This window comes from Saccharospirillum impatiens DSM 12546, assembly GCF_000423605.1.
GTDB lineage: Bacteria > Pseudomonadota > Gammaproteobacteria > Pseudomonadales > Natronospirillaceae > Saccharospirillum > Saccharospirillum impatiens.
This window is the reverse complement of record NZ_AUIH01000010.1, coordinates 1-57,303: the sequence shown is the minus strand read 5'-3', so window position 1 is coordinate 57,303 and position 57,303 is coordinate 1. Positions and strand designations below refer to the sequence as shown.

Genomic DNA, 57,303 nt, shown 5'->3' with positions numbered 1-57,303 from the left:
GAATCCGTCTGAGTGCAATTGACCTTTGCCGAGGCCAGAGGGTCCGGTTTATCCCGGACAGGTTCAAACCCCTGACTGCACCCAGCCAGCGTAGCCACAGCGATCGCCAAAATGAGAAAAAAACGCATACTCGAACCCCGGAAAGACTGACGTCATTATCCCCCAACCGCTGATCAATAAGTGTGCTAAACCCCACACTTTATGTAGGGAATTGCTGTCGCAACAAAGTGAATAGCCAGTATTGCGATGAACATTGGGTAGGCAACCGTCAATTCGACTGAATACGCTGGCGCTCAGAAAAGTAGATAGCAGCCTTGAGTTCGGCTTCACAGTAAAGGCGACGATGTGAATTCAGACGCACCCAACTGAAGTTAGACCAACAGCCTTGCCAACCGGCGTCGGAGGAAAACCCATTTGAAAAACCAATGCATTTGATAATAGTAATTATTATCAATAGGCTAACCGAACTCCAATCTGACCTGGTCCGGATCAAGCCGGGCCGATTGTTTCGGAGAGACTGCATGAAGCGATGCCTGAGTATTCTGATGTTATTGGTTCCCATGGCAACATTCGCCGCGGAAACAAGAAGCTTTACTGATGGCCTGGGCGATAGCCTGAACATCCCCGTCGACCCGCAACGCATTGTCGCCCTCAATGATCACGTGCTGGCCATGCCCCTGATCGAGCTAGGCGCCCCATTGGTGGGTAGCAGCGGCCGAATTGCGGCGGACGGCAGCCACTATCTGCGCGGCGTAAAAGACTTGCTGGGTGTTGACTTTACCAACAGTCCAATCGAATTCGTGGGTACCTATTCTGAACTGGACCTGAAAAAGATCGTATCGCTGAACCCCGACTTGCTGGTCGCCTTCACCTACCACGATGCGGCCACACTTGATCAGATGAGGAAAATTGCGCCCACGGTGGTGATCGATTCAGACCAACCGGTTCTCGACTTCATTCGCGACCTTGCCGATGTTGCTGGAGTATTGGATGAATACAACAACCGCCTTGCCCGTTATCAGAATCGGCTGGCCGAAGCCAGAGCCATCATCCCCAATGCGTCCGACATTCAGGTATCCGTCATACAAGCTTACGACGGCAAACTGACGGTGTATGAATCGTACGGGGCACTCGGCCAGGTGATCAGTGATATGGGTTTCAACCAACCTGAAGCGGTTGCCGCTATTGATGACTCCGCCGAATTCAGTGCTGAATCCCTGCCACAATTTGACGGCGACTTTGTTTTCGATACGTATCGGATTTCTGCCGGCGACTTGCCACAGAATGCACGCGAACGAATGGCCGATGTGTTACCCGGCTGGTGCGACATTCTGCAGGCCTGTCGCAACAACCAGTACATCGCACTGCCACGAACCTTTGTCTACTCGTCTTCTTTTGCCTCGCTGGAACTGAACATTCAACTGTTAACGACACACATTGGTGGCCGCAATTTCACACCCTTTGAACAATAGGAAGCACGACTCATGAAACTGATGCGCTATTTCATACCTGCGCTTACGGTATTAGCATCGAGCCTGCCTATTACCACCCAGGCTGAAGACTTCCCAATCACCATTGAGCATAAATTTGGCACCAGCGTTATTCCCGAGAAACCAGAACGGGTTGCCAGCATTGATTATGGCGGCATTGGTAATCTTTTAGCAGTCGGCGTAGAGCCCGTTACCGTACGTCAATGGCGCCCAGGGGATGGGTTTGATTATACGGCTGGCCCCTGGGCCGAACCTTACCTGAATAGCCAGCCGCTGGTATTGGAAGGTGATTTGAACTTTGAAGCCATTGCTGGAACCAACCCGGACATCATTATCGCACTCTACTCCGGGATTGATGCCGACGACTACGAAAAACTGAGCCTGATTGCGCCGGTCGTACCGGTACCTGAGGGCAAGGGCAACTATGACCTCCCCTGGGATGAGCGCGCACGCCTGGCAGCCTATGCCGTAGGTGAAGCCGCCAGTGCTGAACAACAAATTGACGTGATCCACCAACGCCTGGCTGATATCGCCTCGGCGCACCCGCAATGGCATGACCTCACAGTGGTCGTAGGCGGGTTTCGGGATGCCAACCCCTGGGCCTATACCCGAAACGATGCCCGCACCGCATTTCTCTTGTCGATGGGGTTTAAAAGCCCGCCCGCACTCGATGAACTCACCGATGAGCACAACTTCAATATAGAACTCTCTCCCGAACAAGTCGACGTGATCAATGCAGACGTTCTTGTTCACTATGGCAACAGTGAAAAAACCTTGCAAGCTCTCGACCACCCCGCCCACCCATTCCTGAAGGCATCGCAATCGGGTGGCGAGATTTACTTGCCCAATCTGGTGGTCGCCGCGCTTGCGCGAATTTCCTTACTCTCGATACCTTCAGCTCTGGACGCACTGGAACCCATGCTCGAAGCCGCAGCCGATGGAGACCCGGAAACGCGGGTTCCTGATGCACGATATTGAACGGTAATTTAAGGAGACCTTTTTGTGCCGGCTACTGCCCGTAGAGTTGGCACTGGAGTCTGAAATCAGAAACCCCCGTAGTCGCTGGGGTTTCTGATTAAAAGCGACTAGCTTGCCACCTTAAATGCCTTAAGAGCGCGACCATTGAGCCATGCTGTCCCCAGTAGCAGTAGCGACGCCAGGAGTGTAATGACAGAGACAACACCAAAGTGCTCTCCCTGGAAAAATGACATAAAACCTCCGCCTAGCATCAAAACCGCAACAACTAGTAATGCATAGCTGCCCAAGTAAAGCGTTATAGACCACCGTTGTTTTAAAACACTGATCGTCAGCCACCCAAACAAGCATGGAACGAAGAGAAACAGCATAGATCTTACGCCGAACAGGCTCAGTGCACCGGAGAAACCGATTGATTGAGCTGTGCTGATGAATGGTAATAGAACTCTGATTGCAAGCAACCATAGAGACAATGCCAAGAATAAAGCATTTAGTGAAATTAAGATCTTCCTTTTCATTTTGGTTCCTTTTTACGTGATTACTTATTAGAACGTTTTTTGGTGGGTGAATTTAATCCGCGAGTAATTCAGCAGGCGAATTGGGTTGTCTATTGACGGTAGTGTCCTTTCATCATCAAATTCTTTGTTATTTAGTCCCAATGGGTCAATAAAGCATATGGAATTTGGACAATATTGATAGGCATTCAACCCGCCACTGAGCCCAATCGGGTCCTGACTAACATACCGTCCCGCTTGCGATCATAGTACCGATGCAAGTTCTGATACAATCCGGTTTCCACATCCTCGTATTGCCCCTGGAAACGCAAGCTAGGCTCGAACGGTTGTCCAGTCACCGGATGCGTAATGGCTGCCTCTGCATCACGCGTCTTCCCGTAAGTTTCATGATCCGTTGACCACACCTCTTCACCCGTCTCATGGCTGTACATCGCCTTGGGCGTCCCCGCATGGTCGGTATCAATATGATGCAGCCCAAGCGCTTCATCCCACAGGGCCACTGGGATGTAGCTGCCTGGCAGGTATTGGTATATTCGGTGGTTCTGCGCTTTGGCGTTTTGGTTCAGCGAGCGGACCTGCTTCAGGGTCTGGCCTTGCCTGATGTAGGCTTCGCTGTGGCTGTGTTTTAGAGCGTTGTGGCCGTCGTTGCTGCTTTGGTCTGCATCGGGCAGAAGGTAGATTCTAGAAATGCTGACGCAATTTCAGTCTTCTTCCGAGTCTGATCGAATTCAGATTCGACACACTTTACCGAACACGGATCACAGAATCGATGCAACCCTCCTTCTACATTCCCATCTAGCCCCTAAAACGCAAGAAAACCACGAATACTTGAACACTACAACCATGTTGAATGATGGCTACCTTCGCACTTAACTGCTAGCCTATGACTGATTGGTTTGTAGATCAGAAATCTCCGAAGCCTCCTTTCACTATACAAGATCTTCAGTCACTCTGCGTTGCAAGCATTAGGAACTGCCATTAGGCCCCGAGGCCAAAAACGCTCTCCAATGTCTCAATAGCACCTCAAACTCCCCACGACCCAACCTAACAAAGTAATCCTCATCTAAAAGTGAATAAACTGTAACTTCACTAAGACTAATGTCTGCAGCCCAGCTTTCTCTATCCCAGCTGTAGCAGCTAATCGTTCCTTCTTTAACCCTTGAAATACTGTCAAGGCACTCGTCAATCCAACTAATACTATGTTCAAGAGTCAATCCACCACTATCAGTTAACAAGCAGGAGATAACGTCTATACCTTGCGAGCTAACCAAATCGGTTGTGCATTGAGGCTCTATTGCTCCCTCTACTTTTCTCCACTCAAATTCGTATTTCATTAGTCTCAAATCTTAGGATAAACCGTTGCTTTAGGTTGTAGATAGCCTTCTACACGAACGCCACTTTGAGTCGTCCCAGTCCACTTATTCCCTATTACTGTTCGATTAAAGTACGCAAAGTCTACTTCGCGCTTTAGTCGTTCCGCGTCCCAGGCGTCAGGGAACATAGTTGAAATTCCACCATTATTGGTTTTTGATAAAAATTGATCGGGATTAGCCGGGTCAACAACTTCTATTCTCGCTGAATAGACTCCTTGAGCATTGGGCGAAGATTGCGTACCAGTAATTACACGAACCTGTCCAGTAGCAGTTGAGTGGCCACCAACAACCTTTCCACTTGATTTCACTTCAGCATTAAAAATGTGACCATCATAGTCAATAGGCGCCCGGGGAATCTGAAAACTATTTGGATCGTTACACTCTTTGCTGGTCAGCCCTATTTGATCAGCCCACCCCACCGGGTTAGGGCAATACTGATAGGCATTCAACCCACCACTGAGCCCAATCGGATCCTGGTTAATATACCGCCCGGCACCAGGATCATAGTATCGGTGCAAGTTCTGGTAAAGGCCAGTTTCTACATCTTCATATTGCCCCTGGAAACGCAGTCCAGGCTCGAACGTCTGTCCAGTCACCGGATGCGTAATGGCTGCCTCTGCATCACGCGTCTTCCCGTAAGTTTCATGATCCGTTGACCACACCTCTTCACCCGTCTCATGGCTGTACATCGCCTTAGGCGTCCCAGCATGATCGGTATCAATATGATGCAGCCCAAGCGCTTCATCCCACAGGGCCACCGGGATGTGGCTGCCTGGCAGGTATTGGTAGATTCGGTGGTTCTGCGCTTTGGCGTTTTGGTTCAGCGAGCGGACCTGCTTTAGGGTCTGGCCTTGCCAGATGTAGGCTTCGCTGTGGCTGTGTTTTAGTGGGTTGTGCCCGTCGTTGCTGCTTTGGTCGGCATCGGGCAGGAACACCTGTTTGTCGATGCGTCGGCCGAGGGCGTCGTAGCGGAACTGGACGCGTTGCTTGAGTTCGCCTGAGCGCAGGGTCTCGACTGAGGTCAGTTGGTGTTTGGCGTTGTAGCTGAGCCGTTGTTCCTGTTGTTTGTTTTTACCGCGTTGGATGCGGACCGGGTTGCCGTGCTCGTCGTAGCTGAAATGCCGGTCGCCGTGGAATGGCAGGCGGTTATCTGGCAGGGCGGTCATGCCTTCGCTGAGCAGGTTGCCGGCCGGGTCCTGATGGATCGGTTGGTTGTCGGCCTGGGTCAGGCGGTCGAGGGCGTCGTATTGGTAGTGGCGGGTGCCCCGGTTTTGATCCTGGATCTGGCGGATGCGACCGAGGGCGTCGTATTGGTAGTCCCGGGCTTCCAGTGTTTGCGCAGCGGGGTCGTTTGGGTTGCTGTGCTGGCGCTGGTAGCTCGACAGGCGACCTTCGGGGTCGTATTGCCACTGGCTTTGGTGCTGGCCTTGCTGGCGCTCGATCAGTTGGCCCAGTGGATTGTAGTGCTGGCTCAGTACTTCCTGAGGCTGGGTGTTTTGGCCCTGTGCTGTAGCCAGTTGCAGGCGGCTAAGCTGGCCCTTAGGTGTCCATTGGTAGTGCTCGCTCCAGCCGGGGGCGTAGTAGTCGGTGTGCAACGCGGCCCAGCGCTGGCCCGGTGGTTGTTTGCGCAGGGCGGAGTGGTCGATGCGCTGCAGTCGGCCATCTGTGCCGTAGCGGTAATGCTGGCTGTGCTGGTAGGGCTGGGGTGCGCCCATCCAGCCTGCGAACTGCTGGGTGATCTCGTCTTCGATTAAACGGCCCTGTAGGTCGTACTCGAACCGGTGGCTTGCGTCGGGGTTGCGGGCGACCGCTAAGCGACCGAGGGCGTCGTATTGGTATTCGGCCCAGGTGTCGGCGTCGGGGCGGTCGGGGTGGCGGTGGTGCTCGCGGATTAACTGCCCGAGAGCGTCACGCTCGAACTGGCTTTCGATGGGGCCGTCTTGCTGGCCAATAAGGTGGCCGGCGGCGTTGTAGCGGTAAGCCAGAGTGCGGCCGTCGAAGCCGGTTTCTTGCACCAGGCGTTCGCAGGCGTCGTAGTCGAACCGGTGAGCCTGGCCATTGGCGTTGATCAGTGCGCTGAGGTTGCGTTCGCTGTCGTATTCGTAACGCAGGGTCTGGCCGTTGGGCAGGGTTCGGGCGTCGGGCTGGGCAAATACCGAGTAGTGCCATTCGCTGCGCCGGCCGCCGGTGTCGGTCTGGGCGGTTAAACGACCCGCGCCGTCGTATTCGTAGCGCTGGCTTTGGCCGTGGGCATTGATGTGGGTGAGTAGCCGGCCCTGGTCGTCGTAATGGTAGTGTTGGGTGTCACCCCAAGCGTCGTGATCCGTTGGCCAGACTTTCTCGCCAGTGCCTTAGGATAAAGCCGACAGAAGGCTTAACAACTTACCAGGACCGAACCCACTGGAGTCCGCTAGAAATTTCCTGAAACATCACCATTTCTGTTCTGGACGAGCACTAATTGTGAGGGTCATCTTCATCATCCAGATAAACGGAACATTCTTGAAATACTAAGCCTTCCAACGCAATCTTGACCTCCCAGAGCTCAGCTTGTTGCTTCAAATAGATCACCCCATTTTCATTGACCACAACTAAATTATGATAATCAATTTGTGACCAGTCAGATGCAAAGACATCCTTTGTTCGAGAACCCAATAACTTAATTACAACTCTATTGAAGTCCACATTCCATGCTCCCCACTTTTTAACATCAATGGCAGGCTTCTGCCTGATGTGAATATTTAGAGAACACCTCCCACCAACATCCAAAGATAGCTGACCGATTCTGACTTCTGAAAGAATACCTTTTGGGTATAATTGTTCCAGAAATTTGTTTCTAGAAATTAACTGAATCAAGTTCATTTTTATACTCAAAAATTGTAGTGCCCATGTGTTCCAGGAAAACTGCCAGTATTTAGGTTTTCAATTGGCCTTACATTGAAATGCGCTTCAGCCCCATGGTTAATGGTAGCTTTTATATGACCAAGACTGTGTTCCTGTATTGAAACTGAGACTCCATCTTGATTGACGAAATAATATTCTCTAAACGTTACAGGAATTCCATCTTCATTTAACACTCGCTTCCCGTATCCGTCTTCTAGTTCTGGCAGCAATACTTGGTTAGGCTGCTGAGACATCGGTATGCCGGAATCTCTCTTCGCTTGCCTGAAAGCATCTCTTCTGGAATCAGCGTTGTAAAATGTTTTCTTATTCTTGTCGCATTCTTTCGTGCTCAACCCCAATGGGTCAACGTATTCCACCGGATTCGGGCAGTACTGGTAGGCGTTGAGCCCTCCGAGTAGACCGATTGGGTCTTGGTTGATGTAACGGCCAGCACCCGGATCATAGTACCGGTACCGGTTCTGGTACAACCCGGTTTCCACATCCTCGTACTGGCCCTGGAACCGTAGCTGTGGCTCGAACGGCTGGCCGGTTAGCGGGTGGGTGAGTTTGGCGTTGCTGTCTCGTGTTTTGCCATAGGTTTCGTGATCAGTACTCCACACTTCTTCGCCGTCTTCATGGCGGTACATCGCCTTGGGCGTACCCGCATGATCGGTATCAATATGATGCAGCCCAAGCGCTTCATCCCAAAGCGCCACGGGGATGTGGCTACCTGGCAGGTATTGGTATATTCGGTGGTTCTGCGCTTTGGCGTTTTGGTTCAGTGAGCGGACCTGCTTCAGGGTCTGGCCTTGCCAGATGTAGGCTTCGCTGTGGCTGTGTTTTAGTGGGTTGTGCCCGTCGTTGCTGCTTTGGTCGGCATCGGGCAGGTACACCTGTTTGTCGATGCGCCGGCCGAGGGCGTCGTAGCGGAACTGGACGCGTTGCTTGAGTTCGCCTGAGCGCAGGGTCTCGACTGAGGTCAGTTGGTGTTTGGCGTTGTAGCTGAGCCGTTGTTCCTGTTGTTTGTTTTTACCGCGTTGGATGCGGACCAGGTTGCCGTGCTCGTCGTAGCTGAAGTGACGGTCGCCGTGGAATGGCAGGCGGTTATCTGGCAGGGCGGTCATGCCTTCGCTGAGCAGGTTGCCGGCCGGGTCTTGATGGATCGGTTGGTTGTCGGCCTGGGTCAGGCGGTCTAGGGCGTCGTATTGGTAGTGGCGGGTGCCCCGGTTTTGATCCTGAACTTGCCGGATGCGGCCGAGGGCGTCGTATTGGTAGTCTCGGGCTTCCAGTGTTTGCGCAGCGGGGTCGTTTGGGTTGCTGTGCTGGCGCTGGTAGCTCGACAGGCGACCTTCGGGGTCGTAATACCATTGGCTTTGGTGCTGGCCTTGCTGGCGCTCGATCAGTTGGCCCAGTGGGTTGTAGTGCTGGCTCAGTACGTCCTGAGGCTGGGTGTTTTGGCCCTGTGCTGTAGCCAGTTGCAGGCGGCTAAGCTGGCCCTGAGGTGTCCATTGGTAGTGCTCGCTCCAGCCGGGGGCGTAGTAGTCGGTGTGCAACGCGGCCCAGCGCTGGCCCGGTGGTTGTTTGCGCAGGGCGGCGTGGTCGATGCGCTGCAGTCGGCCATCTGTGCCGTAGCGGTAATGCTGGCTGTGCTGGTAGGGCTGGGGTGCGCCCATCCAGCCTGCGAACTGCTGGGTGATCTCGTCTTCGATCAAGCGGCCCTGTAGGTCGTATTCGAACCGGTGGCTTGCGTCGGGGTTGCGGGCGACCGCTAAGCGGCCGAGGGCGTCGTATTGGTATTCAGCCCAGGTGTTGGCGTCGGGTCGGTCGGGGTGGCGGTGGCGCTCGCGGATTAACTGCCCGAGAGCGTCACGCTCGAACTGGCTTTCGATGGGGCCGTCTTGCTGGCCAATGAGGTGTCCGGCAGCGTTGTAGCGGTAAGCCAGAGTGCGGCCGTCGAAGCCGGTTTCTTGTACCAGGCGTTCGCAGGCGTCGTAGTCGAACCGGTGAGCCTGACCATTGGCGTTGATCAGTGCGCTGAGGTTGCGTTCGCTGTCGTATTCGTAACGCAGGATCTGGCCGTTGGGCAGGGTTCGGGCGTCGGGCTGGGCAAATACCGAGTAGTGCCATTCGCTGCGCCGGCCGCCGGTGTCGGTCTGGGCGGTTAAACGACCCGCGCCGTCGTATTCGTAACACTGGCTTTGGCCGTGGGCATTGATGTGGGTGAGTAGCCGGCCCTGATCGTCGTAATGGTAGTGCTGGGTGTCGCCACGGGCGTTCGTCTCGCTGTGCAGGCGGCCCTGGTCGTCGTAGTCGTAGTCGCGCTCGTCCAGTACCGGGCGCTCGCCGCTGGCATCCACCAGGCCCAGCAGGCGGTAATGCGTCAGGGTGCCGTGCTGGGGGTGCCATTGGTAGTGATGCTGTTGGCCGAGCCGGTCTAGATGGCGAGCCAGTTGGTCGCGCCGGTAATACCAGCGTTCGCGGCTGCCATCGGGGTGCGTGGCTTCGCTCAGGCGGTCGCTGGTGTCATAACGGTAGTGGGTGCTCTGGCCAAGTGGGTCGGTGATGCGTTCTGGCTGGGTGTTTTGGCCCGCGTAACGCAAGCGGTAGCGTTGGCCCAGGGCATTCTCGTGTTCGACCAGGCGGCCCAGGGTGTCGAACCGGTAGCGGCGGGTGGTGCCTTCGGCGTCGGTGTGGCGAATCAGTCGGTTGTGGCTGTCGTAATCGCGCTGCTCGGTGTGGCCGTCGCCGCGGGTGTGTGCCACCAGGTTGCCGTGCGGGTCGAACCTGAAGGTCTCGGTGTGGCCCTTGCTGTCGGTTACCTGGCTTTGGCGGTTGTCGGGGTCCCAACCGAAGCGAGTGTCGTAATGCAGAACATCCGGCTGGTTCGGGTCCACCGCATATTGGCGCAGGCAGCGTCCTTCAGGGGCGGTTTGATCCCACTCGAATACGAACCGCAAACCTGCCGGTAGCTGACGCCATAAAAACAGGTGGTTGCTGTAGCGGTATTGTTCGAGCAGACCGCGCTGGTCACAGGCGGCTATCAGGTCACCGTGTCGATCGAGCCGATAGCGCACCAGTGTCTCAGTGGCTTGGTCGGGGCTGGCTTGCAGGCTAATGGCTTGCCAGCCATGGCGGCCTGCCTGAAAGCGCAATACGGCCCCCCAACTGGCTTCGGCGCGGTCGAGCTGGCCACTTGTGTTGGCTCCGACAATGTCGGCGTAGAACAACTGCCAGCGATGATGACCGTTGACGCTGCTCAGTTGGCTTAAGCGCCAGCGCTCCGGCTGAAACGGGTCGGGTTCGAAATGCAGTACCTGGCCATTCTGGCGCAGAGTGAAGTAATCGTCGTAGCGGCTTAGCCGGTCGCCGGTGCGGCTTTCAATGGCTTCGCCCTGGTTCGGCAAGGGGTAGGCGGTGGTGGTGCCTTCACCGTCGCGGTGCTTGATCTGCCCTTCGGTCAGTACCAGGGTGTGCGAAAACGGGTGGCTCCAGCCGTGGCCCAGCTCACTGCGATGGGCGCTGGCTGAGCTGCGATAAAGCCGCTTCCAGTTCAGTGCCAGCGGACCGGGCAGTTCGAAATCCAGGTTGGAGAACAGCTCTTCGCCGGTCAGCATGTTGATCGGGTCGCCGCAGGTGGTGCTGCGGCTTTCGCATTGCACGGTCTCGTCGTTATCGTTTCGGGCTTCGGTCTCGGTGTGGCGAGCTTGGCTGGCCGGTAACGTTTCTTGCTCTATGCGGTACTGGCTGTTGTGGTTCTGATGCGGAAACCTTACGGCAACGCGTTCGTGGCGCTGGGCGATGCGGTTAGCTGGCAGCAGGTGGTAAATACGACGCAGACTGCTGATCATCCCGGTGAAATAGCGCGAGTGCCTCATGGCCGCTACCGACCCGGCGACGACCGCTGCCGCCCCTGCCGTCAAAGCCGTTGCAACCGCCAACGCAATGGCAAACAAAATATCAAACGCCAGGGTGCCCAGGGCCTCGGCTTTTTGCACGGTACTCATCGACTCGAAATAGCGGTGTGGCAACTCGGACAACATGGCCCAGGTTTCAGCATCGGTCGCCAGCCAGGTCAGGACGGTAAAGGCCTGTTCGGCCTGATCCAGGGCGTGGCCCGCTTCGGCGGCCAGGTAGGCGAAGTCTTCCTTGAGCTCACTCAAGTCGTAGCCGTCTTCCAGTTTGTCGTAGAAGGCGGCGCCTGCGCGCGCTGTCGCGGTGACCGTGCTGGTTATGGCGGACGCGGTACCGGTAACCAAGTCGCTGCCAGAGCTCCAGATGCTGTGCATGACCGCACCGGTCAGGATGAGGTTACGTTCCACAAAATTGTACTCGGCCAGCAAGTCGTTCAGGCGTTGCTTGTCGGCTTCGCGTTCGCCGATGAAACCGTCGAGGCTGTCTTTTAAGGCATTGCGCAGCGCTGGCAGTTGGCTGTCGTCAGCCTCGTAAGTGATGCTGGCTTCGCCTTCGGGCAGGTTGGTCAGTTCGGCTTCGCCGTTGTCGTCGAGCCGGCCGCTGTAGCGGCTGCCATTCAGTTCAACCTGGTAGCGTACGTCGGGCAGGGGCTCGCCCTGATCGTCAACATAGCGCAGTGCCAGGGTGCGGTCGGTGCGGGTGCCTTCGGCCTCATAATGTTCAACGGCCTCGCGCTCTTGCGGGTTCATCTGACTCGCCGCAGTGCTGAGAGCCTGCCCGCCTGCACTGCCGCCAGAGGTTGACGCTTGCCGATTGCGCGCGGGAATTTTAACCAGGCAATGCCAGACAGATGTTTGCCCGGCCGGCCCTCTCGCCGGATGCCACTCGTCACGGCCATTGTGCACAAAAAACAGGGTGCGCTCGTTGGCGACGCGGTTGCGCGCCTGTTCTCGGCTTAACAACGACCAACTGCGCCAATCCGGTCGCAATTGATTGCGCAGCCCGCGCGGCAACCGCTCTACGGCAGCCGGGTCACCCAAAACGGGAGGAGGCGTGTCGGTGGGTTCAGATTGAGTGGAAAGTCTGTGGTGGTCGGCGTCAAACAGATCATCATCAGACGGCTGACCATCCGAAAAGTGAGGGCACATTTGCTCGGTTCCTTTGTGTCCCAGTTCCTTGCGACAACGCCCTGCAATGTGACCGGTCCATGCATTAATTCCTTGAATGCTGGCACTCTATTCAATTGAGTTTCTCAGGCAACCCCTAAGATCATTGGGGTTTGGTTTTTGTGATCGATGTCGCCGAATAAGCCTGCGCTCACTCGTTTCGCAAAGCGGCCAAACTGTGCACGACTTCATCGCGCAACCAACGGTTCGCCGGATCTGCGTCACGCGACCGATGCCAGTAGAGATACACCGACAGTTGCAACCCCGGCAAAGGAAAAGGCGTGACGGAAAACGGCTGTATTTGCAAAGCCTGCTGCAGAAACAGACGTGGGACCGTCAGCAAACAATCCGTAGTGGCCACCACCTGACAGGCCGTCCACAGGCTTTGGCACCTAACCGCTGGCACGCGCCGGTGGCCATGCCGGTGCAGCCAGTCATCTTCAAGCCCTGGACCATCGGTGCGGCGTGAGACCAGCACATGGCGGCTGGTAAGGTACGTCTCGACGGAGATATCTGATTGCAGCGCCGGATGCCCAGGCCGACCCATCACCACATAATCGGACGTCAGTAAGGCTTGCTGCACGATCTGATCGCTCACGTGCACCGAGGCATCAATCGCCAGATCCAACTCGGCATTCACCAGCCCCTCGACCAGGGCAGCCCGCGAAATCGCCTGCCCCGCCATGCGAACCGAAGGCGCCTGGTCAGCCACACGGGCCATCAGCGCGGGCAGCATTACGTTTTCGAAGGCGTTGTTTAACCCAATCACAAACGACTGCTCACTGGTTTGCGGTTCAAACCGGTCCAATCCGGTCAGAGCTTTATGAAGCTGGCGCCAGGGGCCGGCGGTCTCGGCCAGCAAGCGTTGAGTTTGCGCGGTGGGCACCAACGTTCGGCCCCGACGTTCGAACACCGGGTCATCGAAATGCTGACGCAGTCGCTTCAGGGCATGGCTCACGGCGGGCTGGGATACGTGCAACCGCTCGGCGGCCTTGGTGGTGGAGCGGCATTCGTCGAGCACCCGCATGACCACAAGTAGGTTCAGATCCAGCTTATCGAGGTTCATGGGTAGTATTCATTTATCTAATGGAATGTGATTCAAAGAATTCATTCTTTTTATACGTTGCCATTGGCTAGACTGCAACCAGACTCTTTACCTCAGTTGGAAACGCCCATGGTGTACGACCTGTCCAAACACGCCGAAGACACTCTTGCCCGGGTAACCGCTTGCGTTGAAAACGACATCATCCCGCTTGAGAGCCCTTTTGCCGAGGCGATGAAAAACCCGAACCGGGGTTGGGAGCTGATGCCCGAGATCGAGGCTCTGAAAACCCGCAATCGTGAAGCCGATTTGTGGAATCTCTTCCTGCCGCCAGGCACTCACGGTTTGCCGGGTGATCCGGGCGTGCCGACTCAGGGGTTCAGCAATTATGAATACGCCTTTATGGCGGAAGCCATGGGTCGCAGCTTGCTGGCACCCGAGGTGTTCAACTGCAATGCACCGGACACCGGCAATATGGAAGTGTTGCTGCATTACGCCAGTGCCGAACAGCAACAGCAGTGGTTATTGCCGTTGCTTAAAGGTGAGATTCGCTCTGCGTTTTGCATGACCGAGCCTGACGTGGCGTCGTCCGATGCCACCAATATGGAAGCGACAGCCGAGGTCGAAGGCGATGACGTGGTGTTGAACGGCACCAAGTGGTGGAGCACGGGAGCCGGTCACCCAAACTGCGAGATGCTGATTTTTATGGGGCGCAGCAGCGCGACGGCACCACGTCATCAACAGCATTCGATGGTGCTCGTACCCCGCCACACTAAAGGCGTATCCGTCGATCGATTGCTCAGTGTGTTCGGCAATGAGCACAAGCCCTACGGCCATGGCGTGGTGCGGTTCGATAACGTGCGCCTGCCCAAAAGCGCCCTGATCGCAGGCGAAGGGCGCGGCTTTGAAATCGCCCAGGGCCGACTCGGACCCGGGCGTATTCACCATGCCATGCGTGCCATTGGAGCCGCTGAGCGGTTGCTGCAACTGATGATCGAACGCGGCTTGTCGCGCCAGGCCTTCGGCAAGCCGCTGGTTGACCTTGGCGGGAACCGGGAGCGCATTGCCAACCACAGAATGGCGATCAACCAGGCGCGGTTGCTGTGTTTGCACACGGCCAAGCTGATCGATCGGCAAGGCGTGCGCAGTGCCTTGTCGGAAGTCGCGCAAATTAAAGTGGTTGCCGCTAACCTGATGCAAAGCGTGGCCGACGACGCCATTCAGATGCATGGGGGCGCCGGCGTTGATGACGCCTTGCCACTGGCTGAATTCTGGGCGGGCGGGCGCGTGTTGCGTCTGGCCGACGGACCTGACGAAGTACACCGTGCCACCATCGCCAAACTTGAACTGAAACGCTACGGAGCCAAAACCTGATGCCGACCTCAAACGCCCCCTCTACCGTTGTGATCACCGGTGGTGCCAATGGTCTCGGGTATGCCCTGGCTAAGGTTCATGCCGCACAAGGCGACCGGGTGATACTGGTCGATCGGGATGCGCAGCAGGGTAACGCAAGCGCCGAGTCACTGGGTGGTGAGGCTCAGTTCATTGCCTGTGACCTGACCGATGCACAGCAATGCGAAGCCCTGGTGAAACGTATTCGAACGATCACCCCCGCCGTCACACGGCTTTATAATAATGCGGGTATTGCCGGTAGCATCGGCAAACTAAAACACCAGACCGACGCCAACTGGGAGGCGGTGTTTGGCATTAACCTGTTCGCGCCGGTGCGGTTAACCCGGTTACTGCTGCCGTTATTGGAAGCCTCACCCAAGGCCAGCATTGTGAACACGGCCTCGATGGCGGGTTTGTTGTCAGCCAGTCACATGGCAGCTTACAGCGCGAGCAAAGCGGCGCTGGTTTCAGTATCGGAAACCCTGCACAAGGAACTGCACCACAGTGGCATTGGTGTCAGCGTGGCCTGCCCGGCATTTTTTAAAACCAACCTGACCGACAGCATTCCACCGCAAGAAGGCAAAGCCCGCGCATCGGTTGAGAAACTCATGGCCCGAGGCAAACTCAGTGCCGACCAGGTCGCCCGGATCATCGTACGCAGCGCGGACCGCGGGCAATTCCTGATACTGCCGCACGGTCGGGAACGCTGGTTCTGGTACCTGAAACGGTTGTCCTACCGGGCATTGCACAGCCTGATGATGCGCCAGCAACCCAGGCCCGACAAAACGGCAACCCGCCCGGATACAGGAGCCTCGCAATGAGCCAGACCGACCCGACCATTGCCATGCGTAAAGGCGAAACACTGCCAGTTGAAGCGCTGGATCAGGAACTGAAGCAGCATCTGCCGTCGTTGACTGGCACGCCGGAGATAACCCAGTTCCCGGGAGGCGCCTCCAACCTCACCTACCGGCTGAGTTACCCGGACCAGTCACTGATTTTGCGCCGCCCGCCGCCCGGCCCCTTGCCCAAAGGCGCGCACAATATGGTGCGCGAAGCCGAATTGATGCAGGCCATTCAACCGCATTACCCGAAGGCGCCGGAGGTGGTGATGATCGTGAGCGGATCGCCCACGCTCGGCTGCGACTACTACCTGATGAAAGAACAGCGGGGCCTGATTCTGCGTCGCACCCCGCCCATGGACCTATCAGCCGGGCAATGCCAGCGTTTGTGCCAGGTGTTCGTCGACGGGCTGGCCGAACTGCACGGCATTGATGTCAACGAAGCAGGCCTATCGCACCTGGGCAAAGGCGAAGGTTACATCGCCCGCCAGGTAAGCAGCTGGACCGACCGCCTGAGCCGGGCGCAGTCACCGGACGTACCCGCCTTTGACGACATCGGCCACTGGCTGACGCAGCATCAACCGGCCGATCAGCCCGCCTGCCTGATTCACAACGACTACCGTTTCGACAACCTGGTTCTGGACCCGGAGACTTTCGCCGCTCGTGGCGTGCTCGACTGGGAACTGGCGACTCTGGGCGACCCACTGATGGATCTGGGCACTGCCCTGGCTTACTGGGTTGAAGCCGACGATCACCCGGCCATGCTGGCCATTCGTCCGCAACCAACACACTTGCCGGGCATGATGACGCGGGCTGAACTGGTCAGCGCCTATTGCAAGGCTCGTGACATCGCTGAGGTGGACTTCCGGTTCTACGAAGTCTTTGGTCTGTTCCGACTGGCCGGTATTCTGCAGCAAATTTACGCGCGTTTTTATCAGGGCCAAACGACCGACAAACGCTTCGCGGGCTTTGGCCAGGTGGTGGCGCACTTGCACCAGCGTTGCGCCGGGTTGATCGTCTGATGGCCACGGTTTATCTGGTTCGACACGGGCAGGCATCGAGCAATTTGCTCAATTACGATTCGCTCAGTGACCTGGGGCAACAACAAATTCTTCATCTGGCGAAGTTCTATCGGCCTAGCTGGAAAGCGGCTGCACTCCACTCAGGCACACTGACCCGGCAACGCCAGAGTGAACAGCTGTTTAGCGGGCATATGGTCGAAGCAAGTACCTCCAATGCCGATGCCCGATGGAACGAATTCGACTTTCTCGACATCGTTCGCCAACACCGGCCTGAGTGGGAAGACCCGGTAAAAATGCAGCAAGACCTGAGTCGGGAAGATCACCCCGGCCGGGCGTTTTTATCGGTTTTTCGGGGTGCCCTGGAACGCTGGATCGATGGTGGCACCCATGAGCACTACACCGAAAGCTGGACCGACTTCAACGCGCGAACCGCCGCCGCACTGGCTGAACTGGATGCGGAAAAAACCCATTGGGTGTTTACCTCTGGCGGTGTTATTTCCGCGCTGATCAGCCAGGCCTTGAAGCTGGATGCAGCGGCGGCGATGCGCATTAACCTGGGCTTGCACAATGCATCGGTCACCACATTAAGGCCACAACGTGGCCAATGGCGCATGCAGGGTATCAACCAGGTTCAGCACTTTATGGACCAGCCCGACTGGCTAACCTTTCACTGATATCACTCGTTCAATGAACACTTACTCGAATAACACTCACATCAATAACAAAGGAGTCATTATGGCCAACCCCTTCGACCTGACCGGAAAAATCGCGCTGATCACCGGAGCCAGCAAAGGCATCGGTGCCGCCATTGCCCATGCACTGGCGGATCAGGGTGCCTATGTTATTGTCACCAGTCGCAAGGCTGAAGCCTGTGCCGAAGTGGTGGAACAGATTCGCGCCAACGGCGGAAAAGGCGAGGCCGCGGCCTGTCATATCGGTGATTTGCACGCCATGGAAATGACCGTACAAATGCTGCTGGAGCAACACGGACACATCGACATTCTGGTGAACAACGCGGCGGCAAACCCTTATTTCGGCCCCATTGACCAGACCCCGCTGGATGCCTTTAACAAAACGCTGGATGTGAACATTCGCGGCTATTTCTACATGACCAACCTGGTCGGCCAGTCGATGAAAAAAACCGGCGGTAGCATCATTAACATTGCGTCGGTCAACGGTGTCATTCCGGGTGACTTTCAGGGCGTCTACTCAATCACCAAATCAGCGGTCATTGCCATGACCAAAACCCACGCCAAAGAGTGGGCCAAACACAAGATTCGAGTGAACTGCCTACTGCCCGGGCTCACCAAAACCAAATTCGCCAGCGCCATTACCGACAACCCCGAAATGATGAAACAGGTGCTGCCACACATTCCGATGGGTCGTGCCGCCGAGCCGGAAGAAATGACGGGCCAGGTTGTCTATTGGGCGAGCGATGCCAGTGGCTATACCACCGGCAGTGTGGTGAATGTGGATGGCGGGTATTTGCTGGTGTAAGCAGGGGGTACCAGGAAGCCTGACTTTTTCAGGCTGGCGAGCTCTGCCGATATTGCTCTATCGGGAAAACCGGCTTTACTATCAATTACCCAAGCCTGAGGAGCCTCGCAATGTTGATGTCTGCCGCCAAATCCACCCTGGTGCTGGTTGATTTCCAGAAACGACTGATGCCCGCCATCGACAATGCAGACTCCGTTGCTGAACGGGCCTTGACCCTGGCCAGTATTGCGGGACTGCTGGACATCCCCATTATCGGGACGGAGCAAACACCCGAAAAACTGGGGCCCAACGATGACCGGTTCTATCAGCATTGTCAGCAAACCCTGCACAAGTCTACATTTGATGCGTGCGAAAGCGGTCTGCTCAACGCCATTGAGGACCACCGCACCCAAATCATCATCGGTGGCTGTGAAGCGCACATCTGTGTGCTACAAACGGCAATGGGCTTACTGGATGCAGGCTTTCGGGTTTGGGTAGTAGCAGATGCCGTTGGCGCTCGCCAGCCGGGAAACCGCGAGTTGGCACTGCAGAGATTGCGCCAGCAAGGGGCCGATATTGTGTCGACGGAGATGGTCGCCTTTGAATGGCTCGGCAATGCCGAACACCCTCAATTCCGGAACGCACTGGCGCACATAAAGTAACGCCAACCGGGTTAAACTGATTCCCCTCATCGCGACCGGAGTGTGAATCATGCTTGCTTTACTGAGCCAATGGATGCCCGACTCACTGAACAACCTGGCATTCTGGAGTCTGGTTCTGGTCAGCTACATGACGTCAGCCATAACCGCGGCTCTGGGCATTGGTGGCGGCGTAACCCTGCTGGCCATAATGGCCAACCTGCTGCCTGCCAGCGCCGTCATTCCTCTTCACGGGGTGGTTCAATTTGGCTCAAACCTGGGGCGGTTAACCACACTGTTTCGCTTTGTCGACTGGCGCCTGGTGCTGTGGTTCTCGATCGGTAGCCTGATCGGCTCAGTCATTGGTGCAGGGGCATCTACCCAAATGCCTGCGGCCGGCCTGCAAATAGCCATGGGGGTTTTCATTCTATACACCGCCTGGTTGCCACCCATCACATTGCCTACCGGTAAGAAATTCATATCAATGCTCGGCGGTGTGACCTCCTTCATCAGTATGATTGTGGGCGGTGTTGCACCCCTTGTTTTTGCTGCGATCAAACCGATGTTTACCGAACGTACCGCCCTGGTCGGAACGATGGCCGCGCTGATCAGCGGCCAGCAATTGTTGAAAGTGGTGTTCTTTGGTTTCTTCGGCTTTGTGTTTTCTGACTGGTATCTGATGATCGCCCTGATGCTGTTTACCGGTTACCTCGGCACCCTGACCGGCCGGGTTTTTCTGGAACGCCTGTCCGCCGAGCAGGTGCAACCCATCCTGAAAGTGGTGCTGACCATTATGGCCGTTCGGTTGCTATACCTAGGCGTAATTGGTTAACGCCACTTATTACCTTCAAACACTTCCGGGTTGTATAGATTGTGTCGCCCGACATGATGAATATCACGTTCGCCACACAGCGCCATACTGACATCCAGTTCATTTCTGAGAATACGCAGTACGTCGGTGACGCCAGCCTCGCCCGCGGCCCCCAGTCCGTATAAAAACGGCCGACCAATATAAGTCGACTTGGCACCCAGGCATAGGGCCTTCAAGATAGCCTGGCCAGTCCGAATGCCACCGTCAATGTGCACTTCCAGATCGTCACCAACGGCATCCAGAATCGCAGGAAGAACCTCAATACTGGAAGGCGCTCCGTCAAGTTGACGTCCACCATGATTGGACACAATGATGGCATCGGCTCCGGTTTTCGCCGCCAACTTCGCATCTTCCGGGTCCATGATACCCTTAAGAATCATGGGCCCACCCCAGCGTTCCCTGATCCAGGCAATGTCGTCCCAGGACAGTTTTGGGTCCAACTGTTTGGCCGACCACTCCGACAGCGACGTCATGTTCTCAATACCTTTGACGTGGCCAATCACATTTCCGAAACCCCGGCGCTTGGTGCCCAGCATGCGCATCGCCCAGGCGGGGCGAGCCATGATTTGCAGCAAACTGTTAAGGCTGAACGAAGGTGGCGCACTGAGCCCATTGCGAACATCTTTGTGGCGCTGACCAAGGATCTGCAAATCCAGCGTCACCACCAGGGCACTGCAACCGGCCGCTTTGGCCCGATCAATCAGCCGACCAATAAAATCCCGGTCACGCATCACATACAACTGGAACCAGAATGGCTTGCTCGTATGAGCGGCAACATCTTCAATCGAACAAATGCTCATGGTCGACAAAGTAAAGGGTACCCCCGCTTTTTCGGCGGCCCGGGCGGCGTGAATTTCACCATCGGCCCATTGCAAACCGGTAAGACCGGTGGGTGCCAGCGCCAAAGGCATGGAAACCGGTTGACCGACCATGGAGGTTTCCAGATTACGGTCACTCATATCAACAGCCACGCGCTGGCGAAATTTCAGCCGGTCAAAATCCGAGGCATTAGCCCGGTAGGTTGATTCCGTCCAGGAACCGGAGTCCGCATAGTCGTAAAACATACGCGGCACACGGCGACGGGCCAGACGCTGGTAATCGAAAACGTCACAGGGTTTTGTCATTCAATTCACTTCCTTATCTCATGCTTTACACAGCTCGGACTTCACTTATTGCAATGCATTGAGTGCTGGCTACCGGGTAAGCTGATCCGGGGAAGTCTGCAGCATGGATGCTGCAGTCTAGGCCCCATGGACGGGTTTACGCCGACCCCGGATCGGCTTACCCGGTGGCTGGCACGGACGCCTGCCACCGTACAGCCCGTTCAGCGAAGCTGAACGGGCGCTTCCTCACTGGTTTCTAATGTGATTTCCGGATGCGGGCTTTCCGTAGGAGTGGCCCGCTGTGCCAAATAAGCCCCGGCAATGACGACAAGCGCCCCGACAAGCTGTACCGACGACAGTGCTTCACCCAACAACAACCAGGCCAGCACAATGGCGGTTACCACCTCCAGATAGGCCACGCCACCGGCAACAGGCGGTGACAGCCTTCGAATCGCAGCCACGCCCGTCACATAAGCCAAAGCAGTCGCAACGAGCCCCAACCACACCACCGACACCATGGCCGAGGTTTGCATGCCGGCGATGGTGATGTCGCCCGCCAGTATCGACCAGGGTAAGGCCCAGGGCTGGGCGATCAGCGACAAAGCTAGAAACCCGACGACACCACCGATAGCGATCAGCGCCAGTGGCTCAACATCGTCCTGAGCCGCGTCGGATAATAGAAAGAACGAGGCCTGACCAACGGCAGCACCGGCAGCGAGTAACAACCCGAGGGGGTCGAGCACCAGTCCGTCCCAGACTTCGAGCAAACCGGCCAAACCAAGTACCGCCAGTGCCACACCCAGAATGGCTGAACCAGCCACAGGCTGCCGCCGCACCAGGCTCACCCACAGCAGCACCAGCACCGGCCCGAGAAATTCGATCAGCAAGGCAATCGCGACCGGAATGCGTGAGACAGCCCCAAAATACAAAGCCTGAACACCGGCAATCGGAAAGACACCATAGGCAATCAACAACCGCCACTGGGTGCGCAGCAGTCTCCGGTAATACCAGGCCACTGGCAGCAGAATCAGTACCATGCCCAGCAAGCGCAACCAGGTAACGTGCAACGGGGACATTCCGGCCACCATCAGCGGCTTGGCAAAGGCACCCGACCCGCCAAAGGCCAGCGCAGACAGCAAGGCCAAGCCTAGCCCGGTGAGTTTTTGTCGGGAAACACCCGCCTGGGAAATAGCAAACGTCATGAGTTCACTGACAAGGGTTCAAAAATGAACCGGAAGTCTACTCTGGCCAATCCGGTAATGCATCAATACGGTGCGTTGCAGTAGTGGTCAGCGCCAGGCTCCGAGAATCAGCCCCATCAACGTAAATACGACCGTCCAGTAGCCACCGTGAATCAGGATGTAGCGCCAACTGCGTTGCTCGAATAATCCGGTAACAGCAAAAGCAAACAACAACCAGCCAAATCCGGTCAGAAAACCGTACAGGGCTCCGGTACCGGCATGAGTCTCGGGGGTATTCAAAAACATTGCGAGGCAAAATGCCATAATGAATAGAAACACAAACGACAGGCTGAAAATTTTTGGCATGTTGGCCGAACGTATTTTCGCTTCATCCAGCCCGGTTTCACGCATCCAGACATTGGCAAACAGCAGTGGTGAATACCAGAGGGCACCCACCGCAAAACCGACCAGTGAGGCCAATAGAATTGCCCAGATATTCAGAGTCGAACTGTCCATTCTGGTATCTCCATTGAGTAGGCTGTAGAAATGCATGAGACTCAACAACTTGTGCCCGAAACATAAAGGTCCCGGCAAATCCCATACCTGCCAAGCCAATACATGGGGTACTCCCGACTTGACTTGAAATACTAGAACACCCTAGTCAAAAGTGGCAGAAAAAACAGCTGAGTCCGAGGCAGGCCAAACGAGCCGTATTCCCTTGGCATATCCGGCAGACTGCAGGCGAAATCAGGGGTTGATATCCTCTGCCGTTGCGAACTCTGTTGTTACGTCAGTGACTCGGCTGTTGGCGCAACTCCTCTAAAGACTGACGAATAATACTGACACTCGACTTCAGGAAAAGCCCGGCCATCAGCGCAGCGACTGCAAGGTCCGGCCAGGGGCTGGCAGTGACACTCACCAGTACCGCCGCACCAATCACAGCCACATTCCCGATGGCGTCATTGCGGCTGCACAACCAGACTGAACGGACGTTGGCGTCGCCATCCCGGTAGCGCAGTAGAATCAGCACACTGGCGAGGTTAGCCACCAATGCCAAAACGCCGATCGCGCCCATTATACCCGCGCTGGGCACACCTAGAACCCAAACCTGCCAGATGGTTGAGCCCAAGACCCAAAAGCCCATCAGAGCCAGGCTAATGCCCTTGAGCAGGGCCGCACTGGCCCGGGTTTTCAGCGAACGACCGATAACCCATAGGCTCAGGCCATAGGTCAACGCATCGCCCAGAAAATCCAGTGCATCAGCCTTCAACGCCTGGGAACCAGCCCAGGCCCCGCCCAGAATTTCGACCACAAACATGGCCGCGTTGATGATGATGACCGCAACCAGCGCCTGCCGGTAACCCCGGGTGGTGCCATCAAAGTCTCTGGTTTCGCAACAATGCTGCCCCATTGGTTCGCCTCATGAATGATTGTTCAACACAGAGATCAGTCTATTAGCTACAATCATTGTAGGTTCAAGTGTTTTTTGGGATGAGTCACTTATGCAACACTACTCCATCGGCCAACTGGCCAAACGGCTGAATTGTGCGGTTCAGACGCTGCGTTATTACGAAAACATCGGTCTGGTCGCGCCGCCACACCGAACAGAAGGCAACCAACGGCGCTACAGCGACGCCCACCTGAACCAGTTGCGGTTTATTCGCCACGCACGGGAGCTGGGCTTCTCGCTCGATACCATCAAGTCGCTGTTGCGCCTGTCACGTCACGCCGATGAACCCTGCGATCAGGCCAACGCCATCGCCGAAGAGCAACTCAATGCGGTGCGATCCAGGATCGCCCGGCTGCAGGCATTGGAGGAGGAATTATCCAGAATGGTAGGGGCCTGCGAGGGTAACACCGTTGAACATTGCCGGGTCATTGAAGTACTGGAGAATCATGCCTTGTGTTTGCATGATCACAATGACTCCAGCCACCAGCCTTCGCTAATCAACGAATAGCTGGCTCGGGCTTTAACTCGTCTTTCTGGCCAGCGCCGCCCGGCAATCCCGCTCAGCCTGCTCCAGTTCCTGCAGGGTTTTTTCAAGGTCTTCTTTTTGTTGAAGCAGGGTTTCGCGATGCTCGGTCAAGGTGCGTAAATATTGCTCCAGTTGCGGGATTTCATCTTCCGGGGTTTCGTAGGCGGTCACCAGTTGCTGGATTTCATCCAGACTGAAACCCAGACGCTTGCCGCGCAATATCAGCACTAACCGGGCACGGTCGCGCTTGTGATAGATACGGCGCTGCCCTTCACGCTCGGGCGTCAACAACCCCCTGTCTTCGTAAAAACGGATGGTTCGCGTAGTGACATCAAACTCACCCGCCAGGTCGCGGATGGTGAAGGTTTGCAAGTCGGGCGTTGCTTTGTTCATGAGATCAGGGTTTTCAGGTTAAAAGTCACGGGTCACCAATAAAGGTCGGCTACTACCAACATGCAGGTTCTAAGTACTTAAAGGCAGACGTTTGCGACTGGTTGAGTGCCAGCTGCCGGGTGCTCCTATCCGGGGAAGTCCGCAGCAGGGATGCTGCGGTCTAGGCCCCATGGAAGGGTTCATGCCGGCCCCGGATAGGAGCACCCGGTAGCTGGCACGGACTCCTGGCAACCAGGAGGCCCCAGCCAGCAAACTGAAGCAACCACCTGCTGTTAGCCAGAGTTTACGGCCAGGATCTGTCACTCACCACCCACCAAGTTGACGTTAACGTAAACGAAAACTAGCCTCGGAATCAACAAGAATAACAGCTCACTCACAGGATTCCGTATGACTACCACTGATTTCAGTCCTGACACCCTCAACACCATTGGGGTGCTGGGCGCCGGCACCATGGGCCATGGCATCGCCCAGGTGTTTGCCCAGAGCGGCCTCACTGTCCACCTGGTCGATAACCAGCCAGCCCAGCTCGACACTGCCCTGAAAGCCGTCGACCGCAGCCTCGGCAAGTTTGTCGAAAAAGGGAAACTGACCTCAGAACAGCATTCTGACACCCTTTCCCGGTTGCACATCCATACGGATATCGACGTGCTTGCCGGTTGCGACTTGGTCGTCGAAGCCATTACCGAAAACGAAGCCGTCAAAATCGACCTGTTTCGCAAGCTCGATGCCCTTTGCCCGGCCAAGACCCTGTTCGCCTCCAACACCAGCGCCATCTCCCTGACCCGCATGGCCGCAGCCACGTCACGGCCAGACCGCTTTATGGGCATGCACTTCATGAACCCGGTGCCGCTGATGCAACTGGTGGAACTGATTCGTGCATTGCAAACCTCAGACGCGACCTTCAATGCCATCAAATCGCTCAGCGAGCGCCTGGGCAAAACGCCCATCGAAGTGCGGGATGCGCCAGGCTTTGTCTCCAACCGCATTCTGATGCCGATGATCAACGAAGCCATCTTCACCCTGTACGAAGGCGTCGCCGAAGCCGAGGCCATCGACTCGGTGATGACGCTTGGCATGAACCACCCGATGGGTCCGCTGAAACTCGCCGATTTGATCGGGCTCGACACCTGCCTGTTCATCATGAAGGTGTTGTACGACGGCTTTAAAGACCCGAAGTACCGACCCTGCCCGCTGCTGACGCAGATGGTGGATGCCGGCTATACCGGTCGCAAGAGTGGTCGTGGTTTTTATCAGTACGACTGATCAGTTCAGCCGTTATTTTTTGAATCACAAGTCGGTGTTCGCACTCAACTGAGTGCCGAGTATCGGGTGTACCTGTCCGGGGTAGTCCGCAACATGGATGTTGCGGTCTAGGCCCCATGGACGGGTTCACGCCGACCCCGGACAGGTATACCCGGTGCTCGGCACGGGCCACTGGCAGCACTGGAAGCCCCGCTGAGGCATAGCCGGCATCCGATGCGGGCCAATGCCACTGACGTGAAACGAATTCCGAAACTTGAGTGATAACTTCAAAATCACCCGCTGGGAAAACGCTATATGAGCCAAGCCGATAACACTGCACCACTGCGCATCATCACCGCTGCCAGCCTGTTCGACGGTCACGATGCCGCCATTAATGTGATGCGTCGTTTGATCCAGGATCGCGGCTGTGAGGTGATTCATCTTGGCCATAACCGCAGCGTCGATGATCTGATCAAAGCCGCCTTGCAGGAGGACGCAGACGGCATCGCCATCAGCTCCTACCAGGGCGGACATATGGAATATTTCCGCTATCTGGTCGACCGGCTCAGGGAGAGTGGTGCGGGTTATATGGCCATTATCGGCGGAGGCGGCGGCACCATCACGCCAGACGAGATTGCCGAACTCGAAGCCTACGGCGTAACCCGTATCTACCACCCGACCGACGGCATGAAACTCGGCCTGCCCGGCATGATCGACGATGCAGTTGACCGCATACAAGCAGCCCGGGACAGCCGGTCAGATACATTACCCGACACTGCACATCCAGACCTGATTCAGGCACGCGCCTTATCGGATATAGAAGCACGACGCGCGTCGCCCACCGCTTCCGGAAAACGCGCTCCAACGCTCGGCCTGACAGGCACGGGCGGCGCTGGAAAATCCAGTCTTACCGATGAACTGGTACTGCGCTTTGCCACCGAATTTCCCGACAAACGTTTCGCCGTACTGGCCATCGACCCGACCCGGCGACGCACCGGTGGCGCCCTGCTCGGAGACCGCATTCGCATCAACAGCCTGCGCTTGCCCAATGTCTATTTTCGCAGCATGGCGACGCGACGCCAGCACCTGTCGACCAGTGAAGTTTTGCAGGACGCCATTACTGAGTTAAGCCAGCAGGGCTTTGATCTGGTGTTTGTGGAAACCGCCGGTATTGGTCAGTCCGACAGCGCCATTGTCGATTTGGTTGATTTTCCGGGCTACGTGATGACCCCCGAATACGGGGCAGCGAGTCAGCTTGAAAAAATCGACATGCTGGATTTGGCGGACTGGATTGTCATCAACAAATTCGATAGCAAAGGCGCGGGCGATGCCCTGCGCGATGTGCGCAAGCAATGGCGGCGCAACCGCATCGATTTTGAATCAAAGGATGATGATCTGCCGATTTTTGCCACCATTGCCAGCCACTTTTCAGACCCGGGCGTAAACCGGGTATTCAATCATCTGTGCCGGCGTCTGAGTGATGCGACGGATACCGGGTGGCAAGCATCATTGCCCGAAGGCGACCCCGAAGCCCATGTGTTAATTCCCGGCTCACAACAACGCTACCTCGCGGAGATTGCCGAACAGGGACGATCGTTGCGCGAGCAACTTCAGCGTCAGGCAGACTGTGCGCGCACGGTTCAGCACTTGTATGAAAGCTTGCGCCTGCTCGGTCTGGAAGACCTGACTCCACTGACCGACGTCGCAACCGATGGGTTGGATGCGGCCCGGAAAGTGCTGGCCGAACGCCACAATACCGCCCTGCAAAAACTGCAGCCGGAAAGCCGCAACGCCCTGCTCGATTGGGATGCATTGATGGATTCGGTACGCTCCGACCAGTTTGAATATCAGGTGCGCGGTAAGGCCATCACCGGAGATAACTACCGGGAAACCCTGAGCGGTAATCGCATTCCCAAAGTCAGCGCCAATACCAGCCAGGACTGGGGCGAACGCGTCTGGTTCAGTGGCCAGGAAAACCTGCCCGGGCATTTTCCCTACACGGCCGGTGTGTACCCGTACCGTCGCAGTGGCGAAGACCCAACCCGGATGTTCGCCGGTGAAGGCCCGCCGGAGCGAACCAATCGTCGTTTCCATTACCTGTCACTTGGTCAACCTGCGGCCCGGCTCTCCACTGCGTTTGATTCCGTCACCCTGTACGGTGAAGACCCGGCGGAACGGCCGGACATCTATGGCAAGGTGGGCAACAGCGGTGTGTCGATCGCCACGCTCGACGACATGAAGAAACTCTATTCCGGCTTCGATTTGTGCGCGCCAACGACCTCGGTGTCCATGACCATCAACGGCCCCGCGCCGATCATTCTGGCCATGTTTCTGAACACGGCCATAGACCAGCAAGTCGAGCAACACCTGCGCGACAATGGTGAATGGGACGCTGCAGAGCAACGCATTAAAGACATTTTGGGTGATGCTCCAGTGAGTTACCAGGGGCCCTTGCCGAAAGGTCATTCCGGGCTGGGGCTTGGTCTGTTGGGCGTCACCGGCGACCATCTGGTGGATGCGGATACCTACAGCCGCATTGCGGCGACAACATTGAAACAAGTTCGGGGAACGGTACAGGCTGATATTTTAAAAGAAGACCAGGCGCAAAATACCTGCATCTTCTCGACCGAATTTGCCCTGCACTTAATGGGCGATGTGCAAGCCTGGTTTATTGAACGCGAGGTGCGAAATTTCTACAGCGTGAGCGTCAGTGGCTATCACATTGCTGAAGCCGGTGCGAACCCGATTACTCAACTGGCGTTCACGCTCGCCAATGGCTTTACCCTGGTTGAGTATTACCGCGCGCGCGGAATGGACATTAACGATTTCGCGCCCAACCTGAGCTTCTTTTTCAGCAACGGCATGGACCCGGAATACGCCGTGATTGGCCGGGTTGCCCGGCGTATCTGGGCTAGGGCGATGAAGCACCGGTACGGTGCCGATGCCCGGTCGCAAATGCTGAAGTACCACATTCAAACCTCGGGTCGTTCCCTGCACGCCCAGGAAATTCAATTCAACGATATTCGCACGACCCTGCAGGCGCTTTACGCCCTGTTTGATAACTGCAATAGCCTGCACACCAATGCGTTCGATGAAGCCATCACCACACCCACAGAAGACAGTGTGCGCCGCGCGGTCGCCATTCAACTGATCATCAATAAAGAGCTGGGCCTGAACCAGAACGAAAACCCGATGCAGGGCGCCTTTACGCTGGAGTACCTGACCGACTTGGTAGAGTCTGCGGTTTACGCCGAGTTTGAACGACTGAGCGAACGTGGCGGCGTACTCGGTGCCATGGATACCATGTACCAGCGCAGCAAAATTCAGGATGAATCCATGCTCTACGAGCACCGAAAACACAGCGGCGAATTGCCCATCATAGGGGTGAATACGTTTCTGTCGAAAAAAGACGGTGACGCCGACGCGCCGATTGAACTGATGCGTTCAACCGATGCGGAAAAACAACAGCAAATAGAGCAAGTCGCCCGTTTTCAGCACCACCACCAGGCAAACGTTAACGACGCTCTGGTTGCCCTGGCCAGTGATGCCCGGGCACGACACAATCTGTTTGCAACACTGATGGAAACGGTCAAAGTGGCCAGCCTCGGGCAGATCAGTCACACCCTCTATGAGGTAGGCGGAGAGTATCGCCGCAACATGTGATACCCATACATATACGTGTTGCACCAATACAATTCAGACTGACTAACAGGGTTGTTGAAATTTCTCAAACAGGATTGAAGTGCACTTCAATCCGGAACAGCTCATACTCCGCGACAATGATGTATTGGAGTGTCAATCACGATGCGAATTCAAAGTCCAGACCACCACCCAGAGTTCAGCACGCAAGATATTTTCGGCAGACCATTGGATCTGTCGGACTATCGGGGCAAAAAAGTCATGCTATCCTTTTTTCGCGATGCGGCTTGTCCGTTTTGCAATTTCAGGGTGCATGAACTGACACACCGTTACAAATCCTGGCAGGACAAAGGGCTTGAAGTGGTGGCGGTGTTCTGTTCACCGGGTGCCGACGTGCGCGACTATGTGGCCCGCCACCCTCGCCCGTTTCGACTGGTCAGTGACCCGGATCTGACGCTGTACGACCGTTACGGTGTCGAGCAATCATCAACGGCGTTAATCAGAGCAATGCTGTTTAAATTCCCACGTATTATTAAGGGTATGAAAACCGGAGGCCGGCCACGGAGTAGCCCAACCATGAAACTGGTACCGGCCGATTTTCTCATAGACGAGCAGGGCAGAATCGTTGAAACCTGGTACGGGCGCGATGCCAGCGATCATATTCCACTTGATCGGGTTCACGCTTTTATCGGCGGCGATCTGTCTCACACAAGCGAACAACGCACTGCGGCCCAGTGACCGTGTGGAACCCTCAGGCGCGATGCAAATCGCGTTCAGATGAACACACCACGACCCGGTTACGACCTTCCTGTTTCGCCTGATACATAGCGCGGTCTGCTTGTTCGCTTAGCTCGCTAAGGCTTTGGCCTTCTGCAGGTACCAAAGAACATACCCCCACACTGATGGTAACGACATCGCTGGCACCCGAATACTCATGACGCAAACCCAGGGCCTCTACTGCCTGCCGGCAATTTTCAGCGACTTGCGTCGAATCATAGGTATCGGGTAATACCAGCGCGAACTCTTCCCCCCCATAACGAGCGACCAGATCCAGGGGCCGGGTTGCCATTCGTTGCAACGCTCTGGCAACCTGTTTCAGCGCTGCATCGCCTTCAGGGTGACCATACTCATCGTTGTAGGGCTTGAAGTTATCGATATCGACCATGACCAGCGACAAAGCGCTTCGCTGGCGTACCGCCAGTGCCCACTGTTGCTCCAGGTGCTGGTCGAAATGCCGTCGATTGGCCAGGCCGGTCATGCTGTCGGTCAGAGATATTCGCTCAAGTTCCGATTTCGCAGCATTGAGCGCCTGGTTCTGGCGCTGGGTGACCAGGACGTAGACGACCAGCAACACCACCACGGTGGAACCGGAACCCAACACCAACCAGGGCACATAACCGCGCCGTTCCGTGTACAGCGAAGCGGCGGGCGTCACCTCGAAATACCATTGCCGACCGGCCACATCGGGCAGGTCGTGAACAACCGTTTGGGCGATTAACCAGCGCTCACTTTCAGCCGCGATGCTGCTGTACAGGACGTCTTCAGCGCCGCGGGTTCGATCAATCACCTGCAGTTGCACTTGCTGATTGAACGTATTGCCAACGGATTGATTGATCAGTTCGCCCACGCGAAATACGCCATTAACAAACACCACGCGCGACTCGGTGCCGGTTGCGGCGGTGCCGGATTCCGGCGACAGAAACTGGGGTGCAAACACCAGGAAACCGCGTTGGTTGTCTGGCTCCTGTACCAGCGTTATGCCCGCCGTAGCGACCATTTTCCCACTTTCCATAGCCTGCAACAGGGCCGACAGCCGTCGGGGTTCGCTGGCCAGATCAAAGCCGAGCGCCGCCTGGTTGGCAGCGATAGGTTCAATCATTAACACCGGCGCGTATTGGGGGCGCACTGCGACCGGTACCACGTTACCTCCGGTATCACGCTCGGTCACGCTAAAACCCGGGAACCACTCATTCATGCGGGATTCAACGGCCGTCAGGGTGTCGGGTGTGACGATCTCGGCCCAGGCAAACGCCTGAATGGCGGGTGACCGGGACAGGATATCACCGGTTAACTGATCAAACCGTTCCGGCGTTAAGTCATCCACCAGTGCCACCGAAGCATTCAGTGCAAACAGAATCTCCAGGTTCAACAGCACTTCACGTTCAAATGACAATGCCTGCTGCGCCACCTCTGCCGAGAAGTCGCGTTTGATGCTGTCCGTTTCGGCCTGGTACAAGAACCGGGCCAGCGCAGCAAAGACAATAATGCTCAGCACCGCCAGGATCAGAGTAATCGTTCGGATCGCAGGAGACGCTTTGGGTATGGATGCCACTTCTGTGTTGGGCCGTTCAGGCAGCACAGGCACTCCTCATTTCGGGTGTAATACTTATCCTAGCCAACAATATAGCCAGTACCATCATTTCAGGGGTAAAGGGTCATGACATCCGGTTCCGTTCCCGGCGCTCGCGATGCCTGCAGTGCCTGAACGGCATCGTTCAGTGTTATCAGAGCCTTGCGGTCTGGCGCTTGTGTATCTGCAGTACCGGCAAAAAGATACGATTCAGCCTGTGCCAGTATCCCCCGTTCCGATTCGCCCAATTTCGCGCGCAACTGAGCAGGCGTCCACCCTCTTCGGGCTCTCAACCAGCGCAACAATGCCGCGTGATAGGCACTGACGTCGCCGCTGTGCGCCGCACGCGCCATGTCATCCTCAGCCGGGCGTGGTTCGGTTGACTCCGGCACGGAACGACTCACCGTCTCACGCAACCGTCGCTTCAGGTAACGGTTACTGGCCCAGAACACCAGCGCCGTAGCCAGCCAGCCAATGCCCAGACTCACACTCACCCAACGCCAGACCCCCCCCTGACCAGCGAGGGTGGCGGTTGCACTGCGCTGATTAGCCGCATCAACGGTACCCGGCTCGGAATCAGAGCGGGACGGGTTGGCCAGTATGTCCATGGCTTCGTTGCTGATACCTTCTATACGGATTGAACGGGCGGACAGTTCAGCGTAACGCAGCCGGTCGTTTTTGATGTCCCACCAGGGTACCCGCACAGCAGGCAAGTCGTAGTTTCCGGGAGAGGAGAACACCAGGGCAGCTTGATCGGTTCGTTGCTGCAGACCACCGGTCTGGGTGAACTCCGGGCTGTTGCGATACAGCCGGAAATCATCGTCCGCCAGAGAGGCCAGCGGGTCGGGGAGCTGGGTTGCCGGCTGTCCCTGTATGCGAGTGCTGACTTGCCAGTCAATATGCTCGTTCACCTCGGCCTGAATACGGCTGCCCAGGTTGTCGCTCAGGCTGACTGACTCGGCCGGTAGCCAGACCGCGTTTGCCGGATAGGACGCAGGTATGGGTTTGACGGCGACATCGAAACCCGGGTGAATTCGATGCATGCGCAACTGCTGGCCATAGTTGCTACTTTCATATTGCCCGACAAAGCGAATTTCGGGAATCGACAGCGTTCCGTCTTGCTCGGGGGTCAGCCGGTATACCAGTTGGTAGCGACGATAGGGTTGACCTCCGTGACGTGTCTGGGTGTTGTCTTCGTTCAGTTTCTCGGCATCGAAGGCACTGAGGTCCAACTGGTCGAAATTCCCTTGCAGGCGCACTTGATAGTCGAGGTTGACCGTCAGGGTGGTGCTTTGCCCGATGTACAGTGAGTCATCGTCAATCGAGACCGACAAAATGACGGCTTCTTCGGGCAGGCCTTCCTGGCGGTCGGCCGGGTTCATCACCGTGACCATGATCGGGCTCGATTGTTCCCCCCCCAGACTGAAATTGGGAATCGCCAGGGTCCCGATTTCCCGAGGCTGAATCTGCAGGCGCCATTCGCGCCAGCGTTCCTGGCCCTGTGCGGTCGAGTATCGGCTCTGCGTCGTTTGCGATTGCCCGACGACCTGAAACAAGGTGGTCAACGCGGTGAGATCCAGCGGTTCATTGGCCGCCGGAAAGTTCGCGCGAATGGTCAGCGTCAGGGTTTCATCCTGATAGAGACGAGTGCGGTCAGCATCGGCCGTTACGGTTGCTGAAGCGGCAGCACTCAGCAAGCACAACGTAGCCAGACAACCACCGACCCGCAACGGCAGTCGGGCCAGCAGTGACCTCAGGCGCGCACGCGCGGTGTTTACCATAGCGAATCAGGCTCCTCGTCTGTTGGGGCTTGTTGAAACTGATACTGGAATTTTCGCTGTAGCACCTGACCCTCAGCTGACGGAACCCGATTCAGCAATTGCTCCACCGCCTGGTCGCGACGTCGCGCGTCGAGATCGGGGTCTGGCTCACCGCGGGACCGGGCGTCATCGGATTCGACGGGTTCAGCATCGCGATCTTCCTCGCCGTCATTCTGACCCGGGCTTTCATCGTCCTGTGGCTGAGGTTCGCGTTGGTCGTCCGGTTCCCCTCCGGGTTGCGGATTTGAATCTTGCGATTGAGCGGGCTGTGAGTCCGAGTCACCGCTTTGTTCATACTCGCTTTGCGAGTCCTGCTGCTGTTCCTGCTGCTGTTGCTGCTGTTCTTGCTGCTGCTCCAGCGCTTCAGCGACACGGTCTCTGTTGTGCCGGGCTGCCTCCAGGTCTGCTCTGGCGAGGGCTTCATCATAGGCATCAATCGCCTCCTGAAGACTGCCCTGATGCGCCAGCGCATTACCCCGATTGTAATGCGCCGTAGCATTGTCCAATTGCTGCCAGAGTTCTTCTGCCCGCTCAAAATCACCCTGCTCGAACGCCAGTTGTGCTGACAGTTCCGGTCGCTCGGTCAAGGCCAGGCTGCGATCCGCATCGCCTTCCTGATAGGCCTGAAATGCACGCTGCTCACGATTTTTAAGCAGCGGATCAGACCAGCTCGCAGCCTCTGCCGGCATCGGCTGCCACAACAGGCCCAGCGGTAAACAGTACACCAGGCCGCGGCGGTACCAGGGCAACAACAGCAACAGCGCCGGCAGCAACAGCCAAAAGCCCCATTCACGAAGTTGTCGCTCTCGGGATACTTCGCCCCGGTCGATGCTGAGGTCCAGAGTCGTGACGGGTTGTTCCATCGGCAGCAGAGTCGCGTCTAACCGGGCAGCGACGTCCCGAAAGCCGGCCCGGTTCAGAGTGGGCATGACCATGCGGCTGCCATCCTGCAAATAGCCGCTGCCATCGGGCAGCGGAATTGGCCCGCCCGATTCGGTGCCCATCGGCATCAGCCAAAAGCGTTCAACCGGAGGGCGGGCCGCCAACAGGGCATCCATTCGGCCAGGGCTGGCATCATCGGTAATCCACAGCAACTGGCTACGCCCCTGCAACGATTCCAGCCGCTCGGTCACTCGCTCAAAGGCCAGCTCCGGCCGGTTGCCAAACTGCGGCATGATGTAGGGCGTCATCTGCTCCAGTTGCAATGCCAGCGTTTCAATATCGCGGGTGAGCGGCACCAGCCAGTGTGCCGACCCGGAATAGACAACGACGGCTGTGCGTTCGAATACACCGGAAGCCGCCCAGTCCTGCACCAGTCGCTCGGCCCGAACGGCCCGGGATGGCGGTGTATCCTCAACCGTCATCGACAACGTCGCGTCGAGCACCACAATCAGGTTGCCCGCCGTCAATGTGGTGCCCCCGCTCAGTGGTCTTGCCGGCCCGGCCGCCGCTACAATCAGCAAAACACCGGCCAGCAGCAATGCACCCTGCGACCAAGACTGCCGACGAGCACTGTTTTGGTAATTCAGTCGGCGCAGCAACCGATCATCCATCAGCCGGTGCCAGGCGCCCTGTCGCTGCTGTCGGCGCCAGCGCCAAACGGCCCAGACCAGCCAGGGCAACAGGGCCAGCAATAACAGAGGGCGGGTCCAGATCATGATACAGACCTCTTGCGCTGGCCTGGCACCCGGGCATGCTGCCCGACAACCATGACCAGCAGAGCAAGCAGTGCCGGCACCCAGAACCACTCGGCGGCCAGTCGCTGGGCCTGCCCCGCCCTGGGGCTCGGCTCCAGTGCATCGATGCGTTCGTATACCCTGGCCAGTTCATCGGTGTTTTCGGCGACGAAGAGTTCACCCCCGGTTTCGCGGGCGACGCGACCCAGAGTGTCGACATCCACCCCGGCGCCGCGCATCAAGCCAAAGAAATCGCCACTGCGCGGCTGCCCGAAGGCAATGGTGTGTACCCGAATGTCACTGTCACGCGCGGCGCCCGCAGCGGCCATGGGCTCCAGCTCGCCGGCATTGTTCTCGCCATCGGACAACAGCAGTATGACCGGGTCGGTCACCGGCTGATCGCGCAGCCGCTTAACCGCCAGCCCCAGTGCATCGCCAATGGCCGTGCTGTCACCTGCCATACCGGGCAAGATATCGAACAGCAGGTCACGCACGGCTTCGACATCCGGTGTCAGCGGTGACTGCGTATCGGCGAATTCACCAAACACGACGAGACCGAGTGCGTCACCCTGGCGCTCGCGGGCAAAATCGCCCACCACTTGCTGAACCGCCTGGAACCGTCTTACCCGTTGGCCGCCCCATTCCATATCCGGCTCTTCCATGCTGCGCGACACGTCCACCACCAACATAATAGCCCGGGCCGGTTGCTCAGGCTCCACCCAGGGTCCCAGCGTCTGCGGGCGTGCCAGCGCGACTAAAATAAGTGCCCAGGCCAGCCACAACCAGCGGCTGTTTATGGATGAGGGGCCAGCGCTTGAAGTACCCCCGGCCGACCAGCGTGCCAGCACCGGGTGATCGAGCCGGTCGCCGGCATCAACGGCTGGTAACCAGCGCCCAATGATCCAGGGCACGGGCATCAGCGTCAGCATCCACCACCAGGCGAGAGTCATCGGCACCACCGTTTGATTAGGGTCCGCGCTTCGCGCCAGTCGATCTCGACCCGGGCATCGGGCCGATAGTGAGCATTGACCCAGACGGGCACATCGGCACGGTTGAGCGTCGCGCGCACCCGCTGAGCGAAGACAGGAGCAGACTCGGTTTTATGCGCCGGGGATTGCTGGGCCGCCGCGTTGCGCAGCACTGCGTGTAATTGCTGCAATTGGCGTGCAGTATCCGGTTCCCGTTGCAGGGTTTTCAATGCGACCAGGCAGCGGCGACGCATACGGCCCTTGCGCCACAGCAAGGCCGCCAGAACAATGCCGGCAGCCAGCGCGATCACACTCAGCCAATACACCGGTGCCAGGGGCCAGGCCCCCGGTACTGCCGGTGCAGCATTGGCTTCAAGTTGCGCCAGCAAGGACGCCAGCGCCGGATCCCCCGCCGTCAGCTGTGGATTGGCCATTGGTTCACCTCTCCCCAGTTGAAGTCGTGGACGAAATGGCTGATCAGTCTGGCCTGGTGCGCCGGTGCCCAACGCTGCCAGGTCAGTTGCCGGTGTTCAAAAGCGCGGTGGTGCGCGGCGCGCACGCCAGCCGAGCCGGTATCGAGCTGCACACTCTGGTCCCGGGCCCGACCCTGCAGTACCCCAACATCGGGCAAATCGGACTCAAGCCGGTCGATAGGCTGCAGGATCAGGGTTCGATTGATTCGTGCCTGTGGCAGGCAGGCTGCCAGAGCCTCGGGTTGCCAGTGCGACAGATCTGACACCAGCCACAGCGTGGGGTTCTGACGCAGCAGAGAGGCAATGTCGCTGGGTACCGGAGGCACCGTGCCCTGGCGATACTGACTGGCCAGTTTTGCATGGGCATCGACCAGCCTCTGGCAAAACTGAGCGACATCACTGGCCCGGCGCAGCATCATGGGCCGGCCATCCCCCACACCGGTGATAACGGCCCGGGTCGGGTGCCGCAGCGCTAACAGTCGCCAGGCAAGAAAAGCCGCCCAATGGCAGGCCAGAACAGACTTTAACGCCCGCTGGCTGCCAAAATACAGGCTGTCGGACAGGTCGACCCAGATCAGCTGCGCCGCCTGCCGGTCTTCTTCCATTATTTGCACATAGGGAGCTTGCTTGCGGGCCGTGACATGCCAGTCGATGCGGCGAACGTCGTCACCGGGCTGGTAGCGACGCATTTCCACGAACTCGCGTCCCTGCCCCCGAAACGGTGAACGTTGCTCGCCCGCGCCCAAACCCAACGCACGGCGCACCGGCACGCGGCCGAGGTCCGCTGCGACAAAGCGCAGCGCGAGCAGTTCATCTCGTTCTACCTCGGTGCCTTCGACGGCAAAGGGAGTCGCCTTACCCACTGTGCTCATATTACCCGACGGCCACCCGTTCCAGTAAGTGATTCACCACACTGGAACCGTCCCAACCCTGGGCCTGACCAGACAGCGACAGCACCAGCCGATGAGCCAGCACACGAACAGCCACCCGCTGCACTTGCTCGGGGGTCACAAAGTCCTGTCCTTCGAGCCAGGCCAGCGCCCGGGCGCAACGGTCCAGCGCTATGGTGCCTCGCGGTGAGGCACCAAACTCAATCACTCCGGCCAGTTCCGGGCTGTAGCGTTCGGGCGAGCGGGTAGCATCGACCAGATGCAGCAGGTAATCGGTCACGGCATCGGCCATATAGACATCGTTCAACGCCTGACGAGCGGCCAGAACCGCCTCCGGAGATACCAGGGGCAAGGCCCGAGTCTGGTGCGCCTGTTCTTCCCGGGCCAGTTGCAAAATGGCCAGCTCCATCCCGACATCGGGGTAATCGAGCGACACTTTCAACAGAAAGCGGTCAAGCTGAGCTTCAGGCAACGGGTAGGTGCCTTCGTGCTCTACCGGGTTTTGCGTCGCCATCACCAGAAACGGCGAGGCCAGTGGGTAGGTGGTTCCGGCGACCGAGACCTGGCGTTCCGACATGGCCTCCAGCAACGCAGACTGCACCTTGGCCGGCGCCCGGTTGATCTCATCGGCCAGCACCAGGTTGGCAAACACCGGCCCGGGCTGAAATTCAAAGCGATGTTCATCGGCCCGGTATATTTCAGCGCCGGTAATGTCCGACGGCATCAGATCCGGCGTGAATTGCACCCGACTGAACGCACCCTGCACACCCTCGGCCAACGCCTTGATTGCGGTGGTTTTGGCCAGGCCCGGCGCGCCTTCCACCAATAAATGCCCGTCGGCCAACAATGCCAGCAATAGCGATTCGACCAGTTCCGGCTGCCCCAGAATCCGGTGTTGAAGGGCGTCTTTCAGTTCGAGCAGTGGGTGTTCAGTTGCCATTGGCGTCCCTGTTTCATTGATGGGTGACTCTGGAAAATGCGCAAAGGTGCGGATAACTGACCGTTCGATTCTAGAGCGCTGTCAGGCCGGGTCAACGGCACCGGCCAAACGGGATGGGTGGTTTACACTGGCTTGACTGTGGCTGTTTTGGTTTTTGGTTGTGGCGTCGTGTCATGCGTTGGAAATTCTTGTGGATAATCGACTGACAGGAAACAGTTACTTCAGTGCATGCCGGGCTGTCGGGTACGCCTACTGAGGGCACGTCGTAAATACATCCATGTAGACTCGAAGGCCGGATATGAACCCCTTCCATGGGATTCACCCTTCGGGCTCGCTGCGCTCATGCTAAAACGCTCCTGGCGTTTTAGTCCATGCGGTCTAACGGCCCTCAGTAGGCGCACCCAACAGCCCTTGGACAGCAAAGGGGTTAAACCAGCAGAATTTACAACGCACGACACTAACTCCGGATCCAATTGAAAAATGGCCAGATCGAAATCGCTACGACCACGGCCAGACCCACCCAGACGAGAATCAGTGTCGCAGGCTCGTCCCGCCACCGGTCCTTCCAGCTAGGCGCCCGACCCTCTTCCATCGCCTGACGCACCGCTGCACGCTGCTCAATCTGGCGCTGCTTCTGGTACTCATCGATGCGCTCCCTGGCGGCGGTGTAGTCGTCATCGTTTACCAGCCAGATAGCAGCCACCGAAATACGCCAACGGCCAGCGCTGGTCTCATAGAATTCGAAGCCTTCAGTGGTGAGCAGGTCACGTACTTCGTCAGCCTCCTGCTCACTGACACCGTTTAACCGAAATACCAAGACGGCCATTGCCGCTCTCCTCTGTCTTTCTTACTAAATTGGAGTTTGCTACCAAGCGAGTGCCAGGCGCCGGGTGTGCCTATCCGGGGGAGTTCGCAGCAGGGATGCTGCGATCTAGGCCCCAAGGATGGGTTGAGTGGGCGGCATTCCGCCCGACCCCGGATAGGCACACCCGGCACCTGACACGGACTTCAGCCAGTTGCGACTCTAACGGGTTTGGCCGTATTGTTGCCATCCCAGTGTTAGGTGACAACCCGATTATGATCTACGGCCCTTCCGATATTATTGTTAACAGCGCTACTTTCACTCTCAGTAATGGCGAACCGGCTGAGCAGATATGGCTGCGGGGCGGCACGGTACTGGTTATCAGTGCTACCGCACTGGCCCTGTACAAAGACGAAGCCGCCATCGGAGACCCGCTCGGCAATGGTTTGATTGCCCTGACCGACTTATCCGGCGTGTCTCCCCTCGCCCATCAGGACGGGCATTTCATGACTGAGCACCGTGCGGGCTATATCGGCCTGCATGGAGAGCGCCTGTTGCTGATCACCCCGGTGGCCATTCAACTGTTCGATGACCGGCGGGATGCCCTTCAGAACCGCAATGAACGGGCACGCTTGCCGTTGGAATAGCCGACTGTGGTAAACTGCGGCCAATTCCGTCATTTAATACAAGGACACCACCATGCCCTCTTTTGACATCGTCTCCGAAATTGATGAAGTGGCCCTGCGCCATGCCGTCGACAACGCCAACCGGGAACTGGCCACCCGCTTCGACTTTCGCGGCGTTGAAGCCAGCATCGAACAAAAAGGCCTGGTCGTCACGCTGAAAACCGAATCCGATTTCCAACTGCGCCAGCTTGAAGAGCTGTTTTCCAAAGCCTGCGTCAAACAAAGCATCAGTGCCGCTGGGGCCGACAAAGAGGACTCGCCGGTCCACAGCGGCAAAACGTTCTCCTGGAACATGACCTTTAAACAGGGAATCGACCAGCCAACGGCAAAGAAGATCATCAAGCTGATAAAAGACAGTAAAGTGAAAGTTCAGGCCTCCATTCAGGGCGAGCAGGTGCGGGTCAACGGCAAGAAACGGGATGACCTGCAAGCGGTCATGGCCCTGCTGAAGCAGTCTGATCTTGAGGTTTCCCTGCAGTACAATAACTTCCGCGACTGACGCCCGCCTTTGAACCAGGGGCTGACACAGTGCCAGCCCCTGGTACCGTGCTTAATGACTCATATCGCCATGGTCCATCTCCATGGCGTCGCCTTCCTGGTGCGGCCCCTGCTCTCCGGGACCTTCGATAGTAAGCTCAACCTCGACTTCACCGGCGTGCTCAAACATCAGAGTCACGGTCTCACGTTCATCCTCAACCAGCCGACGCTGCAGCCCGATAAACATCAGGTGATAACTGCCCGGCTTCAAAACAAGACGGCCACCTGCAGGTACGACTACCCCTTCAGGCAGGTGCTGCATGCGCATCATGCCATCTGTCATGCTGGATTCATGAATCTGAACCTCACCGGCAAAATCTGCCGTTGCCCCGATCAGTCGATCAGGCTGTTCGCCTGTGTTGCTGATGCTCATAAATCCACCCCCAACCGGTGCTCCGGGAGCAGTCGCTCGCGTCCAGGGATGGTCAATTGCGAGTGATCCCAGGAGGTAATCATGAGCTTGAGCCAGGGCCGAAAAAAGCAGGGTTGTTAACACCAGTGTTAATGTGATGCTGCGCATTATTGAATTCCTTACTGCAAGGACAGTGCAGACCTATGAGTGCTGCCACCGTCGGTACAAAAAACGAGTTTAATGAGAGTGTTCGGGCTGTTAAAAATCAGCGATATTCAACAGCATGCTTTAACCGACGGAAACGGTACGGCGGCTGAAGCTAATGGAGTAAAACACGGTCTCGATCGGTGGGGCGCGGCTGAAATAGCCTAGAAAGGTGGTCGTGCGGGGCGAGTTAACCCGGGTGTCCCGGGCAGCAACGGCCACCCCGGACCCGGTTGGAAATGCCCAGACTTCGGGCAACCCCAATATCTGGTTCACACAGGGGCAATGCAACGACGACTCGGCTTCCACCGGCATTGAGTCGGCGGTTTCCAGCGTATCAAGCTGCACCCAGGTGACACCCAGCCCGGTGCACAGGCGCAACCAGCCATCAGCGGTTTGCACGCTGCTGGCGTTTACGATGGGTATGGCCGTAAAGCACAGCCAGGTGATGACCTGGAGTGCCCAAGCGGCCCGAAACTGCCGTCGGGTCACAGTGACATTACTCGGTGTATTTTCAGAGTGTTAACAAGCTACCTGCCTTTTCAAACACACGATAACCCAAAAGTGGGTTGTGTGCTGGTTTGCCACAATCAAAGACTTAGCCGCAACCCATCTTGCCGGACGATCCGTTCCGGGCGCCAATCATTCAGGCTTCGGTGTTCGCATCTGTCAACAGACAGGCGGCGCGACATCATCAATGTCGAGCAAATCGAAATAACTTTGCCCCAGAGCGATATAGCGAAAAGCACGTTTGTCGAGGTACTGGTTGATAAAGCTGTTCTGCTCGAGTGCGCGCAGATAGTCGTTATAACTGGTGTAACTGGAGGCCACCACATCAGTACCGGTAAGAATGCGGCTGGCATATTGATTCAGAAACTCGACGTAGGGACCGCGCCGATTGGCATCCCGGAAATAGCCGTCGTATAGCACGTTCCAGGAAATATCAAACCAGAGGTTCGGGTGGGCATCCATGAGCCGGGACATCTCGGCAACGTGCTCGGCCGGATCCAGGTCATCTTGCTCACGTGAAGTGCCCAGGTGCATCCACACCACGGTGTTATCCGGATATTGCTCGAGGACGGCCTCCATCAGATGGACGTAACCGTAATCGTCTTCATCATTGCCCATGTCCGAATGCAGGGCGAGCGGCATATTGCGCTCGGCCAGTTTCGCCATAAATGGGGCCCAATTGGCGATGTCCTCAAGGGTTGCGGCCTCGTGGCCGTATGAAAACAAGGCTTGCTTGACCAGATTGGCCTCCCCCATCCACTGGAACAGGCCGGGAAATTCGCGGTCCAGAATGGCCATCCGATCGACAATGCCCTCAGGGTTTTGCAGATCCGGAAACGTCATGGACGCGCGCAACTGCACGGCGGTTCTCGGGTAAGCGTTCATGTTCACGCCATTGACGAAATCGTTCTTCATCGTCGGCGCGATCACCGTATTGCCACTGCAATCCCCGCCGTTCAAACAAGCCCAGTCTTCGATCCGGGTCTGGCCGATGCCGTAGACGTTGGCGTATTGGATGCCGGCGCGCTGAAGATACTCTACCAACACCTGATGATTGAGATGCGGACCACTGAACGGCTGAAAGTGCAAATGGCTGTCGACCACCAGGCGATGCCCCTGAACACTGCGGTCATAGCACATTTCGGCCAGAGCCGACCCACTCACCACCAGTGACACCAGGGCCCCGATCAGTGCTGCTTTCTTGCCAGCCTGCTTCATTCTGTTACCTCATTCATTCGGTTTTCTCACGCTTGCGGATCGGCCGGATAGGCCAGCACCTGAATCATACAGACAGCCCAGAACGCCAACCCCAGATGAAACACGTCCATTCGTACCGGCAGTCCCAGCAACGGCTCCATACCACCCCCAACGAGCAAGCCGTTGACGGAAAACACCACAGCCGCCAATGCCAGCCAGCCGCTCTGAACACGCTGAGTCCGGTACCACAGGGCCCCTGCAACCGCGATGCAAACCAGCGTCAGGACCAACCCGATCACGAGCTGAAACAGAGGTAGCCGGGTTAGCCAGTAACCGAGGATAAACACCAGCAACGCATCGGCCAAATGCGCCAGCCATAATTTACGGTGCAGGCGCAGCCAGCCGATCCAGTCGAGCAAGGCCATGGCCAGCAGGTAGAGCCCGGCAACACCGAAGGCTCGGGAGGCCAGAGTATGCATATCATCGAGCCGGTCCTGCCACTGAAAACCATATTTAAGAGCGCCAATGGCCGACGCCAGCCCCAGCAGGGCAAAACAGACTGCCGCCAGAAACGATGCCGAACGACCGGTCTGAATCAGACGTTGGCTGGCCCACCAGGCACTGGCGGTCAACACCATTTCGGCCACCCACCAGTGCGCCATACGCTGATCTTACTCGTCGGCCGACAGGGCTTGGAGACGGTTCTCCAATGCAGCCATACCGGCAGGCACGTCGACCGGATGGCCCAGGGCGTTGAAGGTGGAGCCGAAGGCATGCAGTGTACGGAACAGGTTATGCACCCGGCATTGCTCGCCCATTTGACCGATGCGTACAATGGGCGGCCCGAAGGAGCCTGCAATTTCGACCCGAAAGTGTTTGGATATATGCGCACAGACGGCTTTTGAATCAAGCCCTACAGGCAAGGCAATGCCGACTACCGAGTTCAGGCGGGCTTCGGTGGGTACGTAAAGCAACAGGCCGAGCGCTTCGATGCCTCCCTGCAACGCCAGACTGCTTTTGCGATGTCGCTGAAAACGACGCTCCAGCGTCTCCTCACAAACCAGGCGCATGGCTTCATGCAGGGCCAGCAAGCCAGAAACCGGCGCGGTGTAATGATAAGAGGCTTCATGCCAGAAGCGGGTGGCGAGCAGGGCGTCAAGGGTCCAGTGCGGCATGGGCACCGGCCGCTGCAGAATGCGTTGCCAGGCGCTCTCGGAAAAGGCAACCAGTGAGACACCGGGGATCGAGCTCAGCCCTTTCTGACCGCCGGTAATCACCACATCGATACCCCAGTCATCCATGTTCAGTTCCATGGTGCTGAGCGTGCAAACCGCATCAACGATGAGACGGCAGTTGTATCGTTGCGCGAGCGCACCGATGGCCGCCAGATCTTTATTATGAGTGGTGTTTGAGGTCTCGCCCTGAACAATGGTCATCACTTCCGGTTCAAAGGTTTGCAGAATGTCTTCAATGCGCCGGACGTCAGCACCAAAGCCCTCCTCAACCAGCAACCGCTCGACTTCGCCACCGGCACGCCCGGCCATTTCAGCCAGGCGCTGGGAGAAAAAGCCATTACAAACACACAGCACCCGAGTGCCCGGCCACACCAGATTGGTCACCGCCATCTCCATGGCAGCAGACCCCGGACCGGCGACACCCATCAGCCAGGGTGACTCGGTCTGAAAAATGTAGCGGCCCATCTTTTTCACCTGATCGATGATGCGCGCCATGGTCTCACCCAGGTGGTTAATAACAATACCGTTCGCCGCCGCCACCGGCCCCGGAATGGGCACCGGGCCCGCACCCATCATCAACAAAGGCTCTTCGGGTAAAATCTGGTTAAGACCATCGATATGGGGAGCTTGAATCATCCTGGGCACATCCGGCTAGGTAGTAGAAGATACGGTTGTTGAATGCAGAGCCCATATCATGAGGCGCTAGCGCCATCAGCGCAACCACCGGCACACCCGCTTAACCTACGCTTACTCTGCCCCAGCAGTTACCGGACGCAGTGTCGCAGACAGGGCGAGCTCCCCCGCCATTCGAAGTGCCTTGCGGCTGGTTAGTGTCTCACTGGGTTTCTCGCCAAAATGGCTGGCATAGAGAGCAGGCAAGCGCCCGAGGTGGTTCAGGCCATGCTCCAGCGCATGCCAGGAGATGCTGGGTGAGTCCGCTTCGCAGTCGAGCAATGCCAACCTTAACCGTAGCAGCTTACAGCGCTGGTAATAGCGATAAGGCGTCATGCCGATGACGCGCTTCATCTGATAGTAGAGGGTGCGTTCACTGCTGTGCACTATGTTTGTCAGGTCTTTAAGGCTGAACTCCCAGCCCGGGTTGTTGGCGATGAAATTAACGGCTTGCTCAAATTTGGGATCTATCACTCGCCGCCGGGGCAAACTGAGCCGGCAATCCCGGTCGGTCAAGCAAGCGGTCAATTCGGCCAGCATTGCCCGGGTGTTGCTAAGCGCTCTGTCATGATCCGGGAAAAACTGGCTCCTCAGGTTATAATCTTCCAGCAACCAACGGACTTGCTGTCGTTGTTGGTAGGTGTCCAGAGCTCTCTGATGACTCGCAAATGCGGCGACTTCTGATTCGGGGAATTGAATAATCGTCAACACAGAGTGACCATCGGTAGCCAGGCCCACCTCCTCACCAGAGCGAATGAGAAACACATCTTCCTTGTTCTGTATACGCCCGGAGCAGACCCAAACCAATATCGGAAGTTTGGCGTTCTTCACTATCACGCCAGTTGGTCCGTCAACTGCCATATGAAAAACACTGCCACTCCCGGTATTAAGCTCAGACACACCGGGAAAGGACTTTACACTCGGCGGGAATGAAAATTCGATCCGGGGCAGACCCAGCAACACCTTGATACTCCCCAGCCATTGCCTGGGGCTAGACCGGGTAAACCGTAAATAGGAAGCCATTCCATATCCGCAAAACATCGCAAAACTCTTATTATAGTGTCATTAAAGCAGGCCTTATATAAGAATATACTAAAATTAGCTTTCTCTGGGTCAAGGAGAGCCAGCAAGATCAGGAAACTGCAATTCTATTGATCCATATCAAGCGACCTAAAAAGCTGCGCGCTCCAGCGCTGGGGTTTGGCGAACAGGAATCCCTGCCCATGCTTGCAAGCCAGTTGACATAGAATCAGCCGCTGAGCTTCGCTCTCAACCCCTTCGGCAACCACTTCGAGACTCAGGGCATGGGCCATGGCAATAATTGCCCTGATCAGAGTACTGTCCGCACTCTGCTCATTCAGCCTGGCCACAAAGCTACGGTCGATCTTAAGTACGTTGACCGGCAGGGACTGCAGGTACGCCAGCGAAGAATATCCGGTGCCAAAGTCGTCAATCGCAATTCGAATGCCCTGCTCTTGCAAGACAGTCAGTTTGGAACTGAGCTGATCGTTAAAATGTACCAGGGATGTTTCGGTAACTTCCAGCTCAAGCTCCCAGTTCAACTGATCAGTGTGCCTTCGCATTCGGGTCATTTGGGAAACGAAGTCGTCGTCCAGCATATGCCGGGCCGAAACATTAATGGCCAGGCGAATACCCATGGGCAGCTTAACCGTGTTTTTTGCCAGGTCATTCTGAATAACCTTCAGAATAATGGTCGTCAATACGGTTATCCAACCGCGCTTCTCGGCTATCGGAATGAAGTCACTCGGCGGAACCAGCCCGAGTAGGGGGTGATGCCATCGCACCAGAGCTTCCAACCCGGTTACTTCGCCACTATCTAGCATGTAATGCGGCTGATAGACCACACTGAACTCGTCATGAGATTCAATAATCGACTGCGACAAGTACTGCCCGATACTTTCCTGGTACAGTAGCTTGCGGTTTATTTCCGGATCAAAAATCTGGTACCGAAACCGGCCCGACCGCTTGGCGGAATACATTGCCTGATCCGCTTTTTCGAGCAATGACCTATCTTCATCGGCATGAAAGGGAAACAGGCTCGCACCAATCGACAAGCTCACATAATGGGGCTGGTCATTGACAACGAAAGACTCTTTGAAGGCGTTCAAGATCCTGTCGCAAAATGCTTCTGTCCCGGCCACACTGTCGACTTCTATGATGGCGGCAAACTCGTCACCCGACAATCGGGCAAGCACATCGCCTTTGCGCAAAACCGATTGTAATCGCTGAGCCACCCGTACCAATAGTTCATCGCCCTGCGCGTGACCGTGCAGATCATTAACTTCCTTGAAAAAATCGAGATCCAGATACAGTACTGAAAAGTGCGCCGGCGAATGATCCTGATGGCCGGTTCTGGACTCCAGAAACGCCTGAAACAGATGTCGATTGGGCAAACGGGTCAGTACGTCGTAGTAGGCAAGACTGGCCAGCTGTTCATCCATGGCAGCGAGGTCGCCCACGTCCATAAAGGTTCCCACATAGCATTGCGCCTGGCGCACCTCCACGCCATAAATCGTGAGCCACTGCGGGTATATCTCACCATTGGAACGCTGGTTCCACACCAACCCTTCCCATCTATTCTCACTTGACAGACGCTTCCACATTCCTTTGTAAAAATCCCGACCGTGATAACCCGAGCTGAGTACGGAGGGTTTTTCTCCAACAACAGCGCTAGCCTCGTACCCGGTTACCGCCTGGAATGCCCGGTTAACATAGAGAATGCGGGGTTCCTGAGTCGCAAGCATCATGGCTCTGGGATGGCAGTCGACGAGCGCCTTAAAGTCTTTGTCTGAGATAGCCATGTCCATCATTCAGGTAGATTCAACTAATCGATGTATATGAACAGGCTAGCGAAGTTTCAGAGTTAGCCTATCCAAATAACGCAAATCCTGTTTCTACGGAGATACGGTGGGCACGCCTCATAGTCTTCATGGACGGCTGACTAATTGATGCATGTCTGGAAACTGACAACGAGATCGATAATGTGCAAGATCTGGATGGCTGTCCCTGCATTGACCTTTCATAGTGTCCGGAACTACAAAAAAAAATGAGCAGTCAACATGCGCCATACACAATCTGTCACCGGACATGAGCGGTCTTACGCAGCCAATGAGCACCTGATTACAACGACGGATCTCGACAGTCGAATCACAGCCGTTAACGACAGTTTTGTGTCCGTCTCCGGATACCGGGAGGATGAGCTGCTAGGCCAGCCCCACAATTTAATACGGCATCCTGATATGCCAAAAGGTGCCTTCGAGAATTTATGGGAGTCGATCAGGGCGGGTAACTCCTGGAAAGGTCTGGTAAAAAACCGTTGCAAGAACGGCGACCACTACTGGGTCGATGCGTTCGTTACTCCGATCACCAAAGACGGCAAAGCCGCTGAGTATCAGTCAGTTCGGGTAATGCCAACACCGGAACAGATTGCGCGTGCGGAGACTGTCTACCAGGCATGGCGCACAGGCAAACTCCCCTCAAGGTATCAGGCGATTGGCCTACCATTGCACCTAAAAATTACGGCAATTTACCTTTCTCTAGCCGGGTTGTTGCTGCTCAATGGCATGTTTTTCAATGCACTGGTATCGGCGCACAGTTTCTTTTTTTTGACTCTGCTGTTTGCAGCGACCCTAATGACTGTATGGCCTCAGGTTAAATTGGCCCGAGAGGCAAGAATGGGTACTCACCCGGTAATGCCCTATCTTTATACCGGCAAGCGGGGGGACTCTGCCTGGCTGGAATATGATCGCATGAAACGTGATTCAACCATGAGAGCCATTGCAGCAAGAATGCATGCCAACGTTGGTACCATGGGTTTGTCCAAGGACAAGACACTCGACTGCATTCAATTCTCGATGAATCACATCCAATCACAGCGCTGCGACATCGTGTCGATAAAACAGGCTTTCGATGAGCTCGAATCGAGTGTCCACCGGGTCAGTGAGCTGACCAGCGTTACCCATACCGCGACACAGTCCGCGCGCGAATCGTCAAAGCTCGGCAGTGAAAAAATGCAGCAGATGACCGAAGCCATTATGGCGCTAACGGCTCAACTGGAGCAAGCTTCCAACGGCATTGAGGAACTGGCTCGTCGAAGTCTGGATATCAACCAGGTATTGAAAGTCATTACTGACATTGCCGAACAAACAAACCTGCTGGCACTGAACGCGGCCATTGAAGCAGCCCGAGCCGGTGAAGCCGGGCGCGGCTTTGCGGTTGTCGCGGATGAAGTTCGCGGGTTGGCCCGGCGCACCCGGACATCGACCGATGAGATCAGCACGATCATCAATGGCCTGCAGCAAGTCACCAATTCGGTAGTTGAAACCATCCACAAAGGACAATCGGCCTCCACACTGGCAACCGCAATGACACAGGAAGCGCAGTCAAGCCTGAGCGATATTCTGGGGCACATCGAGCTGATCGAGCGACATGCCCAGGAGGTTGCCAGCGCAACAGAGGAGCAGTCAGCGCTTAGCGTTCAGGTTCAGCAGCAATGCAGCAACCTCGGTATTCTCGGCGATCAGTCCGTTACCAGCAGCGAGAGCGCCCGTAATGAATCGGAAAACCTGGCCCAGGCAGTCGACAGAACACATCTGCTGGCAAACCACTTTCTGGTGATGTTGACCGGAGGCCTCAAAAAAGCACCCGTCCGGACACGTTAAAGACACCATAGACGCGTCAGTGTTTGGGATTAAGCCACACTGACACAACAACCCCGCTAACGCAGACGCTCATTGTGGCAGCAATAGCTGCCTGTATTTCTCGCCGATGACCGAGTTTCTAAACAAAACTTTACATCACTTTTCATCCTGGCGGCCACATAACAACAGCAGGTCACTACACTCCATGCAAGATAGGTGTTCTGCGGCCGTTTGTTTATAGCGCCCCGGAATAATCCACAGACGATCAGGGGAAAGATAATCAGGATCTACTGCGCATGACTGCACCCAATACCACACCCGCCAAGCGGTCTGCGTCACCTCTTTGGGGTATTGTTGCCAGCGTTGTGTTTGTAGCTGCGCTGCTGACAATGCTGGTGTATTTCGACATTCACCACGCCATCATAGACTTGTTGTATTGGGTTGACGCCCGGGGGATCTGGGGGCCAGTGCTGGTGATTCTGCTGATGGCGCTGGTGGTCGTTCTGGTGTTGCCCGGCATACTGCTCACCACCGGTGCAGGTTTTGTGTTCGGCGTGGTTGAAGGGTCAATCTACATCGTGCTGGGTACAACCCTGGGTGCCCTTGCCGCCTTCCTGATTTCCCGTTATCTGTTTGGCCCTTACGCGGCGGACTTTGTACGCCGACGCAATAAACTGCGGCTGGTCAATGAGGAAATGAGCGCAAACGGCTGGAAGATCGTACTGCTGACCCGGCTCATCCCGTTTTTCCCGGGTAAGCTGTCCAATTATTTTTTTGGTCTGACCCGGTTCTCCTGGCAGGGTTATCTGGTCGGTTCGCTCATCGGTTTTATTCCTTTTTCCGTTCACAACGTCTATCTCGGCTCTATTGCGGCCGACGTCACCAACCTCGGCCTGCGCAACCCGGAACGCTCTGGCTTTGAATGGTTTCTCTACGGAGGCGGTTTCGTGGTGACCGTTGCCATCGTGTTTTATCTGAACCGGCTGGCACGCCGAGCTCTGAGTCAATACACCGAATCTGCTGACAATGAGGAGTCTTTATCATGAAGTGGGCAAAGTGGTTGCCATGGCGATTTGCTGTTTCCTATATTGCCAAAAAACAAGGCATTCTCGACCCCATTCCGGTCATGGCAAAAATGCAAGCATTGGCCCAGCCTTCGGAGGTGGCCGAGCCGATTGAGCTGATTCGCTCCGGCGTCGTCTTCCACGCGCGCGGGTTGATCAACAGTCGCACCATTCAACACAACCTGGACTGGGTCTGGCCGGTCTGGATCGAGCGTCAATTTGATCCGAGAGACCCGTCTTTTATTCCACGGGCGTTTGCCATTACCCACATCAACATCAGCAATCGCAACTGGACAGCGGTGGGCTACCCCGATTGTCCGGACCTGCCCATTGTTGACCCGAACGGACTGCTCACCCCCATTTTCAACGGCTGGTCACTGGACGCCTGGCTACAAACAGAGGATGGGCGCTGTCTGCTGCCCTCCAAGTTAAAGCAGGTCGAACAGCGCCAGGAACTGGAACAGGGACCACACATCACAACGGTTGCCAGCGGTGACGGTCTGGAGATTCGCAGCGAAGCCTGGGTTGAGCGAGTCGAAGGCAAGATGATATGTCGGTTGAAAGTGACCGGGCACAGCGATCAGGCCGGGCAACTGATACTGGCGTTGCGGCCCTACAACCCGGAAGGCATTTCATTCATACACGATGTGTCGCTGAACCAGGCACGCGACGGCTGGCGCATTAACGACGAACACGTTGTTCGATTTTCAGAACCGGCTGACCGGCATCATGTGTCGAATTACCGCGACGGCGACGTTCACATTCACCTCCGGGATCGCGAAGACCAGCAGCAGGGGCGCTGCGATGTCGGCCTGGCTACCGCGGCGGCACTGTTTAACATCAAAGCGGGCGAACCCAAAGAACTGACCGCCAGTATGCCACTGGACACCAAGCCGACGACGCCGTTAATTGACGATGCCTGGTCGGCTGTACACAAACAACGCTGCACGCTTACATGCCCGGACCCGCACTGGCAATTTTTATTCGATGCGGCGGTGACATCACTGGTGCTGCATTCGCCGGATGACGTGTTCCCCGGCCCCTATACTTACAAGCGTTTCTGGTTCCGCGATGCCGCCTATATCATCGATGCACTGCTCAGTATCGGTTTGACCAAAAGAGCCGAGCGCGCCCTGGACCGCTTTATCGACCGTCAAACCGCCGCTGGTTATTTTCGGTCCCAGGAGGGTGAGTGGGACTCCAACGGGCAGGTTCTGTGGATACTGGAACGCTTTTTTAAATTCACCCATCGTCGCCCCGAAAAGTGGGGAAAAGTCATCAAGCGAGGCGCCGACTGGATCATCAAAAAACGGGTTTCAAACGACATTGATGCACCGCATGCCGGGCTGATGCCAGCCGGATTCAGTGCCGAGCACCTGGGGCCCAATGACTTTTATTACTGGGACGATTTCTGGAGTGTTGCCGGTCTGAATGCCGCCAGCCGCATGCTGGCCGGCACCGACCCGGAACTGAGCGAGCATTACGCTCGTGCCGCACGCGACTTCGAGCAATCCATCGAGCGCAGCCTGGCGGGTCAGGCCGAGAAACTGCGCCGCCCGGCCATGCCGGCGTCACCCTACCGTCGGCTCGACTCCGGGGCCATCGGTTCGGTGGTATGCGGTTACCCGCTGCAGTTATGGGATGCGGACGACCCGCGCATGACCGACCTGGTCGAGTTTCTGCTGGAACGCTGCTTCGTTAAGGGTGCGTTCTATCAGGATATGATTCACTCGGGTCTCAACGCCTACCTGACCCTTCACATTGCTCAGGTAATGATGCGCGCAGACGACCCGCGCTACCTGGACCTGATTGATGCAGTCGCCGACATCGCCTCACCCACCGGCCAGTGGCCGGAAGCCATTCACCCGCTGACCGGTGCCGGTTGCATGGGCGACGGGCACCATGTTTGGGCGTCATCGGAGTGGGTGTTGATGATGCGGTATTGTTTCATGCGTGAAGAGGCGGACCACCTGGTGTTGTGCCAGGGCATTCCGCAACGCTGGCTGGACGCCGAAGGTCCGATTACATTTGGAGCCGCCCCGACGGAGTTCGGTGAGGTAACGGTAACGATTGTGGCCGACAGCAGCACTGAAACGACCCTGAGCTGGGACGCCAACTGGCATGGACCGGCGCCGGCGCTGGATATCCGGCTGCCCGGCCACCAACCGGTCCGGATAGAGGCCGGCCAGCAACGGAACCAGGCCGTGCTCACACGGCAACCGGCCAATTAGCACGATACTGAGGCACCGGTGAACATCACCGGTGTTCTGTCAGTCGTATTGTTGCAACGCATTGCCGCGTATCATGGCCTGCAACTCATTCACGTACTCCTGACCCCGCTCGGAGTATCGGAGCAAGGTGGGAGCCAGAGCCAACCCATTAACGTCATTCCCTTCATTGCGCAATGACGCACGACGAGCCCTCAAATCGGCATAGGCGTTGTGAGTATTGATGTTGTTCATGTAGCGACGCACCGATTCACGCGCCGAATCAAAGGCGGCAACCTCATGACTGGCCCCCTCATTGCGAGCCTCCGGCACCAGCCCGCAGCCGCGCACAAAGCACCACTGTCCGAAGTAATTGTTACCCTGCAGAGCGAAGCGCGATGTACCCCAGGCGCTTTCATTGGCTGACTGCGCCAGTGCGATTGAGGCCGGCACAGCGTCAACCCGCCTGATCAGTTGACGCCGAGCCGCAGCGTCAGTTGGGTCAAACTCGTCCAGTTCATAACGTTCGGCCAATAACATCAGCCAACGGCGTTCCGCCCAACCTGGAGAGCCTTCCTCCTGCAGTGCCAGCAATCGCGCACGGCTGCTCAATACCGCCTCGTTTTCTTGCTTGACCAGGGGCACCATAAAGTCAAAAAAAGCGGTCTTGCGGGCATCACCTGCGGCAAATTCGGTAAAGTCGGGCGCTTTTGAAGCACCCAATGGCAGCCAGAGCCCTACAACCGGTGCCACAATAAACATCAGGGCGACAATGGCTAATGGCCATAATTTGTTCATGAAAACTCCTCGTGGTTCGTTTTTGGGTCTTCTACCAGGCTGTGGAAACCTACTGACAGTCAGCAACACGATCCGAACCGTGAGGGGTCCGGTGGCATTATTGACTGCACAATAATAGACGCCGGTAGATCAGCAAAATGTCACTTTTTGCTTTCCACCCGTCCAAGTGTACGTTAATAACCAGAAATCAGGTTGTTAGACGCTATTTAAAGTCAACACCCGGCCCTGAATCTGGTATTTTGCTACCCACTCAACGTAACCCCTCTTTTTGATGAGACCCATAGATGGCAGCACAGGGAAGCCGTTCGCAACGCCTGTTGGCAATGATCGATCAGGAATTCAAATCTGCTGTCGGCCCCATAGGGGACATCCTGATTGAAGACACCCGACAGATCTGGCGCCGTAAAGGCTGGAAAGGCCCGGCTGCGCTGCGCCACTACATCAGTGAGCTGGCATCGAATATCGACAGCGAACGAGATAAACGGGCTTTTTTGGAAGCCACCAACAAGGTGGTTTACAGCATGACATCCGGTGCCGGGAAGCCCCCGACTGCCCGGTAATTTAAACGGAGTTACCCCCCTCATGTTTGGAAAACGATTGTCTATCAGCACTCAGTTTGTGCTGCTGCTGATGTGTGTCCTGGCATTGAACGCAGGCGCCTTCTTTCTGTTGCTCAAAAATGTCTACATGCAGGAGCTTCGGGCTCAGGCACAAACCGTGGTCGCCAATGTCGATGCCTTTGGCAGTTGGGTTGCCCAAACTGGTCGGGTCTGGGTACGCGATGGACAGGATAGCTTTCTGGGGCAAATGGATGTGCATCCGGTAGACACCCCAAACCAGACCATCACCTTTTATTCAAAAAACCCGGCCCTGGCTCAGCGCGAGTTTTCAGAAACCGTCGCTGCCTCTGAATCACCCGCCAAGTTCCGCATGACCTCACAGAATGTCATGAACCCGGCCAACACGCCGGATGCCTTTGAATCGCGCGCACTGAACAACATTCAGTCGTTTGATCTGCCCGAGTTTTTCGAGACCGTCGGTGGCGAGTATCGCTATGCCAAGCCGGTATTTCACACCGAAGCCTGTATTGTCTGTCACGGCAATGCGGCCAATGCCCCGCGGGATGTATTAACCCGGTACGGATCCGACAACGGTTTCGGGTTTGAGGCCGGAGATCTGGCTGGCATCATCAGCGTCACCATTCCCCAGCGCAACCTGCTGGCAGGCACGGTCTCCCTGTTCGGCATGGTTGAAATTGCAGCCATCGCGTTGTCGATACTGGTGATTCTGTGGTTTGTACGGCGCACCATCATTCAACCGGTGGGTGAGCTGACACAGATGGCCGATACTATTTCCAAGGGGCAGGAAACCGAGCTGGACGTCAGTTCCATTCCACTGAATAGCCGCAATGAGATCGATCAGTTGAAGTTGGCGACCTCGCGCATGAAAACCAGCTTTAACCTCTCGATCCGCAAAGTGAAGGAAGCGCGCGCCGCAGCCCAACAGGCGATAAAGGTCGCCAAATCTCTGAAAGCACAGCAGGCCGAGCAGAATAAAAAGGGTTGAAGAGGCCAGGAACACCGCTGACGAGCCTGTTCAATGGCTCTGCATCACCGCTACAAACATGGTGTCGGCGTCGTCTTCGGGCGCGCCAACCATGGCTTGGCTCAACAAGGTAAAACCGGGATGAGCAGACAAAAACTGTGAGACCCGGTCTTCGTTCTCTTCAACCAGCCAACTGCACGTCGCATACACCAGATAACCACCGGTTTTAACCGATACCGACGCCTGCGTCAGTAACTGATCCTGAATCGGTTGCAATGCCTGAATGGCATCACCGGTCAACCGCCAGCGACTGTCAGGGTTGCGCCGCCAGGTGCCGGCGCCCGAGCAAGGCGCATCAATCACAACCCGGTCGAAGGTACCCGCGTTCAGTTCGGCAACCGCGTCCGGGCGAGTGACATCCAGCGCACGGGTACGCAGGTTGGCAAACCCCTGGCGAGCAGCGCGCCGTTCAGTCTCTTGCAGGGCGTGAGCACGAATATCCGTCGCCACAACCTCACCAGACGGCCCGACCCGGCTCGCCAGCGCGACGGCTTTGCCACCGCCTCCGGCGCACACGTCCCAAACCCGATGCCCGGGCGCGGCGGCTACGGCATCGACGATGCGCTGACTGGCCCGATCCTGAATCTCCACCCAGCCTGCATCCCAGGCTTTGGTCCTGGTAACCTGAGAGTCGGGTTCCAGCGCCAGCCCGTCTCCGCCTTGCTCCACTAACGTCAACCCTGCAGCGTGGAGCGAGCGGGCGGCCTGCTCGCCTTTACCGGGCAAGGCCCGCAACCAGATAGGCGGGCGCGTCATCTGCATCGCCTGCCAGTGTTGCGCCTGCTCGGTTGGCCATTGGCTGGCCGCCAGACGACGTTCAAACCAAGGGTTCCAGCTACGCAACCAACCGTACTTTGCTGCCTGCACATCGGGCTGGTCATACTGGCGATCAAGCCACTCCCGCCGCGCGGCTATATCGGTCAGCTCCCTTGGGGCCTGATCGTCAGCTCCGTCGAGCAACACCAGCCAACCCCAGAGTTCCAGCGCCGGGATCACTTTGAACGCCTGCCACAGGGTCTCAGCGGTCCATGCCTCGTTATCTGGTGCAGCGTTATTGGTAGCGGCCGCATAGCCCTGCTGCAGAATCACCGGTGCCGCTGCCAACCGGCACAGTTGAAACAGCCGATCACTGTAAAACCGCCGGTCTTTGCCACCATAAGCCTTGCGCTCGCGAAACCGTGCCGCCAGCCAGCGATCCATCTGTGGCCAGTGTGGTTCGGCTTGCAACGCCCGGGTCAGGTCACACAGGTGCGGCCAGCGATAGCCGGGCCATTGCGGCCGGTTCGAAATGTCGGTGTGCACCATGGCTGAAGTCCTGTGGGTCGGTGGCGGCTGAACGGCGCAGTATAAAGCAGGGACCAGTCAGAATCACGGCACCAAAGGCACCCCCAACCTGCCGAAAGACCCTGGCGTGCAAAACCAAACCGCGTCAAGAGATGTCGACAGCCTCCCTTAGCGTAAGCGGTTTGCCCAACGGTGCGACTCTGGCATGATCCCCCACTGCACTGTGCTCCGGGATACCTGTTCATGACCCAACCTCTGGCCGTAATAACCGGCGCCACCAGCGGCATAGGTGCCGCCTACGCAGAACGACTCGCCGCCGATGGCTACAATCTGCTGTTAACCGGCCGGCGTGAAGCCGAACTGGCTGCTGTATGCGACCGCCTGCGAGAACGCTACCCGGTCGATGTCGATTATCGAATCATTGACCTGGCCGAGGCTGATAAGCGCGAAGCGCTGGTCCAGGAAGTCACACTGCTGCCCCGGCTGGATGCCCTGATCAACAACGCCGGCTATGCCGACGATGGACGTTTTGGCGAGGCAAACTGGTCACGCCACCAGGCTCTGCTTGATGTCCATGTCACCAGCACCCTGCAGCTGACCCATGCGGCCTTGCCCAACCTGATACGGGCGCGTGGGCTGGTGATCAACCTGGCCTCGGTGGCCAGTTGGCTGCCGACACCCCACAGTGCGTTATATGGCCCGACCAAAGCTTTCGTCAGAGCGTTCACCGAGACGCTGGCACTGAGTTATCGCCACGAAGGGCTTCGTGCCCTGGCGGTTTGCCCCGGGTTCACCGTAACCGACTTTCATGCCCGCCTGGGACTGGACCCGGCTAGCTTTTATAAACGCCACGGGCTCACCCGCGCCTGGTCGGCCAACGAGGTTGTCGATCGATCGCTCAAAGACCTGAACCGGGGTCGGGTGCTGTCTGTTCAGGGCTGGAACTACCGGCTGATTGTCGCCTTTTTACGCCACCTGCCAGTGCGCTGGCTGCACGCCGTGCTCGCTCGCTCCGAACGACCCCGCTAACACTTGCTGGCGTCGCTCCTCAGTAACAGAACTTTACGAATGGACCACAAGGCGCCTACCAAACCCTACTGCAAAAACCGCCGTTGCGGCCGATACTCTGGGGAGCCTCTGAACAACTCCCCCGGGGCTCTGGCTTATCCGAGGGACGTTGCCGCAGTGGTGCGGCATCCCGACGGACTCATGCAGGAATGTCTAGACCTTTCAAATGAGTCCAACGC

General features: G+C 56.9%; 53 protein-coding genes and 1 pseudogene (1 of these 54 only partly in view). 23 read left to right on the top strand and 31 right to left on the bottom strand.

The features are described from left to right. Nucleotides 1–128, bottom strand: partial view of a hypothetical protein gene (locus G565_RS0109060; protein WP_028670633.1) — the start only. 2,407 nt of this gene lie to the left of the window's left edge; only the first 128 of its 2,535 coding nucleotides appear in the window; its start codon is at nt 126–128; its stop codon lies off the left edge, out of view. 393 nt (nt 129–521) lie between these two features. On the opposite strand from G565_RS0109060, the gene G565_RS0109055 reads away from it, so the two are divergent. Both G565_RS0109055 and G565_RS0109050 read left to right on the top strand, forming a co-directional pair. Further along, nucleotides 522–1,472, top strand: coding sequence for an ABC transporter substrate-binding protein (locus tag G565_RS0109055; protein WP_028670632.1), 951 nt, complete (start codon nt 522–524; stop codon nt 1,470–1,472). Nucleotides 1,473–1,484: 12 nt separating this feature from the next. Continuing rightward, nucleotides 1,485–2,468, top strand: coding sequence for an ABC transporter substrate-binding protein (locus tag G565_RS0109050; protein WP_051207671.1), 984 nt, complete (start codon nt 1,485–1,487; stop codon nt 2,466–2,468). 107 nt (nt 2,469–2,575) lie between these two features. On the opposite strand, the gene G565_RS0109045 is transcribed toward G565_RS0109050, so the two are convergent. The 3 genes and pseudogenes from G565_RS0109045 to G565_RS27700 all read right to left on the bottom strand — a co-directional run bounded on the left by G565_RS0109045 (nt 2,576) and on the right by G565_RS27700 (nt 3,411). Then, on the bottom strand, nt 2,576–2,983 hold the full coding sequence (locus G565_RS0109045) for a hypothetical protein (protein ID WP_028670630.1): 408 nt from the start codon (nt 2,981–2,983) through the stop codon (nt 2,576–2,578). 27 nt (nt 2,984–3,010) lie between these two features. Then, a pseudogene (locus G565_RS27670) lies at nt 3,011–3,208 on the bottom strand (RHS repeat-associated core domain-containing protein); the annotation flags it as partial. Continuing rightward, entirely contained in the window at nt 3,169–3,411 is a 243-nt protein-coding gene (locus G565_RS27700) for an RHS repeat-associated core domain-containing protein (RefSeq protein ID WP_028670629.1), read from the bottom strand. The pseudogene G565_RS27670 and the gene G565_RS27700, both read right to left, overlap by 40 nt. Before the next feature lie 18 nt (nt 3,412–3,429). Here G565_RS27700 and G565_RS27005 point away from each other — a divergent pair, with 18 nt between their 5' ends. Beyond that, complete coding sequence (locus tag G565_RS27005; protein WP_028670628.1) at nt 3,430–3,609, top strand: hypothetical protein; 180 nt, start codon at nt 3,430–3,432, stop codon at nt 3,607–3,609. Between the two features lie 336 nt (nt 3,610–3,945). Here the strand turns inward: G565_RS27005 and G565_RS27000 are convergent, their stop codons facing one another. Next, nucleotides 3,946–4,314 carry a hypothetical protein gene (locus G565_RS27000; protein ID WP_169579632.1) on the bottom strand — a complete coding sequence of 123 codons (369 nt, stop codon included), beginning with the start codon at nt 4,312–4,314 and terminating at the stop codon, nt 3,946–3,948. A gap of 5 nt (nt 4,315–4,319) precedes the next feature. After that, a complete protein-coding gene (locus tag G565_RS0109030) occupies nt 4,320–6,422 on the bottom strand; it encodes an RHS repeat-associated core domain-containing protein (protein WP_483826393.1) in 2,103 nt (700 codons plus the stop codon). Between G565_RS0109030 and G565_RS0109025 the strand changes: the two genes are divergently transcribed. Next, nucleotides 6,363–6,560, top strand: a complete 198-nt coding sequence (locus tag G565_RS0109025; protein WP_028670626.1) for a hypothetical protein — start codon at nt 6,363–6,365, stop codon at nt 6,558–6,560. The genes G565_RS0109030 and G565_RS0109025 overlap by 60 nt on opposite strands. Before the next feature lie 247 nt (nt 6,561–6,807). On the opposite strand, the gene G565_RS0109020 is transcribed toward G565_RS0109025, so the two are convergent. From G565_RS0109020 to G565_RS0109010, 3 genes are all read right to left on the bottom strand, one after another. Beyond that, nucleotides 6,808–7,212 (bottom strand): hypothetical protein, encoded by a 405-nt coding sequence (locus G565_RS0109020; protein ID WP_037338485.1) that lies wholly within the window; start codon nt 7,210–7,212, stop codon nt 6,808–6,810. An 8-nt stretch (nt 7,213–7,220) separates the two neighbouring features. Then, nucleotides 7,221–12,293, bottom strand: coding sequence for an RHS repeat-associated core domain-containing protein (locus G565_RS0109015; protein WP_028670624.1), 5,073 nt, complete (start codon nt 12,291–12,293; stop codon nt 7,221–7,223). Nucleotides 12,294–12,462: 169 nt separating this feature from the next. Further along, entirely contained in the window at nt 12,463–13,377 is a 915-nt protein-coding gene (locus G565_RS0109010) for a LysR family transcriptional regulator (protein WP_028670623.1), read from the bottom strand. Nucleotides 13,378–13,485: 108 nt separating this feature from the next. On the opposite strand from G565_RS0109010, the gene G565_RS0109005 reads away from it, so the two are divergent. The 7 genes from G565_RS0109005 to G565_RS0108975 all read left to right on the top strand — a co-directional run bounded on the left by G565_RS0109005 (nt 13,486) and on the right by G565_RS0108975 (nt 19,552). Continuing rightward, the gene (locus tag G565_RS0109005; protein ID WP_028670622.1) at nt 13,486–14,727 is read left to right on the top strand and encodes an acyl-CoA dehydrogenase family protein; all 1,242 of its coding nucleotides are present in this window, start codon (nt 13,486–13,488) and stop codon (nt 14,725–14,727) included. Then, on the top strand, nt 14,727–15,566 hold the full coding sequence (locus G565_RS23605; RefSeq protein WP_051207669.1) for an SDR family NAD(P)-dependent oxidoreductase: 840 nt from the start codon (nt 14,727–14,729) through the stop codon (nt 15,564–15,566). The genes G565_RS0109005 and G565_RS23605 overlap by 1 nt, the downstream gene beginning before the upstream one ends. Then, on the top strand, nt 15,563–16,606 hold the full coding sequence (locus G565_RS0108995; protein WP_028670621.1) for a phosphotransferase family protein: 1,044 nt from the start codon (nt 15,563–15,565) through the stop codon (nt 16,604–16,606). The genes G565_RS23605 and G565_RS0108995 overlap by 4 nt, the downstream gene beginning before the upstream one ends. Next, nucleotides 16,606–17,280, top strand: coding sequence for a histidine phosphatase family protein (locus G565_RS0108990; RefSeq protein ID WP_028670620.1), 675 nt, complete (start codon nt 16,606–16,608; stop codon nt 17,278–17,280). The genes G565_RS0108995 and G565_RS0108990 overlap by 1 nt, the downstream gene beginning before the upstream one ends. Nucleotides 17,281–17,341: 61 nt before the next feature. Continuing rightward, nucleotides 17,342–18,103 (top strand): SDR family oxidoreductase, encoded by a 762-nt coding sequence (locus G565_RS0108985; protein ID WP_037338482.1) that lies wholly within the window; start codon nt 17,342–17,344, stop codon nt 18,101–18,103. Nucleotides 18,104–18,213: 110 nt separating this feature from the next. Further along, nucleotides 18,214–18,744, top strand: a complete 531-nt coding sequence (locus G565_RS0108980; RefSeq protein ID WP_028670618.1) for an isochorismatase family protein — start codon at nt 18,214–18,216, stop codon at nt 18,742–18,744. 49 nt (nt 18,745–18,793) lie between these two features. After that, the gene (locus tag G565_RS0108975; protein ID WP_051207667.1) at nt 18,794–19,552 is read left to right on the top strand and encodes a sulfite exporter TauE/SafE family protein; all 759 of its coding nucleotides are present in this window, start codon (nt 18,794–18,796) and stop codon (nt 19,550–19,552) included. Here G565_RS0108975 and G565_RS0108970 read toward each other — a convergent pair. The 4 genes from G565_RS0108970 to G565_RS0108955 all read right to left on the bottom strand — a co-directional run bounded on the left by G565_RS0108970 (nt 19,549) and on the right by G565_RS0108955 (nt 23,286). Then, on the bottom strand, nt 19,549–20,715 hold the full coding sequence (locus G565_RS0108970; RefSeq protein ID WP_028670616.1) for an alpha-hydroxy acid oxidase: 1,167 nt from the start codon (nt 20,713–20,715) through the stop codon (nt 19,549–19,551). The two genes, G565_RS0108975 and G565_RS0108970, sit on opposite strands and share 4 nt — an antisense overlap. Before the next feature lie 200 nt (nt 20,716–20,915). Next, the gene (locus G565_RS0108965; protein WP_028670615.1) at nt 20,916–21,896 is read right to left on the bottom strand and encodes an EamA family transporter; all 981 of its coding nucleotides are present in this window, start codon (nt 21,894–21,896) and stop codon (nt 20,916–20,918) included. Nucleotides 21,897–21,983: 87 nt separating this feature from the next. Continuing rightward, nucleotides 21,984–22,391, bottom strand: coding sequence for a DUF1761 domain-containing protein (locus tag G565_RS0108960; RefSeq protein WP_028670614.1), 408 nt, complete (start codon nt 22,389–22,391; stop codon nt 21,984–21,986). Between the two features lie 274 nt (nt 22,392–22,665). Further along, complete coding sequence (locus tag G565_RS0108955) at nt 22,666–23,286, bottom strand: cation efflux transmembrane domain-containing protein (protein ID WP_028670613.1); 621 nt, start codon at nt 23,284–23,286, stop codon at nt 22,666–22,668. A 91-nt stretch (nt 23,287–23,377) separates the two neighbouring features. Here G565_RS0108955 and G565_RS0108950 point away from each other — a divergent pair, with 91 nt between their 5' ends. Further along, the gene (locus G565_RS0108950; protein WP_028670612.1) at nt 23,378–23,833 is read left to right on the top strand and encodes a MerR family transcriptional regulator; all 456 of its coding nucleotides are present in this window, start codon (nt 23,378–23,380) and stop codon (nt 23,831–23,833) included. 12 nt (nt 23,834–23,845) lie between these two features. On the opposite strand, the gene G565_RS0108945 is transcribed toward G565_RS0108950, so the two are convergent. Beyond that, complete coding sequence (locus G565_RS0108945) at nt 23,846–24,244, bottom strand: MerR family transcriptional regulator (protein ID WP_028670611.1); 399 nt, start codon at nt 24,242–24,244, stop codon at nt 23,846–23,848. A 387-nt stretch (nt 24,245–24,631) separates the two neighbouring features. Between G565_RS0108945 and G565_RS0108940 the strand changes: the two genes are divergently transcribed. The 3 genes from G565_RS0108940 (at nt 24,632) to G565_RS0108930 (ending at nt 29,863) form a co-directional block, all read left to right on the top strand. After that, complete coding sequence (locus G565_RS0108940; RefSeq protein ID WP_037338479.1) at nt 24,632–25,507, top strand: 3-hydroxybutyryl-CoA dehydrogenase; 876 nt, start codon at nt 24,632–24,634, stop codon at nt 25,505–25,507. A 294-nt stretch (nt 25,508–25,801) separates the two neighbouring features. Next, complete coding sequence (locus tag G565_RS0108935; RefSeq protein ID WP_028670609.1) at nt 25,802–29,149, top strand: methylmalonyl-CoA mutase family protein; 3,348 nt, start codon at nt 25,802–25,804, stop codon at nt 29,147–29,149. 141 nt (nt 29,150–29,290) lie between these two features. Further along, nucleotides 29,291–29,863 (top strand): peroxiredoxin family protein, encoded by a 573-nt coding sequence (locus G565_RS0108930; RefSeq protein ID WP_028670608.1) that lies wholly within the window; start codon nt 29,291–29,293, stop codon nt 29,861–29,863. A gap of 13 nt (nt 29,864–29,876) precedes the next feature. Here the strand turns inward: G565_RS0108930 and G565_RS0108925 are convergent, their stop codons facing one another. From G565_RS0108925 to G565_RS0108890, 8 genes are all read right to left on the bottom strand, one after another. Beyond that, on the bottom strand, nt 29,877–31,484 hold the full coding sequence (locus G565_RS0108925) for a sensor domain-containing diguanylate cyclase (protein WP_028670607.1): 1,608 nt from the start codon (nt 31,482–31,484) through the stop codon (nt 29,877–29,879). Between the two features lie 62 nt (nt 31,485–31,546). Then, nucleotides 31,547–33,256 carry a BatD family protein gene (locus G565_RS0108920; RefSeq protein ID WP_028670606.1) on the bottom strand — a complete coding sequence of 570 codons (1,710 nt, stop codon included), beginning with the start codon at nt 33,254–33,256 and terminating at the stop codon, nt 31,547–31,549. After that, the gene (locus G565_RS0108915) at nt 33,250–34,953 is read right to left on the bottom strand and encodes a VWA domain-containing protein (RefSeq protein ID WP_028670605.1); all 1,704 of its coding nucleotides are present in this window, start codon (nt 34,951–34,953) and stop codon (nt 33,250–33,252) included. Before G565_RS0108915 ends, G565_RS0108920 begins: the two co-directional genes overlap by 7 nt. After that, a complete protein-coding gene (locus G565_RS0108910) occupies nt 34,950–35,921 on the bottom strand; it encodes a VWA domain-containing protein (protein WP_051207665.1) in 972 nt (323 codons plus the stop codon). Before G565_RS0108910 ends, G565_RS0108915 begins: the two co-directional genes overlap by 4 nt. Then, complete coding sequence (locus G565_RS23600) at nt 35,918–36,373, bottom strand: DUF4381 domain-containing protein (protein WP_037338474.1); 456 nt, start codon at nt 36,371–36,373, stop codon at nt 35,918–35,920. The genes G565_RS0108910 and G565_RS23600 overlap by 4 nt, the downstream gene beginning before the upstream one ends. Beyond that, nucleotides 36,355–37,284, bottom strand: a complete 930-nt coding sequence (locus G565_RS25965) for a DUF58 domain-containing protein (RefSeq protein WP_051207663.1) — start codon at nt 37,282–37,284, stop codon at nt 36,355–36,357. Before G565_RS25965 ends, G565_RS23600 begins: the two co-directional genes overlap by 19 nt. Nucleotide 37,285: 1 nt before the next feature. Then, nucleotides 37,286–38,242, bottom strand: coding sequence for an AAA family ATPase (locus G565_RS0108895; RefSeq protein ID WP_028670603.1), 957 nt, complete (start codon nt 38,240–38,242; stop codon nt 37,286–37,288). Nucleotides 38,243–38,699: 457 nt separating this feature from the next. Next, the gene (locus tag G565_RS0108890) at nt 38,700–39,068 is read right to left on the bottom strand and encodes a DUF6164 family protein (RefSeq protein ID WP_028670602.1); all 369 of its coding nucleotides are present in this window, start codon (nt 39,066–39,068) and stop codon (nt 38,700–38,702) included. Nucleotides 39,069–39,319: 251 nt separating this feature from the next. Here G565_RS0108890 and G565_RS23590 point away from each other — a divergent pair, with 251 nt between their 5' ends. Together G565_RS23590 and G565_RS0108880 are read left to right on the top strand one after the other, a co-directional pair. Continuing rightward, complete coding sequence (locus G565_RS23590; RefSeq protein ID WP_051207661.1) at nt 39,320–39,691, top strand: hypothetical protein; 372 nt, start codon at nt 39,320–39,322, stop codon at nt 39,689–39,691. Nucleotides 39,692–39,743: 52 nt separating this feature from the next. Continuing rightward, nucleotides 39,744–40,229 carry a YajQ family cyclic di-GMP-binding protein gene (locus G565_RS0108880; protein ID WP_028670601.1) on the top strand — a complete coding sequence of 162 codons (486 nt, stop codon included), beginning with the start codon at nt 39,744–39,746 and terminating at the stop codon, nt 40,227–40,229. A 51-nt stretch (nt 40,230–40,280) separates the two neighbouring features. Here the strand turns inward: G565_RS0108880 and G565_RS23585 are convergent, their stop codons facing one another. The 7 genes from G565_RS23585 to G565_RS0108845 form a co-directional block, all read right to left on the bottom strand. Further along, the gene (locus tag G565_RS23585) at nt 40,281–40,787 is read right to left on the bottom strand and encodes a copper chaperone PCu(A)C (protein WP_037338470.1); all 507 of its coding nucleotides are present in this window, start codon (nt 40,785–40,787) and stop codon (nt 40,281–40,283) included. A gap of 120 nt (nt 40,788–40,907) precedes the next feature. Continuing rightward, entirely contained in the window at nt 40,908–41,315 is a 408-nt protein-coding gene (locus G565_RS0108870; RefSeq protein WP_028670600.1) for a hypothetical protein, read from the bottom strand. Between the two features lie 177 nt (nt 41,316–41,492). Beyond that, nucleotides 41,493–42,551, bottom strand: a complete 1,059-nt coding sequence (locus tag G565_RS0108865) for an amidohydrolase family protein (RefSeq protein WP_028670599.1) — start codon at nt 42,549–42,551, stop codon at nt 41,493–41,495. Between the two features lie 26 nt (nt 42,552–42,577). Next, entirely contained in the window at nt 42,578–43,192 is a 615-nt protein-coding gene (locus tag G565_RS0108860) for a DUF6962 family protein (RefSeq protein WP_028670598.1), read from the bottom strand. 9 nt (nt 43,193–43,201) lie between these two features. Further along, complete coding sequence (locus G565_RS0108855) at nt 43,202–44,401, bottom strand: pyridoxal-phosphate-dependent aminotransferase family protein (RefSeq protein WP_037338467.1); 1,200 nt, start codon at nt 44,399–44,401, stop codon at nt 43,202–43,204. Between the two features lie 111 nt (nt 44,402–44,512). Further along, nucleotides 44,513–45,460 carry a helix-turn-helix domain-containing protein gene (locus G565_RS25960; protein WP_169579631.1) on the bottom strand — a complete coding sequence of 316 codons (948 nt, stop codon included), beginning with the start codon at nt 45,458–45,460 and terminating at the stop codon, nt 44,513–44,515. A gap of 125 nt (nt 45,461–45,585) precedes the next feature. Beyond that, complete coding sequence (locus G565_RS0108845) at nt 45,586–47,259, bottom strand: putative bifunctional diguanylate cyclase/phosphodiesterase (protein WP_037338463.1); 1,674 nt, start codon at nt 47,257–47,259, stop codon at nt 45,586–45,588. A 258-nt stretch (nt 47,260–47,517) separates the two neighbouring features. Here G565_RS0108845 and G565_RS23575 point away from each other — a divergent pair, with 258 nt between their 5' ends. The 3 genes from G565_RS23575 to G565_RS0108830 all read left to right on the top strand — a co-directional run bounded on the left by G565_RS23575 (nt 47,518) and on the right by G565_RS0108830 (nt 52,393). Then, nucleotides 47,518–49,119, top strand: coding sequence for a methyl-accepting chemotaxis protein (locus G565_RS23575; RefSeq protein ID WP_051207657.1), 1,602 nt, complete (start codon nt 47,518–47,520; stop codon nt 49,117–49,119). Nucleotides 49,120–49,394: 275 nt separating this feature from the next. Beyond that, nucleotides 49,395–50,144 (top strand): TVP38/TMEM64 family protein, encoded by a 750-nt coding sequence (locus G565_RS0108835; RefSeq protein WP_028670594.1) that lies wholly within the window; start codon nt 49,395–49,397, stop codon nt 50,142–50,144. Continuing rightward, the gene (locus G565_RS0108830; RefSeq protein WP_028670593.1) at nt 50,141–52,393 is read left to right on the top strand and encodes a YkoF family thiamine-binding protein; all 2,253 of its coding nucleotides are present in this window, start codon (nt 50,141–50,143) and stop codon (nt 52,391–52,393) included. Before G565_RS0108835 ends, G565_RS0108830 begins: the two co-directional genes overlap by 4 nt. A 39-nt stretch (nt 52,394–52,432) precedes the next feature. On the opposite strand, the gene G565_RS0108825 is transcribed toward G565_RS0108830, so the two are convergent. After that, nucleotides 52,433–53,167 (bottom strand): glucosaminidase domain-containing protein, encoded by a 735-nt coding sequence (locus G565_RS0108825; RefSeq protein ID WP_028670592.1) that lies wholly within the window; start codon nt 53,165–53,167, stop codon nt 52,433–52,435. 284 nt (nt 53,168–53,451) lie between these two features. Between G565_RS0108825 and G565_RS0108820 the strand changes: the two genes are divergently transcribed. Next, complete coding sequence (locus G565_RS0108820) at nt 53,452–53,727, top strand: DUF8082 domain-containing protein (RefSeq protein ID WP_157600036.1); 276 nt, start codon at nt 53,452–53,454, stop codon at nt 53,725–53,727. A 22-nt stretch (nt 53,728–53,749) separates the two neighbouring features. Continuing rightward, a complete protein-coding gene (locus G565_RS0108815; protein ID WP_028670590.1) occupies nt 53,750–54,733 on the top strand; it encodes a Tll0287-like domain-containing protein in 984 nt (327 codons plus the stop codon). A 30-nt stretch (nt 54,734–54,763) separates the two neighbouring features. Here the strand turns inward: G565_RS0108815 and G565_RS25955 are convergent, their stop codons facing one another. After that, a complete protein-coding gene (locus G565_RS25955) occupies nt 54,764–56,077 on the bottom strand; it encodes an RsmB/NOP family class I SAM-dependent RNA methyltransferase (RefSeq protein ID WP_051207655.1) in 1,314 nt (437 codons plus the stop codon). Between the two features lie 222 nt (nt 56,078–56,299). On the opposite strand from G565_RS25955, the gene G565_RS0108805 reads away from it, so the two are divergent. Further along, nucleotides 56,300–57,085 (top strand): SDR family NAD(P)-dependent oxidoreductase, encoded by a 786-nt coding sequence (locus tag G565_RS0108805; RefSeq protein ID WP_028670589.1) that lies wholly within the window; start codon nt 56,300–56,302, stop codon nt 57,083–57,085. Nucleotides 57,086–57,303 lie beyond the last annotated feature (218 nt).

Excerpts from the sequence above, each read along its gene's own strand:
- G565_RS0108930 (WP_028670608.1), top strand. The coding sequence starts at position 29,291 with ATGCGAATTCAAAGTCCAGACCACCACCCAGAGTTCAGCACGCAAGAT.
- G565_RS0108945 (WP_028670611.1), bottom strand. The coding sequence starts at position 24,244 with ATGAACAAAGCAACGCCCGACTTGCAAACCTTCACCATCCGCGACCTG.
- G565_RS0108890 (WP_028670602.1), bottom strand. The coding sequence starts at position 39,068 with ATGGCCGTCTTGGTATTTCGGTTAAACGGTGTCAGTGAGCAGGAGGCT.
- G565_RS0108910 (WP_051207665.1), bottom strand. The coding sequence starts at position 35,921 with ATGACTCTCGCCTGGTGGTGGATGCTGACGCTGATGCCCGTGCCCTGG.
- G565_RS0108965 (WP_028670615.1), bottom strand. The coding sequence starts at position 21,896 with ATGACGTTTGCTATTTCCCAGGCGGGTGTTTCCCGACAAAAACTCACC.
- G565_RS0108825 (WP_028670592.1), bottom strand. The coding sequence starts at position 53,167 with ATGAACAAATTATGGCCATTAGCCATTGTCGCCCTGATGTTTATTGTG.
- G565_RS27005 (WP_028670628.1), top strand. The coding sequence starts at position 3,430 with ATGGTCGGTATCAATATGATGCAGCCCAAGCGCTTCATCCCACAGGGC.
- G565_RS0109005 (WP_028670622.1), top strand. The coding sequence starts at position 13,486 with ATGGTGTACGACCTGTCCAAACACGCCGAAGACACTCTTGCCCGGGTA.
- G565_RS0108920 (WP_028670606.1), bottom strand. The coding sequence starts at position 33,256 with ATGGTAAACACCGCGCGTGCGCGCCTGAGGTCACTGCTGGCCCGACTG.
- G565_RS0109045 (WP_028670630.1), bottom strand. The coding sequence starts at position 2,983 with ATGAAAAGGAAGATCTTAATTTCACTAAATGCTTTATTCTTGGCATTG.
- G565_RS0108830 (WP_028670593.1), top strand. The coding sequence starts at position 50,141 with ATGAAGTGGGCAAAGTGGTTGCCATGGCGATTTGCTGTTTCCTATATT.
- G565_RS0108935 (WP_028670609.1), top strand. The coding sequence starts at position 25,802 with ATGAGCCAAGCCGATAACACTGCACCACTGCGCATCATCACCGCTGCC.
- G565_RS0108975 (WP_051207667.1), top strand. The coding sequence starts at position 18,794 with ATGCTTGCTTTACTGAGCCAATGGATGCCCGACTCACTGAACAACCTG.
- G565_RS0108940 (WP_037338479.1), top strand. The coding sequence starts at position 24,632 with ATGACTACCACTGATTTCAGTCCTGACACCCTCAACACCATTGGGGTG.
- G565_RS0109050 (WP_051207671.1), top strand. The coding sequence starts at position 1,485 with ATGAAACTGATGCGCTATTTCATACCTGCGCTTACGGTATTAGCATCG.
- G565_RS23590 (WP_051207661.1), top strand. The coding sequence starts at position 39,320 with ATGATCTACGGCCCTTCCGATATTATTGTTAACAGCGCTACTTTCACT.
- G565_RS25965 (WP_051207663.1), bottom strand. The coding sequence starts at position 37,284 with ATGAGCACAGTGGGTAAGGCGACTCCCTTTGCCGTCGAAGGCACCGAG.
- G565_RS0108985 (WP_037338482.1), top strand. The coding sequence starts at position 17,342 with ATGGCCAACCCCTTCGACCTGACCGGAAAAATCGCGCTGATCACCGGA.
- G565_RS0108950 (WP_028670612.1), top strand. The coding sequence starts at position 23,378 with ATGCAACACTACTCCATCGGCCAACTGGCCAAACGGCTGAATTGTGCG.
- G565_RS23585 (WP_037338470.1), bottom strand. The coding sequence starts at position 40,787 with ATGCGCAGCATCACATTAACACTGGTGTTAACAACCCTGCTTTTTTCG.
- G565_RS0108995 (WP_028670621.1), top strand. The coding sequence starts at position 15,563 with ATGAGCCAGACCGACCCGACCATTGCCATGCGTAAAGGCGAAACACTG.
- G565_RS0108980 (WP_028670618.1), top strand. The coding sequence starts at position 18,214 with ATGTTGATGTCTGCCGCCAAATCCACCCTGGTGCTGGTTGATTTCCAG.
- G565_RS0108915 (WP_028670605.1), bottom strand. The coding sequence starts at position 34,953 with ATGATCTGGACCCGCCCTCTGTTATTGCTGGCCCTGTTGCCCTGGCTG.
- G565_RS0108960 (WP_028670614.1), bottom strand. The coding sequence starts at position 22,391 with ATGGACAGTTCGACTCTGAATATCTGGGCAATTCTATTGGCCTCACTG.
- G565_RS0108970 (WP_028670616.1), bottom strand. The coding sequence starts at position 20,715 with ATGACAAAACCCTGTGACGTTTTCGATTACCAGCGTCTGGCCCGTCGC.
- G565_RS0108860 (WP_028670598.1), bottom strand. The coding sequence starts at position 43,192 with ATGGCGCACTGGTGGGTGGCCGAAATGGTGTTGACCGCCAGTGCCTGG.
- G565_RS0109010 (WP_028670623.1), bottom strand. The coding sequence starts at position 13,377 with ATGAACCTCGATAAGCTGGATCTGAACCTACTTGTGGTCATGCGGGTG.
- G565_RS0108865 (WP_028670599.1), bottom strand. The coding sequence starts at position 42,551 with ATGAAGCAGGCTGGCAAGAAAGCAGCACTGATCGGGGCCCTGGTGTCA.
- G565_RS0108845 (WP_037338463.1), bottom strand. The coding sequence starts at position 47,259 with ATGGCTATCTCAGACAAAGACTTTAAGGCGCTCGTCGACTGCCATCCC.
- G565_RS0108805 (WP_028670589.1), top strand. The coding sequence starts at position 56,300 with ATGACCCAACCTCTGGCCGTAATAACCGGCGCCACCAGCGGCATAGGT.
- G565_RS0109020 (WP_037338485.1), bottom strand. The coding sequence starts at position 7,212 with ATGAACTTGATTCAGTTAATTTCTAGAAACAAATTTCTGGAACAATTA.
- G565_RS23600 (WP_037338474.1), bottom strand. The coding sequence starts at position 36,373 with ATGGCCAATCCACAGCTGACGGCGGGGGATCCGGCGCTGGCGTCCTTG.
- G565_RS0109055 (WP_028670632.1), top strand. The coding sequence starts at position 522 with ATGAAGCGATGCCTGAGTATTCTGATGTTATTGGTTCCCATGGCAACA.
- G565_RS0108955 (WP_028670613.1), bottom strand. The coding sequence starts at position 23,286 with ATGGGGCAGCATTGTTGCGAAACCAGAGACTTTGATGGCACCACCCGG.
- G565_RS0108990 (WP_028670620.1), top strand. The coding sequence starts at position 16,606 with ATGGCCACGGTTTATCTGGTTCGACACGGGCAGGCATCGAGCAATTTG.
- G565_RS27700 (WP_028670629.1), bottom strand. The coding sequence starts at position 3,411 with ATGTACAGCCATGAGACGGGTGAAGAGGTGTGGTCAACGGATCATGAA.
- G565_RS27000 (WP_169579632.1), bottom strand. The coding sequence starts at position 4,314 with ATGAAATACGAATTTGAGTGGAGAAAAGTAGAGGGAGCAATAGAGCCT.
- G565_RS0109015 (WP_028670624.1), bottom strand. The coding sequence starts at position 12,293 with ATGTGCCCTCACTTTTCGGATGGTCAGCCGTCTGATGATGATCTGTTT.
- G565_RS0108880 (WP_028670601.1), top strand. The coding sequence starts at position 39,744 with ATGCCCTCTTTTGACATCGTCTCCGAAATTGATGAAGTGGCCCTGCGC.
- G565_RS0108835 (WP_028670594.1), top strand. The coding sequence starts at position 49,395 with ATGACTGCACCCAATACCACACCCGCCAAGCGGTCTGCGTCACCTCTT.
- G565_RS25955 (WP_051207655.1), bottom strand. The coding sequence starts at position 56,077 with ATGGTGCACACCGACATTTCGAACCGGCCGCAATGGCCCGGCTATCGC.
- G565_RS25960 (WP_169579631.1), bottom strand. The coding sequence starts at position 45,460 with ATGGCTTCCTATTTACGGTTTACCCGGTCTAGCCCCAGGCAATGGCTG.
- G565_RS0108855 (WP_037338467.1), bottom strand. The coding sequence starts at position 44,401 with ATGATTCAAGCTCCCCATATCGATGGTCTTAACCAGATTTTACCCGAA.
- G565_RS23575 (WP_051207657.1), top strand. The coding sequence starts at position 47,518 with ATGCGCCATACACAATCTGTCACCGGACATGAGCGGTCTTACGCAGCC.
- G565_RS0108815 (WP_028670590.1), top strand. The coding sequence starts at position 53,750 with ATGTTTGGAAAACGATTGTCTATCAGCACTCAGTTTGTGCTGCTGCTG.
- G565_RS0108895 (WP_028670603.1), bottom strand. The coding sequence starts at position 38,242 with ATGGCAACTGAACACCCACTGCTCGAACTGAAAGACGCCCTTCAACAC.
- G565_RS23605 (WP_051207669.1), top strand. The coding sequence starts at position 14,727 with ATGCCGACCTCAAACGCCCCCTCTACCGTTGTGATCACCGGTGGTGCC.
- G565_RS0108820 (WP_157600036.1), top strand. The coding sequence starts at position 53,452 with ATGGCAGCACAGGGAAGCCGTTCGCAACGCCTGTTGGCAATGATCGAT.